We start from the raw sequence: 55,578 nt of genomic DNA, 5'->3' as shown, positions 1-55,578 counted from the left end.
ACAGTGCGAGCTCTGCGGACGCAGCGTCGCAGATCGCAGCGGCGACGGCATCCGTTGGCGCGAGGGCGGTGACCGAGCGCGACCAGGCCGCGATCCGGCTCACCCGGGCGGGGTCTGCCTGCAGTTCGAGGTAGACGGTTTCGAGGTTCGGGAATTCCTTCTGAACGGCATCGCGGAGGGCTGTCACCGGGCCGCGCCCGTCGTAGTCGCGCATGACCGCGTCGAGGGCGGCACGTCCGAGCCAGTAGCCGCTGCCGGCATCCGCGATCAGGTAACCCCAGCCGTCGACCCGGGCGACGGCGCCCACGCCGACCGCCAGAGTGACGACGCCGGTGCCGACGGCGATCACGGCACCGGGGGTGTCGCCGAGGGCGCCCAGGTACGAGGTCACCGAGTCGTGGGCGAGGAAGACGTCCTGCACGCCGAGCCCGTGGGTAAGGTGGCGGAGTTCGGCGGCGTCGGCGTCGGACTGCGTGAAACCGGAGATGCCGGCGCTCAGGGTACGAATGCCGAGGTCGTCGGAGAGCCCGCTTTCGGTCGCGGCGACGGCCTTGACGACATCGGCGAGCTGGGGCATCAGAGTCCGGTCGGTGCGAATGCCGGCGAAGTCGAACGTGTCGTGGCGTCCGTCGGCCGAGCGGAGCAGGGCGCGGATGCCGGTCTGGCCGGCATCAATGGTGAGGGAGCGGGATACGTCGGTCATCGCGGGGCGTCCTTGGTCGTGGGGGCGAATCGAAACTACGGTGCGACCAGCGAGGTGTCGGTGCACAGTCCCTATCATTCCGTGTTGCCGTGCCCGGAGGGCAGTCCCCGCACGGCCAGTCCCGGAGACGGACCTCGCAGACGGGCGTGCGCGCGACTCCGGGGTCGGCTAGCCTTCTGGTATCGCCGGTCCAACAGCCGGCCTCTGGGGGGAGAAATGTTGAACAACCTGACGGTCTGGCACGTGTTGATTCTCGTTGGCGGCTTCGTGGTGATGGCGGCTATCGCTGTGGCCATCATCGTCATCGCCATCCGGCTCGCGCGCCGCAAGTAGTTCGCTGTCAGCAGCCGGGGCCGGACGGGTTGGCCGTGCAGTCCTGGCCGACGAGGACCGTCGAGGCCGTGCTGACGACGACCGCGATCGGGGGCGCCGCGATCGTGAGCGTGCCCTGCACCGGACGCCACTGCTGACCGCCGGCGCGGTACTCCGCCGAGTACACGACCGACAGCACCACGGTGTGCCGGCCCGTTGACCTGAAGACGTGGCTGGTTGCGGTGTTCGAGAACTCCGGCACGCCGAGGGCGGCCCAGCTCGCGCCACCCGTCGCGGAGTCGACGGCCGCGCCGTCGCCGAGGTCCCAGTGGAACCGTGTCGGCGTGAAACGCACCTCGGCGGCGAACCCGAGCAACAGGCCCGTGCGCACATGCACGGATGCCTGGGCCAGGAAATTCGCCGGGAGCCCGGTGATCGCCCAGCCGTTGGGCTCCATGCCCTGGCCGGGTGCTGCCGCCGGGAAATTGACGAGATCACTGATGCGGACCACGAGATTCGGGTCGCAGAGCGGGCAGTTGACGGCGAACCCGTCCCGCACGAACGGCAGCCCCACAGTCGGTGTCGGGGTCGAGCCCGGAGCGCCCGCGCCACCCGTCCCGCTTGCACTACCCGTGCCGCCAGCCGTTCCCGAAGCAGCGCCTCCGGGTCCCGACCCCGAGTCGAACCCCGTCGACAAGTCCACGCCCCGGCCGTTCACGACCCCAGTGACCGGTGGTGGGGGCTCACAAGTGCCGTTGAAACTCTCCCAAGTCGAACAAAGTGATTGGTCAGTCGCGCTGAAGCTCAATCCGGTTGCCAGACCGGAGGATAGGAGTGGTATCAGCAGAAATTCGAGCCACGCCATGATTCCGATTTCTGGACGATTAGATGATGTTGCGGGGAGTCCGTAGCGAATGTGACTTCGAGGGGGTAGCGCTCGGCAACTCTCGATGGGACCGTGCTTGTTCCCAGCGCGTCGACAACGTCAGCCCCAGAATTGTCCAGGCACAAGTACGCAACGACACTGCCTGAATGCAGGTCTGCTGATTGGAGGGTCAGCGAATCGAACTGAAATTCGCCAACTCCGTGCTCACCCCGAGCCGCCAGGTCTTGAAGCGACTTAATCTCGGCCGAGAGCGCTTCGCCGGTTAGGACAGCAGCCATACGCTCAGGCGACTTCCCACCCTCGTGACCGACTGTCGTCGACAGCGCCAGATAGGCGGCGTAGGCGGTTCGCGCGGCCTCAAGGGCGTCGGCCTCTGAGGCGAAAGCGGCTGCATCCGCTGTCGGAGACGCGGACGGGCTCGCGAACGGCGCCGGCGACGACGCGCACCCGGACAGGGCGATTAGACCGGCTACGGACACGGCGGCGCACAGGGTCGTCGTCGCCAGTCGGTACCTCGCGCGGATCCGCATGCGGTCACGTTAGAACACTTGGGGACATCCCGCTCGAGTTATCCACAGGGCAAGCAGACGCGTGCTTAGAGGATGCGCTCCTCGAGCCAGGCGGCCTGCCGCAGCCAGTGGTGCCCGGATCCGCCCTCGTGCTGGTTGAACGGGTAGACCTCGATGTCCGCCTCGCCCGCGTAGTGGTTGAGGGCGGCGAAGACCGTCGACGGCGGGCAGACCGGGTCCATCAGGGCGACGGAGAAGAGGGCGGGAGCGGTCGCGCGCTTGGCGAAGTTCACGCCGTCGAAGTAGGAAAGAGTCGTGAAGGTTTGCTCGACGAGGTCGCGGTGCACCGAGAGGTACCGCACGATCTCCTGGTACGGGTCCCCGTCGGTGATCTCGACGGCCCGCTCGAAGTGGCAGAGGAACGGCACCTCGGGCATGACCCCGATGAGCCCCTCGCTGAGGCCAGCGGCCGCGAGCGCGATGCCGCCGCCCTGGCTGCCGCCGCACACCGCAACGCGGGTCGGGTCGACCCGGTCGATCGTGCGCACGGCGTCGATCGCGCGCGCGGCATCCGTGAAGACCCGGCGGTAGTAGTAGTCGTGCGGCCGCTCGATCCCGCGGGTCACGAACCCGGGGGCGGACGGCCCGGTGCCGTTCGGGTCGGGTGTCTCGCCGCCGGAGCCCCAGACGCTGCCCTGGCCCCGCGTGTCCATGAATAGGTAGGCATAGCCCGCCGTCACCCACGCGAGGTTCTCGTGCGGGAGTCCGCGGCCTCCGCCGTAGCCGTTGTACTCGACGACGGCCGGCAGCGGGCCGGTCGTGCCCGCCGGCACCAGGAACCAGGCGCGCACGGGCTGTCCCGCGAAACCGTTGAAGGTCATGTCGTAGACCTCGACCTGGCTGAGCGGGGAGTCGACCCGGGTCAAGTGCGGTTCGTCGGGAAAACGGCGGGCGTCCGCGAGGGTGTCCTCCCAGAACTCGTCGAAGTCGTCCGGCTCAGCGACGACCGGCCGGTAGTCGCGGAGCTCGGGCAGGCTGAGGTCGTAGCGGGACACGGAAAGCCTTTCGGTGAGGCACGGATGCGACCGGCCGCGCAGACACCTCGGCGACGATCGATCTCGTCCCCAGCCTAGTGTTGGCGCACTCCGCTCAACTCCGGCCCGCTGCCCGCTTCTTGTAATAATCCCGCCAGATCAGGCGGTGGATCGGAATCCACCGCGGGATGTCCCGCAGGCCAGGGATGAAGGGCACGAGCGTCAGCAGCACACTCAGCACGAGCATCAGGAGCACGACGAGCAGGTCGGCGTTGGGGGCGGAGGCGAACGGCTCGATCTGGTACCAGAAGGAGAACAGCCACAGCCACGACTGACCGGGGGTGTTCCCGGTCTCGTTCATCATGCCCCACTGGTCGCCGGTGAGATGCGCCGCGGTCGCGAGGTCACCGAAGTAGGCTCCGTCGCCGAGGAACAGGATCGTGCGGGTGTAGTCGGAGTTGTAGAACGACTCCTGGGCGTTCAGCACGCCGTCGAGGGCGCCCTGGCTTGCCATTGTGAGGAGCGCATCCGTCAGGACCGGCACCGGGCCGTAGTCGCCGGTGGCGACCTGGGCCGGGTCGCCATCGGGGGCGTTCGTGAGGGCATCCGTGTATGCGGCGGTCCAGTCGGCCTTCTCGGTGTCACTCCCGGCGTTCCACGCGTCGAGAGCGGCGCTCGGCGGAGCGTTGAGGGTCGTCAGCGGGGTGATCACGAGGTCCTGGGCCGTATCGATCGGCAGCTGCACGCCGGAGAAGCTCTGCAGGTCGAATGCCCCGATGGTCTGGGTCGCGTCGGCGGTGGTGTTGTACGGCGGGCCGTAACCGGCGGTCTCGCTCGTGCCGCCGAGCTCGGCGGTCGCGGTGGCCACGAAGTCGGCGGGCTGGGCCTGGGCCCAGGACTTGAGGGTCACGCTCGGTTCGTCGGGCGAGCCGACGATCGCCGAGAGACCGACGATCACGAGCCCGACGACGACGAGGGCGACCGTGAGTTCCTTGAAGAGGTCGTACTCGCGCACGGTGCCGCGCCACGGGCGGCGCGCGAGGCCATCCCGGTCGGAACGGGACATGGTCGGGGCGCTCATCGGGTCGCCTCCGTCCGGTCCGTGCCGCTCAGCTGGGCGTCGGTTTCCGCCGCGTCGATCGGGGGGACGACCCCGTGCATCCGCACCAGGATCACGTGCAGCGCGACGACGGCTCCGACGGCGAGGGGAAGCAATACGATGTGGAACCCGAAGATCTGGCCGAGGTTGGCCACGTTGAACCACGCGCCGATGCCGGAGGCGTTGAGCGCATCCTTGCCCTCGAAGGCGATCCACTGGGAGTCGAAGTTGGTCTGCAGCAGGTAGCCGGTGAACGCCGCGACGATCGAGACGAGGAAGGCGCCCATCCCGGTGATCCAGGTGAGGGTGCGCCCACCGCGCCAGGCGGCCATCCAGTACTTGCCCCAGAGATGCACGACCATCGTCATGAAGAAGAGCTCGACGCTCCAGAGGTGCACGCTGTTCACGAAGTGCCCGAAGTCGGAGACGTGGTACCAGGCCGGGCCGTTCAGGCTCAGCACGACGCCGGAGACCACGATGAAGACGAGCGAGACGATCGCGCCCATTCCGAAGACGTAGATCCAGGATGCGACGTAGCTCGGTTGGTCCTGCGGCAGTAGCTTGTCGGCGGGCAGGTGCTTCAGCAGCCAGCCCCTGGCCTTCCCTGTCCAGGTGTAGTACTCCTCGACCGGTTCGGTCTTCCGTTCCTCACGGATGCTCATGGCCGTTTCTTCCCGCTCGGGAACGGCAGGAAGAGGGCCAGCACGAACAGCAGGATCATCACGAGGATCACGATGAGGTTGCCGAGCTGGATCTGGAAGGCACCAAAGCCGAGATAGATGCCCGGACTGTCCTGGGCTGCAAAATAGCTGATGAGCGGATGCATTACGGCTCCATTGCTCGGGATATCGGCCAGCCGTTGGGTGAATCCGAGCGGCTATGCCCCGATGGACCTCACGCTATTCCCGTTCGGCCGGAATCGCTCATGATTGGTCGCGGAAATGCCCTGAGACTCCGTTCAGGAACGCGCACCTGAGGACGGAGCGCGCACGCCCGTACTGTGTGCTCAGGCCGCCGACGCGGCGCCGAGCTCGGCGCGGAGGGACCAGTCCTGTCCCTCGAGGATGATCTGGGCGCAGCGGCCGGTCGTCGAGTTCACGACGATCGGCGCCATCAGGTTGACGGTCGTCCCGCCTTCGCGCGGGTTGGTCACGACGAGCACGAGAGCCTCATCGGCGCCGGCAAGGTCGAGGGAGCTGGCGTGCTCGTCGGTGATGACGGGGGAGTAGTCCGGCAGATAGATCGAGGCGTCGAGCACGAAGAGCCGGGTATGCCGGTCCTCGGCGGACTGCAACGTGTACAGGCCGTCGGCTCCGGCGATCTCGGTGAGATCGAACTCGGTCAGCGGCGCGAGGCCGGGCGGTGGGGAGACGAATGTCAGGGAGGCGCTCACTGGAGGAAGTCCATCAGGGTGTGCTGCAATACCTTCGCGGTCACGGAGAGTGCAGCCTGGTAGCTGACCTCCTGGAGTTTGAGATCAAGGGCGGCCTGGGCGAGGTCCACGTCTTCGATCCCGGATCGTTGGGCCTCGAGCGTTCCGGCCTTGGTGACGAGGCCGGCGCCGGCGCTCTCGATCTGCGCCTGTCGTACGCCGTTGTCCGACTGCGCGGCGATGACCGTGGTCAGTCGGGTGTCGACGGTCGCGAGGTAGTCGCTCGCGGTCGCCGTCGGGGTCGCCCCGGCGGTTCCGGTCGTGGGGTCGAGGGCGTAGCTGATGTTGTCGATGAGAGTGAATACCGAATTCGTGTCGGGCCCGTAGATCTTCGATCCGTTGGAATCGACGCGGACGGTCGAGTCCGCGGCGACGCGGCGCTCGACGGTCGAACCAGAGGTGCCCGTGTAGGTCACCGTCGCCGGAATCGCCGGGGTCGCCCCGTTCGCCGGGATCGCCGCGGTCGTCTTGAAGGCCACGGCCTCGTCCGAGGTTCCGGCGAAGACGCTGCGACCGAGGTACTGGGTGTTCGCCTGGGTGAGCAGGTCCTGCTTGAGCCCCTGCAGCTGCGTGGCGAGGGCGCTCTTCGCGGTCTGCGAGAGCGAGCCGTTGCCGCCCTGCACGGTCAGGTCGCGCACCTGGTTCATGATGTTCGTGGTGGCGGAGAGCGCGGCATCCGCTGTCGTCAGCCAGCCGGTGCCATTGTCGACGTTGCGGGTGTACTGGGCGACCGCGGTCTGCTGGGCGCGCACCGCGAGCGAATCCGCGGCGCGCGCCGGGTCGTCTGAGGGGTTCTTCAGCGTCGTGAGCGAGGAGGCCTGCTCCTGCAGTTGGGTGAGCCTCGCGAGGTTGCTCTGCAGGCTGGTCTGTGCGGCGCGAATCTGGGTCTGGGTGGTGACACGGGAGATCATTATCAGCGGCCCACCAATCCGGTCTTGTTGATGAGCACGTCGAGCATCTCGTCGACGGCGGTCATGACGCGGGCGGCGCCCTGGTACGCGTGCTGGAACATCAGAAGGCTCACGTTCTCTTCGTCGAGGTCGACGGATGCGTTGGACAGCTGGGCCTTGACCGCTGCGGTCGACGTGATGTCGGCCAGGGACGCGCCCTGGAGCTCGGACTTCGTGGTCACCGCGAGGCGGGTCACGACATTGGACCAGTCCGCGCTCGGTGAGGTGAAGGGGAGGTTCGTCGCGGGGTCGATGGCGGTGGCCTTGCCCGCGCCCAACTGCGAGACGGCGTCGGCGATCGTGCCGGCCGAGGTCACGGTGGTGGATCCGGTTGCGGCTGCAGCGGCGGTTACCGCGGCCCCGGCTGCGGTCAGCGCCGCCGAGAGGTCGGTTGCCGTCTTCGGCAGGACGCTCAGGCCGAGGGCAGCTGCCCCGGTGGTCGAGACTGTGAAGAAATTCCCGCCGGGAGTCGACGTGGGGTTGAAGACGGCGTTGACGCTCGTGGCGAGTGACGTCGCGAAGGCGTTGTAGGTGGCCGCGACGTCGGCGAGGGTCGATCCGGTTCCCTGGCCGTTCGCGTCGATGGTCGCCGGGCCGAGCAGCGAGAGCGCTCCGGCGAGTTCGCCGCCGTCGACCGAGACGGCCGTCGGCGGGGTCTTGCCGAGATCCCTGGTCCAGACGACCTGCACGGTGCCGGCCGTTCCGGTATTGGCTCCGGTTCCCGTCATCGAGGTGGCTCCGACGGCCGTCAGGCTCTGGGCCTGATCGCCGCTGACAAGGGCGTTCCCGCCGACGAAGATGCTGACCGTGCCGTCGGTCTGTTCGGAGACGACGCCGCCGGTGAGGGCGGCGATGGTCGTGGTGAGCGCGCTGCGCTTGTCGAGGAGTTCGTTGGCGGAGCCGCCCGCCGCGACCGTCATCCGGATCTGGGAGTTGAGTCCGGCGACCTGCGTGGCCGCGGCATTCACCTCGGAGACCATCGAAGTGACGCTCGAACGCTGGGAGGACCACTCGGTCGCGACGGCCTGGTAGTTGGACGCGATCTGGCCGGCCACGGCGTTGGCCTGGCTCAGCACGACGCCGGCCGGGGCCGCGTCGCCGACGCTGTTGGAGACGTCCTGCCAGCCGGCCCAGAACTTGGAGAGGGTCGCAGACAGCCCGCTCGTGCCCGGCTCGTTGGTGGCGGCCTCCACCGCGGAGAACGAGTTGGCGCGCACCGCCGAGAAGCCCGCGGCCGCGGCCGAAGCGCGCACCTGCGCGTCGAGGCTCGCGCTGCCGAGGCGGGCGATGCCGGTCACCGAGACGCCCTGGCCGGCGCCGACTCCGGAGGAGAAGAGACCGACGCGCGTCACGGCATCCACTGACGAGGTCGTCACGCGCTGGCGGGTGTACCCCTCGGTGCCGGCGTTGGCGATGTTCTGGCCGACGACGTCGAGGCCCTGGCGGGCGGCGACGAGGCCGGTGTATGCGGTGTTGAGTCCGCCGAATGTGCTCATGGGGTTCCCGTTAGAACGACTGGTCGAAGAGGCGGGCGGGCGGGGTGGACGCATCCGCTGTGCCGCGGGCGTCGTAGGTGTTCGTGTTCACACGGATATCGGCGAGCGTCTCCTGGCTGGAGCGTGCGGCCGAGCGGAGCAGGTGTTCGTTGGCGTCGCGGAGTTCCTTGATCTGGGCGGCGAGCTCGCCGAGGGCCTTGAGGTGCGCCGTCATGATCTCGGTCCAGGGACCGACGGGGGCGTGGGCGACGAGTTCGCGGAGCGTGGCGTCTTCGTTCGTTCCCCACTCTGCGGACATGGCGGCAACTTCGACGCTGCGGGCGAGACCGGCTTCCTGCACGTGGCCGAGCACTTGCTCGACCTCGCGGGTGCCCTGCTGGAGCCAGCGGGTCTTGCCGTTCGTCAGGAGGAGCTGTTCTTCGTCGAGCTTGAAGACGAGCAGTTCGAGGAGCTCCCGCTCGCGCCACAGGAGGGCCGAGAGTTCATTGGCGCCCACGATTTCCTCCACACGATTCCGGTCGGGCCGAGGGACGCACGACCGCGTCGACTCTGGCTTCAGATGGCACTATCGGCAGGGTTTTGCCGCACGTAAGCGATCCGTGTGCCCAGACTGGCAGGTGGCGGCTGGGAATGTCCACCTAAATGAGGACAACGCTTTCCCAAAAGTGGGGGTGGCAGGGCGTGTCCGAGCAGGTAAGCGTTTCCCGGTTGGGGGGTAGTAGCCCCCCCAGAGTGGGGGTGCCGCACGGCCCGTCTCAGGGGCGGCTGATTGTATGTTTGACACGCGGACAAAACACTTTGTGTTAAAGGGGCCCCGAACCCCTGTCCGATCAGTGAATTTGTCCCAGTGCTCACCCGGTACGAAGCGAAGTAATCCTGGCCCTGCCAGAGGTCTCTCGCTCAACATCCGTTCGTGAAACACAGGGGGGCTGCGACGTGAATCGCACAGAGCGCAATCGGCTGGTCACCGACAACCTGCCCCTCGTCGGATACCTGGTTTCCGAGGTCTGGGCCAAGGCTCGGCACCTCTCGCGCGATGATCTCGCGTCTGCGGGCGCGCTCGCGCTCGTCACGAGCGCGGATGCTTTCAACCCCGACCTCGGGGTTCCCTTCGGCGCCTTCGCCCGTCGTCGCATCATCGGGGCATTCGCCGACGAGATGCGCTCCAACGACTGGGCCACCCGCACCGCCCGTCGACGCATCAAGGAAACCCGCGCCGTTCAGGAAACCCTCGCCGCCGCCCTCGGCCGTGCCGCGAGCGTCGACGAGATCGCCGCCGCACTCGGCGTCGACCGTGAGACCGCGGCAGCCGGCCTCGCCGATAGCGAGCGCACCGTGATCGCCCTCGACGACACCACTGCCGAGTACATCCCGGCGAGCACGGTGCTGCCGGGGGAGTCGCTGCTTTCCGCCGAGCGCCTCGCTTACCTGCGCGCGGCCGTGCTCGCGCTCCCGCCCAAGATGCGCGAGATCATCGAGCAGGTCTACTTCGACGACCGCCCGGTCAAGGACATCGCCGCAGACCTGGGCATCACCCACTCGGCCGTGTCCCAGCAGCGCGCGGAGGCCATCCGCCTGCTGCGCGACGGCCTCGGCACCCACTACGCCGACGATGAAGCCGACTACGTGCCGGAGTCCCGCGTGGCGCCGGCCCGCCGCAGCGCCTACCTGGCCAGGCTCGCCGATCACGCGATGCTCGGCATTGTCCAAGAGCGGATGCCCGCCGTCGCGACCGACCTTCCCCTCACGCAGCCGATCAGCTTGCCGGTGCCCTCGCGGACCGCCGCGATCGCCGCAGCGAAGTACGCCACCGCTGCGGGATCCTTCGGCGACCACGGCGCCTACCCGGCCCGGGAATCTTTCTCGCTCAACGGCTAACGCACGATCGGCCAAGGCCGATAGATCTCAGTGTCAGCCCATGGATGGGTAGACGCACCGACACCCACTCACGGAGGAATACATCATGGGTATGCAGATCAACACCAACATCGCGGCGAACAACACCTACCGCAACCTGACCGCTACACAGAACGACATGTCCAAGTCGCTCGAGAAGCTTTCCAGTGGTCTTCGCATCAACCGCGCATCGGACGACGCGGCCGGCCTCACGGTCTCCGAGGCACTCAAGTCCCAGGTCGGTGGCCTCACGGTCGCCAGCCGCAACGCCCAGGACGGCATCTCGGTCGTGCAGACGGCTGAAGGTTCCTTGAGCGAGGTGCAGTCGATTCTGCAGCGCGTTCGTGACCTCGCCGTCCAGGCCGGTAACGACTCGAACAACAAGGACTCCCGCACCGCGATCACGACCGAGGTCACTGCGCTGACCAAGGAACTGACGCGTATCGGTGACTCGACGAACTTCAACGGCACCCAGCTGCTGGACGGATCGAGCAAGGCACTGAGCTTCCAGGTCGGCGCCAACTCCGATGCCAGCAGCCAGATCAAGGTCGACCTGACGGGTGCGAACGTCAACACCATCGCAACTGCGATCGGTGCGACGAACGTTGGTTCGTCCTACACGGTCGGCGCAGCCGGCACCAACGACGTCGTGCAGTCCTTCGTCGTCACGAACCCGGACAAGTCGGTCTCGACGATCGCGACGGCGGCGCTGTCGACCGGCGGTGGTACTGCGCAGGAAGTGGCCGATGCACTCAACAAGGACACATCCTTCTCCGGCAGCTTGATTGCTACCGTCGACACCGCAGGCAAGCTCAACGTCAAGGCATTGAACGGTGGAGCGGTGGCCGTCGCGAACCCTTCCGCCGGGCTGACCGCGGGTGCCGGTGGACTTGCTGCTTCGGGTGGCCTGGACTTCAGCACCGCTGCTGGCGCTGCGGCGGCAATCAAGGTTGTCGACGCTCAGCTCACCAAGGTGTCGACCGCTCGTGCCGACCTCGGTGCGGTTCAGAACCGGTTCGAGAGCGTCGTCAAGACGCTTGCCGTCTCGACCGAGAACCTGACCGCTGCCGGATCCCGCATCCGCGACACCGACATGGCCGCTGAAATGGTCAAGTACACCCGCTCCAGCATCCTGGTGCAGGCCGGTACCGCCATGCTCGCTCAGGCGAACCAGGGCAACCAGGGCGTGCTCAAGCTCCTCCAGTAAATCGGATAGCCCAGGCAGTCGGGCAACCGACCGGTGAACTATGGCCGGCGGCGCGCGGGAGATGAACTGGACCTCATCCCTCGAACGCCGCCGGCCATTCCACGTTCCACCCGCAGCACGACCAGCAGCACAGAGTTTCACACCTAAGGAGGTGGAGGCATGACGAACGCGATCGACGGGCTCATCAGCGGCCTGGACACCACGACCCTGATCAACTCCCTGATGACCGTCGAGGCTCGTCCGCAGACGCTCCTCAAGGCATCCGTCGCCACCTCTCAAAAGCTCATCACCGCACTCCAGGGCCTCAACGGCCAGGTCGCAGCCCTCGCGACCCTCGCGACCACGGCTTCGAAGCCGGCGGCCACCGACCTCTACGCCGCTACGAGCAGTTCCACGAGCGTGACCACGGCCATTTCGACCGGGGCCAGTGCGGGCCAGATCGACGTTGTCGTCGGCGCCCTCGCCAAGACCCAGGTCGGCGTCTCCGCCGCCCTGACCGTTTGGCCGGCCAGCCCCGCGGCACTCACCGTCGTCGTGAACGGCGTCAGCACCGAAATCACCCCGGCATCCACGTCCCTTGACGATGTCGTCACCGCGGTCAATGCGGCCGGTGCCGGCGTCACCGCGACTAAGGTCGCGTCGGGCGTGGACGCGAGCGGGGCCGCGCAGTACCGCCTCCAGTTCACCGCCAGCGGCTCGGGACTGGCCGGCGCATTCTCGATCTACCAGGGCACCAAGGCTGAGGTCACGGCCAACACCGCGACGAACGTGCTCACCCAGACGGGCGCCGCCATCACGACCGCCGCGCAGGATGCGAGTCTCACTCTCTGGGCCGGCACCACGGCCGAACAGAAGATCACCTCGTCGACGAACACCTTCGCTGACCTGCTGCCCGGAGTCGCGATCACGGTCTCCGCGGTCTCAACCTCGGCCGCGACGATCAAGGTCGCTCGCGACGATGCCGCGATCAGCTCCCTCGCCTCGGGCCTTGTGAGCTCGCTCAACGGCATCTTCGCCCTCATCTCCACCCAGACCGTCGTGACGAACAGCACTAACGCGTCCGGCGCCGCCGTGATGTCGCCGGGTGTCTTCACCGGGGACAGCGGGGTTCGTGACGTGAGCCAGAAGCTGCTCACCGCGGCATCCGCCCCGATCAACGGGCACTCGCCGTCGGAGTACGGCATCAGCATCACGAAGACCGGCACGATGGAGTTCGACGCGGCGAAGTTCGCGACAGCCCTCGCCGCCGACCCGACGACGGTCAAGGCCGCCGTGCAGGAGATCGCGACCCGGGTCGCCGCTGCGGCGACCGCAGTGTCGGACAAGTACACCGGTGCGCTCACGAGCGAGATCACCGGGCAGCAGTCCTCTGTGAAGAACATGAGCACCCGGATCGACGCGTGGGACGTCAGCCTGGCCACGCGACGCTCCACCCTGCAGGCCACGTATACGGCGCTCGAGGTCTCCCTCGCCGCTCTCAAAGCGCAGTCGAGCTGGCTCACCGCCCAGGTCGCTGCGATCCCGACCACTACTACTACGAGCGCTGGATGATGATGGCAATTATGAGCATGATGGGGAGCAACGCGCAGGCCCGCCGCGCACAGTTCAACCGCGAATCGATCCTGTCCGCCACGCCGGCGCGGCTCCTGACGATGCTGTACGACCGCCTGCTTTTGGATCTCAACCGCGCGCAGGCCGCACAGCTCAACCAGGACTGGCAGGTTGCTTCGGAGAACCTGCTGCACGCTCAGGCGATCGTCTCCGAACTGTCGTCCTCCCTCAACGTCGAGGCCTGGGACGGCGCCGAAGGCCTGTTCGCGATCTACGTGTACGTGCAGAACGCGCTGATGAGCTCGAACGTGCACCGGGACGTCAACCGCACGGTGGAGTGCATCGGACTGCTCGAGCCGCTGCGTCAGACCTGGCACGAAGCCGCCGAGCAGCTTCCCGCGCAGCCGATGGCTGCCCGGGTCGGAGGAGAGCTCGGTTATGCCTAGGCCGTCGGGATCGTATGAGGAGTGGCTGCGGGTGCTCGACGAGCTCGAGCGCAGCCTCGGCAGTGGTACCCGCAATGCGGTGCTCGCGATCGAGGGGGAGCGGTTCTCGACCGGCGTGCAGTGGCGCGCGCCTGAGCACCTGGGGCAGCTTCCCGTGCAGCTCGAGGAGCGTGCCCGGTTGCTCATCGCCGGCCAGCTCGAGTTGATCCGCGAGATCGAGGATGCGCGGCGCTCCGCCGGAGCACACCTGTCCGCCGTGCGCACCATCCTCACCGCCCAGCGCGCCAACGCGTCCGTCTATCTTGACGTCACCGGCTGATCGGACTCGTTGAGCGAGGCTTCTCCTCAACAGGTGCCTGATCAGAGGGAGTTTCCACAAGCCTGAGCCATGCTCAAAGACTGTCGGCGGTCCGTCGTAACGTGGGGGCATGACCGATCTTCCCCAGCCGCCCGCTTCACTCGATCAGCCGCATGGCGACCGGGTGCAGGGCGACCCGGTGCAGAGAGGCGTGCTCGGCGGGTTGCGGTCGATGGCTCATATCGTCACCGGGCTCGGTGGCTCGTCTGCCGCTGTCGACACGTTGAGCGATGACGCGGTGCTCGAAGGGCACGCATTGATTTCGGGAGCCCGGCGGGCACTCGACACCCAGGCAGCGTGGTTCGCCGCGACACTCGCCCGGCGGTCCCGGCCCGAACTCGGCGGCCAAGGCCTTGCGGCCCGGAAGGGGTTCCGGACCCCAGAAGATCTCCTGCAGAGTATTTCTGGGTCAAGCAAGGGCGACGTGGGCAAGCTGCTCGCGGTCGGCAGGCTGCTCGCCGAGGCCGACGCCGCTGAGAAGGCCGCCCGGGAAGCCGCCGAGGCTCAGAAGTTGCTGGACGAGACTCCGTTCCTCGACGGCGTCCCACCCCTCGACGGCGCGGCCCCGGGCCTGCCGCCGGTCGACCCGCCAGTGCCTGCGGCCGCGGTGCCGCCGTGGCACGCGCCGATCGGCCGGGCCCTGCGCGAGGGCTGGCTGAGCGTCGAGAAGGCAGACTCGCTCCGGAAAGGGCTCGGCGACCTGGACCGGGCGATCACCCCGGAGAAACTCGCCACGGCCCTGGCCCGGCTCCTCGCCGAGGCGCGCACGGTGAACGCTGACCAGTTGTTCAAGCGGGCCCGGCGGGTGCGGGACGTGCTCGATGAGGCCGGCATCGCCGCCCGGGAGAAGGCCGTCTACGACGACCGGTCCCTGCGGTTCTGGCGACTCCACACCGGGCAGGTGCGCATGGTCGGGTTGTTCGCCCCGGAAGACGGCGAATACCTGATGAGTACCTACGACGCGATCACCAGCCCCCGCCGGGGCGGTGTCCGGTTCGTGGACAAGGTCCAGGCGGCCTGGTCGAAGCGGGTCCAGGACGACCCGCGCACCACAGAACAACTCACCGCGGATGCGTTCCTGGCCCTGATGAAACTCGGCGTGAAAGCCGACCCGAAACGCATCGCCGGCGGTCGCAGCCCCGCCGTCCGCATGATCACCATCCGCCCCACCAGCGCCACACCCACCGGTTTCGCGCCCACGGGAACCACACCCACCGATGCCGCGCCAACCGAGGCCCCGTCACCCACAGCCGACGCTGCGGCGAACCCCGAAACCGCGGCACCCGCGCTCCAGCCGGGGGTGATCGAGGGGACCGCGGTGACGGTCTCGGCCGAGACGGTGGAACGGAACCGGTGCGACAGCGGGCTCCTCGATGTCACCTTCGACGACCACGGCAGCGGCGTCGACCTCGGCCGGGAGCAACGCACCTTCAGCCCCTCCCAAAGGGTGGCCCTCGCTATTCGTGACGGCGGCTGCCGGTGGCCGGGCTGCGACCGGCCACCGGCCTGGACCGAGACGCATCACATCGAACACTGGAAAGACGACACCGGCGAGACCAACCTCGACCACGGCATCCTGCTCTGCCGGGCCGACCACCTGCGGCTCCACAACGAACACTGGCGCATCGCACGCGACGACACGGGCCGCTACTGGCTCACTCCGCCACCCGGTCTCGACCCCGAGCAGAGGCCCATCCTCCTCACGAGCAAGAGCGAGATACTTCGCGACGACGACTGACGGGAGCGGGCGGTCGGCGGGCCGAAACGGCCGCTGCACCCCCCTTTCGAGCCAAGCGCCTGACTCGTGGAAAGAAGACCTAACGCGGGCCCGAACCGGGCCGATAGCTAGAGACGAGCACGGATTGCTCGCACCAGGCCACGGATCGGCCGTTCAGTACATCTGACGACGAATCGGGTAACCGTGCTTGAATCCGTGACCTCCACCGCTCTCACGAGCGCACTGGCCGCACTCTCTCTGCGACAGAGCACCATCGCGAGCAATATCGCCAACGTCAACACCCCCAACTACCACGCCAAGCAGGTCGCGTTCGAGTCCGCCCTCGCCAAGTCGGTCGCCGACGGCAGCGGCAGCACGGCCGCCACGACCACCGATTCGCTCGAACCCACCAACGTCAACGGCAACAACGTCAATCTCGACACCGAGACGCTCGCGAACACCTCGACCGTGCTCCGGTACCAGTTCGCCGCACAGGCGATCAACATGCCGTTCAGCGCCGTGCGCGCCGCGATGAAGACCGCCTGATGAGCCTCGACGCGATCGGAATCGCCGGCTCCGGCCTCACCTTGCACCGCAAATGGCTCGACGCGATCGCCGACAACATCGCCAACGTCAACACGGTCACGCCGACGAGCGGCAACGCCTTCCAGGCCCGCTACATCGTGGCGCAGGCCGGCGCGGGCGTGAACGGCGTGGAGGTCGCGGGCACCGCACAGGGCTCTGCGACCGGCATCCTCGTCTCCGACCCGACCAACCCGCTCGCCGACGCCGCCGGCTACGTGCGCCGCCCCGACATCGACCTCGGCGAGCAGATGGGCGACCTGATCATGGCCCAGCGCGGCTACCAGGCGAACGCGGCCGTCGTCGACCGCGCCAAGACAACCTACGAAGCAGCTCTTCAGATCGGCCGTGCCTGATGACCATCGCATCCATCGGGGCGCTCGCGCTCCAGGCCAGCCAGGCCACCCAGAGCGTGCAGGCGACACAATCCAGCCAGGCCACCACGGCCACAGACGGCTCGGGCTTCGGAACCGCCATGGCCGGCGCCGTCGACAACCTGCAGCAGCTGCAGTCGACCGCGAACACCCAGGCTGTCGCCGCCGTCACCGGCAACCTCAACGACATCGCGAGCGCCACCATCGCCGCGACCCGCGCACAGGTGAGCCTCGAACTCGTCGCCGCCGTGCGTAACAAGGGCGTCGACGCCTTCAACGAGATCATGAGGATGCAGGCCTGATGCCCCGCCAGATCAGTTCCTTCTTCCAGCGACTGGGACAGAACATCCGTGAGTTCACCATCGCGCAGCGCACGGTCGCCATCATCGGCGTCGCGGTGCTCGCACTCGGCATCGCCGCGCTCACGATGTGGGCCACGAAGCCCGCGTACACGCCCCTGTTCTCCGGGCTCGCCGGCGCCGACGCGAGCGCCATCGTCGACCAGCTCGCGACCGACAAGGTCGACTACCAGCTCAGCGACGGCGGTGCGACGATCCTCGTTCCCCAGGCGGATGTCTACGCCGAGCGACTCAAGGCGGCCGCGGCCGGGCTGCCGACCTCGGACACCGGGGGATACTCTCTGCTCGACAAGATGGGCGTCACCGCGAGCGAGTTCCAGCAGTCGGTGACCTACAAGCGGGCCCTCGAGGGTGAGCTCGCCAACACGATCCAGGCCATGCAGGGCGTCAAGACCGCCTCTGTTCGCCTCGCGATCCCCAAGGACACCGTGTTCGTGTCCGAGAAGCAGGACCCGACGGCATCCGTCTTCGTCGCCACCCAGACTGGAGTGACCCTCTCGAGCGACCAGGTCCAGGCCATCGTGCACCTCACGAGCGCCTCGATCGACGGCATGAAGCCGACCGACGTGGCCGTGATCGACTCCAAGGGCATCGTGCTCTCGGCCGTCGGCACCGGCGTCACCGGGACCGGCGCCGAGCAGTCCACCGACTACGAGCAGCGCGTGCGCGGTTCGGTCCAGGCCATGCTCGACAAGGTGCTCGGCGCCGGTAACGCGACCGTCGTCGTCGCCGCAGACATGAGCGCACAGTCGGCCTCCCGCGTCGAGGAATCCTTCACCTCGCCGACGAACGCTCCCGCCCTCAACGAGGCCGTCAAGACCGAGACGTACACCGGCACCGGCGCCTCGGGGGCGGCCGGGGTGCTCGGCACCACGACCACGACGACGACACCGACGGGAACGAGCACCGACGGCTCCTTCACCTCGGCGGACACCACGAAGAACAACGCGGTCAACAAGGTCACCGAGACCCGCACGATCCCGGCCGGTGCCGTCAACCGCCAGACGATCTCGGTCGCGGTGAACAAGGACACGATCGGCAGCGTCAACGTCGCCGACGTGACCAGCCTGGTCTCCTCGGCCGCCGGCATCGACTCGACCCGCGGCGACGCCGTCACCGTCGAGGTCGTGAGCTTCAACGGCCAGGCCGCCGCAGACGCATCAGCGGCTCTCGCCCAGCAGGACGCCCAGACCTCGGCGGACCGGATGGGGGAGATCGTGCGCATCGGCATCATCACCGCCGGAATCCTGATCACCCTGATCCTCGGCATGCTGCTCTACGCCCGCCGCTCCCGTCGCCAGAGCCGCGAATCGATCGAGGTCGACGAGATGCTCCAGGTACGTCCGGCCCTCGCCCCCGCCGCGGTTCCGTTCGGCCTCAATACCCCGATCGCGCCGATCATGATCGACCCGAGCCCCACCGTCGCCTTCGGTGTTCCCGCCTTCACCCCGCCGGCCGCTTCCGAGCGGATGCGTGTTGAGATCGACGCCCTCGCCCAGCGCGACCCGAAGAAGACCGCAGAGTACCTCCGCGGTCTCATGGAAGACCGGCAGCCCGCATGATCGACCCCCAGGTCCCCCTGACCGGAACCCAGAAGGTCGCCATCGTGCTGATGAACATGGAGCACGACCGTGCGTCCGAGGTGATGAAGCAATTCACCGAGGCCGAGGCCGCCGACATCGCCGCCGAGATGGTGCAGCTGCGCCGGGTCGACACCGAGGTCGCCGAGACCACGGTCCTCGAATTCCACGACCTCACCATGCGCGGCACACGCTCCCCTCGCGGAGGCCACGCCTACGCGGTCGGCCTGCTCGAGGCATCCTTCGGCGCAGAACGCGCCGCCGGCGTCATGAGCCGGGTGGCCTCCTCGATGGCCGGCAAAGCCTTCGAATTCCTCGACACCGCTGAACCGCTCCAGATCCTCACGCTCCTCGACGGTGAACTGCCGCAGACCATCGCCCTCGTCCTCGCCCACCTCCGTCCCGAACACGCCTCCGCCGTGATCGCCGGCCTCGAGGGCACCCTGCCCGCCGAGGTCGCCCAGTGCATCGCCGGAATGGGAACGGCGACCCCCGAAGCCATCCGCGTCGTGACCGACTCGCTCAAGGCCCGCGTCGGCGCCGTCACCGCCACCCGGGACTCCGTCGAGGTCGTCGGCGGCATCCAGCCGCTCGTCGAGATCATCAACCGGGCGGATGTCGCGACCGAGCGCTCCCTCCTCGAAGCCCTCGACGCCCGCGACCCGGTCCTGGCCGAACAGGTGCGCGCCCGGATGCTCACCTTCGCCGACATCGTCCGCCTCGAGGACCGCGACGTGCAACAGGTTCTCCGTGGCATCGACGCCGGTATCCTCGCGATCGCGATGAAGGGCTCCACCGACGGCGTCATTGAGATCATCCGCAAGAACCTCTCCGAACGCAACCGGGAGATCCTCGACGACGAGATCCGCGCGCTCGGGCCCGTCCGCGTCTCCCAGGTCGAGGAGGGACGTGCGACGATCGTGCGCGCCATCCGCGACCTCGAGGCCCAGGGCAGCATCACCGTGACCCGTGCGGACGAGGACGCTTATGTTGTCTAGCCCCGCCATCCCGTTCCGTCACGCAGAGCCCGTGCTCGTGGATGCGTCCGTAGCCACCGCAGGAACCGCGCCCGCAGCCGGAAAGGCGGCCACTCCGGTCGCCCGCGCGACCGCCGAGACCGCCGGCGACCCGCCGTTCTCCGCGATCTCCTTCCCGACCCTGCGTGCCGTGTCCGGCGACAGCACGGTCGAGGCCGCCCGGGTCCAGGGGCATGCTGCTGGATACACGGCGGGCATGCGGGCCGCCGCGAGCGACATTGCGGCGCAGGTCGCACGCCTCGAGGCCGACCACGCCGCCCGGGTGTCGCAGGTCCAGGCGCAGCTCGACCGCACGGTCGGGCTCCTGACCGCCGCGAGCCACGCGCTCGACGAGCGCACCCAGCCCGTCCTGCACGAGGCCGAAGGCACCCTGCTCGCCACGGCGCTCGACCTCGCGGAGGCCGTGATCGGCTACCAAATCAGTGACGGGCCGAGTGCGGCACGGCTGGCCCTGCGCCGTGCACTCGACCCCGCGTCGCCGACCCGGCCGAACGTGGTGCGCATGCACCCCGCAGACCTCGACGTGATCGACCCGGCCGTCCTCGCCGCGACCGGCGTGACGTTCCAGGCCGACCCGTCGCTCGCCCGCGGCGACGCCGTTTCCGAGTTCGCGGACGGTTTCCTCGACGCCCGGATCTCCACCGCGTTCGAGCGGGCCCGCGCCGCGCTCCTCGGGGGAACCCGATGACCCTCACCTGGGAACCGCGCCCCGTTGCCCTCGCGCGCGCCCTCCGCGTCGCCCGCCCCGAGCGGGTCGGCGTGGTCTCGTCCATCGTCGGCCTGGGCCTCGAGGTCCGCGGGCTCAACTCGGCGATCGGCGACCTTGTCGCGATCGGGAACGACGCCGAGATCGACGCGGAGGTCGTCGCGACGACGCAGGACGGCATCCGCTGCATGCCGCTAGGCCGGATGACCGGGATCCGGGTCGGCGCACCGGTCCGGTCCGACGCGACCCCGCACCTCGTGCCCACCGGGAACGGCCTCTTCGGCCGTGTCATCGACGGGATGGGCCGCCCCATCGACGGCAAGGGCCCCCTCGTCGTCGAGGAATACGTCTCGATCGACCACGACAGCCCCTCCGCGATGCAGCGGTCGCGGATCACGACGCCGCTGCAGCTCGGCGTGCGCGTGCTCGACACCCTCACGAGCGTCGGCCGCGGCCAGCGCATGGGCCTCTTCGCCGGCTCCGGGGTCGGAAAGTCCTCACTCCTGTCGATGATCGCGCGCGGCACCGACGCGAAGGTCTCCGTGATCGCCCTCGTCGGGGAGCGAGGCCGCGAAGTCCGCGAATTCCTCGAGGACGACCTCGGTGCAGAGGGCCTCGCCCGGTCGATCGTCGTGGTGTCGACCTCGGACGAACCCGCCATGATGCGCCTGCGCGCCGCCTTCGTCGCGACCCGCATCGCCGAGTCCTTCCGCGACCAGGGCGCTGACGTCATGCTGATGATGGACTCGCTCACCCGCGTCGCGATGGCCCAGCGTGAGATCGGTCTCTCCGTCGGCGAACCTCCGGCAACCCGCGGCTACCCGCCATCGACGTTCTCCCTGATGGCGCGCCTCCTCGAGCGCGCGGGCACCGACCAGTCCGGCTCGATCACGGGCATCTACACCGTGCTCGTCGACGGCGACGACCACAACGAGCCCATCGCGGATGCCGCGCGCTCGATCCTCGACGGACACGTCGTCCTCGACCGCAAACTCGCCGTCCTCGGCCATTTCCCGAGCGTCGACGCCCTCGCCTCGATCTCCCGGGTGGCTTCCCGGGTCAACACCGCGGAACAGAACCGGCTCGCGGGAAACCTCCGCAAGGTGCTCGCCGCGCGGCGGAACGCCCAGGACCTCCTCGACGTCGGCGCGTACAAGCCGGGCACGAACCCGCTCGTCGACGCGGCCGTGGAGAACGAGGCCGCGATCAACGAATTCCTGCAGCAGCGGATGGACGACCAGACGTCCGCCCCGCTCGCGTGGGACCAGCTCACCCGGCTCACCCGGCTGTTCGGAGGCATCTGATGAAACGCGACTTCGCCCTCGCCGGACTCCTCCGGCTGCGCCACCTGCAGCAGGACGCCGCCGCCGGGGAACTGGCCGCGGCCAACGCCCTGCTGAACTCGAACGAGGCCAGGCGCGCCGAGGCATCCGCAGCCCTGACCGTGCTGCCCAGTGAGGCGACCGGCACCGCATCCCTCGCCGCGATCGCGGCCGGGCGCACCTCGGCGCAGAGCATGCTCGCCGACCTCGATGCGCTCGGCCGGGAATACCGGCAGACCGCTGAGACCGCGCACGCCGCCTTCACCGCGAAGCGTGCCGAGTCCGTCGGGCTCGAAAAGCTCGAGGGCCGCCACGGCCTGTTCGTCGCCGCGGAGGACCTGCGGGCGGAGCAGACCGTGCTCGACGAGATCGCGTCGACCGGGTGGCACCGCCGCAAGGCCGGAGGCACCCGATGACGATGGTCGACGCCCTGAGCCGGATCAGCACGATCCAGGCCACCCTCGCGCGATTCGACGCACTGAGCGCCGCGTCGGCGTCGACGGCCGCGGCCGCTGCCACAGCCACGACGACCACGACGGCCGACAGCACCGGAACCGCGGCGACCTTCGCCGACGCCCTCGCGGCGGCCGCCAGCTCGGCCACGACCGCGGCGAGCGGCGCGGGCGTCGCGACCGGCAGCGTGACCGGAACCGACATCGTCACCGCGGCGCAGAAGTACCTCGGCGTTCCCTACGTCTTCGGCGGCAAGAGCTCGAGCGGCATGGACTGCTCCGGGCTCGTGCAGAAGGTCTATGCCGACATGGGCATATCCGTTCCCCGCCTCGTTTCCGGGCAGATGAAGATCGGCACCGAGGTCGCGTCCCTCGCAGACGCGAAGCCGGGCGACCTGATCGTGACCGGCGGCGGAGAGCACATCCTGATCTACGCCGGAAACCACAAGGTCATCCACGCGCCCTACGAAGGCCGCACGGTCTGCGAGGTCGAGGCCTACATGAAGGACTCCGACATCGACACCATCCGCCGCGTGATCCCGGACGCCCCCGCGACGTCCAGCACCGCTTCGACGGCCTCGGCGACCGCCCTCACCGCGGCGAAGGCCGCCGCGACGTCCGGCACCGCCGACCTGCTCAGCGCCGCCCTCGCCTCGATGATGAAGAGCGCCTCCTGATGGCCGCCTCCTTCGGAAGCGCGGTGTCCGCGCACGCCTCCCTCGCCCGGGCCAACGCCCAGGCCCTGCTCGCACGCTCGGCGACGGAGACCCGGACCGGGAACGGCACGGGTTCCGGAGCGAACACGAGTGCGGGCAGCTTCGCCTCCGCGCTCGACACGGCCAGGGACGCCGGGACGACCCAGCGTCGCGAGGCCGCGAGTGCCTCCGTCGACGCGCAGGCCGTGACCGCACGGGCGGCCCAGGCGGCCCTGTCGCGCTCGGCCGCGGATGCCGCCGCTCGCGAGCGCATGGACGCTTCCGCAGCACGGTCCTCGGCGCAAGCCGCCGCCCGGACATCAGCCGACCGGACATCCGCCGCCCGGACGTCTGCGCTGCAGGACACCCGGGACTCCGCAGGGCAGTCCACACAGAAATCCGGAGAGACGGCACGGGACGCCCAGGATGCGCGCGCGGTCCGGTCGGTGCAGATCGCCAGGGACGTGCGCTCGGCCCGGGCGGCACGCGGCGCCCGCACGGAGCGGGATGCCCAGGCGGAACCCGTGCCGTCGTCCGGCCGGGGATCGATGAGCACCGGGGTCTCTTCGGGTCAGTCTGCAGTCGGAGCGGCCGATGGTCCCGGATCGGCAGCGGCCCAGCAGGGTGCGAGTGACACGCAGGCGACCGTCATGCGTGACCTGCTCACGGCGGATTCGGCGTCCCTCTCGGCCGCTACCTCTGGCACGACAGCTGGCTCGACAGCAGCCTCGACTTCGGGCGCGGCGCCCGGCGACAGCTCGGCTGTCGGCCCGGTTTCCTCACGCTCGGTCTCTTCCGGTTCGACGTCCGCTGATTCCGCGGCAGCCGGTTCCGCGACGCTCGGCCGGGCGCTGCCCGGCGCCGTCACCGCGGAAGCGCAGGCTCCGGTCGGCGCAGCACAGGCGGCTGGTTCACCGTCGAATTCGACAACAGCAACCGCGACGACCGCCGGGTCTCCGGTCGATTCCTCGTCACCGGTCGGTGCCCTCGGGAACCAGGCGGCCGCCGCCGTGATCGGAACGACCACCGGCGGTGCCGGCGTCACCGCCCCTGCTGTCCAGGCCCCGACTCCCGGCGCAGCCACCGACGGGACGGACGCAACGAACGGTCAGGCGGGTCCGACCGGAGCGGCGGCCGCAGGGTCCGCCGCCGGCCTCACAGACCTGGCCGGCCGCGCATCCGCCGCAGCTACCCGGACCGCTGGCGCTCCCGGCGCCGCGAACTCGAGCCTCCCGACCACGGCGCCCATCGACTCGCGCGCCGCCGCGTCGGTCAGCCTCGATTCGGTCAGCAACGCCTCGAACGGCAACGGCTCTGACAGCAGTGGTTCAGCCAATACCGGTTCAGACAGTGCCGGCGCAGGCGGCTCGCGCGGGGGAGCGGTCGCCGACTCTGGCGCCGCATTCCGATCGGCAACGGCAACGGCCGCAGGCACTGCTTTCGCTTCTGCCGCGACTCCCGTGACTCCCACCGATCCGACAAGCGTGGGCACCGCATTCCCGGCCGCCCCGCACACGGTCGCTGCGAGTTCGACTGTCGCCGCGGCATCCGCTGCCGGCGCCTCGGCCGCGACACCGGGAGCGGCGCAGCTCGCCGACCTGCCGTTCGCCGGCCAGGTCGGCCGCGGCCTCGCGAGCCTGATCGGCGCCGCGAACGGCGAGCACGCGATGACCATCACCGTGAACCCCGACAATCTGGGTCCCGTGATCGTGCGGGCGCACATCGGCGGCAGTGCGATTCGGGTGGAACTGTTCGCCCCGACCGAACTCGGGCGGGATGCGCTGCGCGCGATCCTCCCGGACCTGCGGCGCGACCTCGCCCAGGGCGGCACGGACACGCGGCTCGACCTGTCCGGGAACTCCCAGCCCGACGACTCCCGAGCTGGAGGCTCCGGAGCCTTCGGCGCTCCCGGCCGGCAGGAGGCCAGGACCAGTCCGGATCCCGGATCCGTGCGGGCACCCGACCAACCGGGCGACGCCCGGGAGTCCGGCACGGCGGTCCGACCGCCGTTCCGGGACGAACCCCTCGGCTACCGCCCCTCCGTCGATGTGCTGGCCTGAATGACAGCTCAACGGATGACCGCCCAGAACCTGTTCCAGAACACGACCACAAGAACCACGAGAAGCACGAGAAGAGAGAATCCATGACGATCGAAGCCATCGTGGCCGCATCGGCAGCCGGAGCAACGGGAGCCGCGACCGCGACCGCCGGCGTGTACAGCGCGGCGACCACCACGCGCACGCCGAGCCAGAGCCTCGACTCCGAAGCCTTCATGAAGCTCCTTGTCACCCAGCTGAAGAACCAGGACCCGAGCTCGCCGATGGACTCGAACCAGATGATCAGCCAGACGACGCAGCTCTCCATGATGGAGAAGCTGACGGCGCTGTCAACGACCTCCGACGAGAGCTTCTCGCTCCAGATGCGCATCGCGGCCGCCTCCCTGGTCGGGCAGAACGTGACATACACGGATGCCGCCGGCACCTCGGTCACGGGCGTCGCCTCCGCCGTGTCCTACGCCGGCTCGGTGCCGCAGGTCACCGTCGGGGGAGTGAGCGTCAAGCTCGATGCGATTTCCGGGGTCACCACCCCGGCGACCACGACCACACCGGCCGCCGCGACCTCCACGACCTGACGCCCGGGGCGTCCCGCCCGGCCGTACTCCACCACACGCTTTCCACTCACACCGTTTCGAAAGGCAGCATCCCATGCTTCGTTCCCTGTATTCCGGAATCTCCGGCCTTCGCGCGCACCAGACCATGCTGGATGTCACCGCGAACAACATCGCCAACGTCAACACGACGGCGTTCAAGTCTTCCTCGGCGCAGTTCCAGGACACCCTGTCCCAGCTGACCCACGGCGCGGGCTCCCCGCAGACCGTTGTCGGCGGCACCAACCCGGCCCAGGTCGGCCTCGGCGTGCAGGTCGCCGGCATCTCCACCAACTTCGCCCAGGGCTCCACCCAGTCGACCGGTCGCGCAACAGACATGATGATCTCCGGCGACGGCTTCTTCGTGACCCAGCTCGCCGGCGAAACCCTCTACAGCCGCGCGGGCGCCTTCGACTTCGATGCGCAGGGCCGCCTCGTGTCACCGTCCGGCGCGCTCGTGCAGGGTTGGAACGCCGATGCGAAGGGAACGGTCAACCAGGGCGGAGCGCTGGGCACCATCACCCTGCCACTCACCACAATTCAGCCGCCATTGGCTTCCGCAACGGCCTCGGTGACCGGAAACCTGCCTTCGGATGCAGCTGACGGCACAACCCTGAGCCGGGAATTCACGGCCTATGACAAGACCGGTGCCGCGAGTCAGGTCTCACTCAACTTCACGTACAGCGCAGCGGCCCCGGCCAAGTGGACCGTCACTTCTCCCAACTCGACGAGCAGCACGATGCTCACCTTCGCGGATGGGTCACTGACCTCGACCGCGAACAGCCTGCCGGTCACCGTCAACGGTGTCACTGTCGCCGTCGACCTGGGCACGATCAGTGGAGCCGCCACCCTCAGCTCGTTGACTGCCGCGAGCACCGACGGCCACGCCGCCGGCTCGCTCACGTCGTTCACCCTCGGCAAGGACGGCACCCTGACCGGGCTGTTCAGCAACGGCAAGCAGCAGTCGATCGGCCGGATCGCCCTCGCGACCTTCACCAACCCCGGTGGCCTCGAGAAGGCCGGATCGTCCGAGTACCGGTCGACCACGAACTCGGGCACCGCTGTCCTCGGTGCCGCCGGCTCCGCCGGAATGGGCACCCTCACGAGCGGGTCCCTCGAAATGTCGAACGTCGACCTCTCTCAGGAGTTCACGAACCTCATCGTCGCCCAGCGCGGCTTCCAGGCCAACGCCCGCATCATCACGACCTCCGACGAGGTCCTGACCGAGCTGACGAACCTCAAGCGGTAGTCCCGGCAGACGCAGGCGCGACCGGCGCCGGGTCCTTCGCGGGCCCGGCCGGCGGCATCCGCCTGCCCGCCCACACCCCGAGCTAACCTTCGGCGCGGAGCGACCGACAGTGGTGCCTGACGGCCGGTGTGGCCGTCGTGAGCCAGGGACGGGCCCCATGATCGTTGTGACACGGCTGAATGACAGCCAATTTGCGATCAACCCCGACCTGATCGAACGCATTCACGCCAGCCCCGACACGACCCTCGTCATGGTCGACGGGGCGAAGTTCATCGTCATCGAGACCCTCGACGAGATCATCGAGAAGATCGCCCGATTCCGGGCCCATGTGATCTCGCTCGCCTCCCTCACCGACGACCGCGACTACCGGTCCGGCGCCCGGTCGCTCGAGGTTCCGACGGGACCGCACGCGATCGAAGACGAGCTCGAACCGGGCAGCGGGCAGCGCCCGCGGAGGCTCTGATGGATCCGGCAACCCTGATCGGGATCGCCCTCGCCTTCGGCTCCATGGTCGCCATGATCACGATCGAGGGATCCTCGATCGCCTCCATCCTGTTGCCTGCTCCGATGATCCTCGTCTTCGGTGCCACGATCGCGGTCGGTATCGCCGGCGGAACCATCAGTGACGCCCTCAACGCATTCAAAGCGCTTCCCAGCGCGTTCAAGGGCAAGACCACCCCACCCCAGGACGTGATCGACCAGATCGTCGTGCTCGCCGAGAAGGCCCGCAGCGCAGGTCTCCTCGCGCTCGAGCAGGAGGCCGACGCGATCGACGACCCGTTCCTGCGCACGGCGCTGCAGAACATCGCGGACGGCACCGACGGAGACGAACTGCGGATCCTGCTCGAGGACGAGCTTTCGACCGCGACGAAGCTCAGCCGGAACGCCTCGAAGTTCTTCGTGACCCTCGGCGGCTACGCCCCGACTGTCGGCATCATCGGCACCGTCATCTCCCTCACCCACGTCCTCGAGAACCTCGACACTCCCTCGACCCTCGGGCCGATGATCGCCGCCGCATTCGTCGCGACGTTGTGGGGGCTCGTCTCGGCGAACTTCATCTGGCTTCCGATCGGGAACCGCCTCAAGCGGCTCTCCGACCTCGAGGTCGAACGGATGACCCTCCTGATGGAAGGCGCTCTCGCCGTCCAGGCCGGCAGCCAGCCGCGGCTCCTCGGCGAACGCCTCCGGGCCATGGTGCCGAACGCGCCGGCCAAGAAGGCCGCAAAGGCCGCAAAGGCCGCCAAGGCGGACAAGGCGGACAAGCCGCTGTCTGAGGCAGCATGAGTGCCGGCGGCGGGCACGGCGGAGGACGCGGGCGAGGTCGAGGTCGCGGCCTCGAGGAGGAGCACGTCGAGCACGTCGACGAGCGCTGGATGGCGTCGTACATGGACATGGTCACCGTGCTGATGTGCATGTTCATCGTGCTGTTCGCGATGTCCTCCGTTGATTCGCAAAAGTTCTTTCAGCTCAAGAATTCCCTCGCGACAGGCTTCGGGGCCGTCGACGTCGGCAAGATCGACACGGCCACCGGGGTCGTCGTGTCGGCCGCGAACGCCAACGCCAGCGACCCGGCCGCGAAGGACCTCGGGACGGCGGGCGCAACCTCGACGTCGGCCGCGACAGCCTCGGCGACACCATCGCCAACAGCGACCCCGGCACCGACTCCCGCCCTCACCGACCTCCAGATCGCGACCCAGGAAATCGCCGACCTCTCCTCGGTGCAGGCGGCACTGAAGGCAGCCGTCACCGCGCAGGGCATCGACTCGATCGTGCAGTTCACGATCGACGCCCGAGGGCTGACCATCGGGCTCGTCGGAACGGATGCCTTCTTCGCTCCCAACCTCGCCACCCTGAGCCCGAAGGCGACGGCCGTCATCGACGCCATGTCGCCGATCCTCGCCGGCGACAAACGTGAGGTCACCGTCGAAGGCCACGCCGACCGGCACGGCGTCACCGTGAATTATGCGACCGACTGGGAACTCTCCTCGGCCAGGGCGACGAGCGTCCTGCGCAGGTTCGTCGAGGTCGGCGGTGTCGCGGGGGAGCGGATCTCCGCGATCGGCTACGGTTCGACCCGTTCGGTCACGACTGCGGACACCCTCGACGCGATGGCCCAGAATCGCCGCGTCGACGTTGTCCTGCTTTCGAGCGAACCGGATGCCGTCCGCGCGCTGATCCCCTCGATCCTCGCCGGGCAGGCGGGCGCCCCCTAAGCAGCGGACACCGTCAGGCATCCCGCGGTCGCCCCGCGGGCAGCCCGCCCGGGATTTCGAACGAATTCCCTGCGGACTGCTTACCGGTCGGATTCACCGGCCGATAGTTGCAGTCGTGACGGTCCAGGAACACAAGAGCATTGGCGTGCCCGCAGCGCCCGAGCGCACGGTCGAGGTGTACGACTTCCGACGTCCGACGACCCTCGCGCGCGAGCACTCGCGTGTCCTCGAGCTCGCCTTCGAGACCTTCGCGCGCCAGTGGGGCACCCAGCTGACCGCGAAGGTTCGCGTGATGTCCCAGGTCACCTGCGAGCACGTCCTGATGCGCAGCTACGACGAATACGCGAGCTCGCTGCCGTCGTCGACCGCGATGGTGCTCTGCCCGGTAGGCAGCCTCGCGGCCAAGGCCGTCATCCAGTTCCCGACCGCGGCGGCCCTGTCCTGGGTGAGCCACATGCTCGGTGGCAGCGAGGTCCCTCCACTTCCCGAGCGCACCTTCACCCAGATCGAACTCGCCCTCGTGCGTCGCCTGATGGAGGACGCCCTCGAGGACCTGCGCTACTCCCTCGGGACGCTCCTCGTCCTGCCGATCTCGTTCGGCGGCATCCAGTACAACTCGCAGTTCGCCCAGGCCGCGGCGACGAGCGATCTCGTCATCGTCGCGACGTTCTCGATGCGGGTCGGCGAGACGACTTCGACCGCCACCCTCGCGTTGCCCGCCGAGACCCTGCTTCCCCAACTCGGGGAGTCGATCCCGGTCATCACCGCCGAGGAACAACAGGAGAAGCTGAACGCCCAGCTCGCCTGGGTGCCCGTCGACCTGTCCCTGCAGCTCAGCCCGATCCGGGTGCTTCCGAGCGTCATCCTCGGCCTCGCCGTCGGTGACCTGCTGCCTGTCCCGCACTCCAGGCACCGCCCGCTCGACCTCGTCGTCGACGGGCACACCCTGGCCAGGGCCGCCGTCGGATCCAACGGCTCCCGCCTGGCCTGCATCGTCACCGACACCGAGGAACTGTCCCCATGAGCCCTGCCACGACCGCCATCCGCAATCTCGTCGAGGCCCTGCTCACGGTCCTGCCAACGCCCACCCGCCTGGAGGCGACCCCGTGCGCCGGCGAATCCCTCGCCGGCCGGCTCGGCGCCGGCGTCGTCGCCTCCTTCGTCGGCGTCACGAGCGCCGACCTCGCGATCGTCCTCACCGACCCGCACTCCCTCGACGCCGCAGCGGGCAATGGCGCCTTCTCGAGCCTCGACGTGCTCCGCCCCGCCCTCGACAGCGCCGCAACGGTCCTCGGCATCGGCGTACTCGGCGCGTCCCGCCTCGAAGACGTCACGTCCCTGTTCGCGGATGCCGACACGAGCGTCTTCGAGCTCGCGAGCGAGGGCGTCGTGAGCGCCTGGTTTGCGATCCGCCTCCGCGAGAACGGCGCCATCTCCGGGATCCCGCGCACCGGAAACCGGTCCGTCGTCGGAAAGCTCGGCCGGATCAACAGCGTCGAAATGGCCCTGACCGTCGAGATCGGCCGCACCCGGATGTCCGTGCGCGACGTGCTCGCCCTCGAACCCGGCGCCGTGATCGAGCTCGACCGCTCCGCGGGAGCCCCCGCAGACATCCTGCTGAATGGCCGCCTGATCGCCCACGGCGAGATCGTCGTCGTCGACCAGGACTACGCCGTGCGGATCACCCAGATCCTCGATGTCGCCGAGAGCCTGAGTTAGGTGGACACCCTCCTCGTCGCCCTCCGCGTCGCGCTGTCCCTCGCCGTCGTCGTCGGCCTCCTCTGGGTCCTGCAGCGCCGCATGCAGAAGGGCACCCGCCGTGGCCCCAAGGCCAGCCTCGTGTCGGTCGTGGGCCGGCAGGGCCTCGGCCAGAAGGCATCCGTCGTCGTCGTCGACGTGGAAGGCCGCAGGTTTGTGCTCGGAGTCACGGAACAGTCGGTCACCGTGCTGCACGACGCGCTGAGCCCGGCGGAGAGCTTCGCCACCACGCTGCACGCGGCGGACACGGACACGGACACGGACACGAGACGCTCCGCGGGGATCGCCGCGACGACCGCAACGGGCGCGTATGAGGCGGCCGCGAGCGTTGCGGCCGAGGACGAGGCGCTCCCCGCGCCGCTCACCTTCCGTCCCCGCCACGACCGGGGCACCCGCACCGCGGAGTCAGCCCTGCGCGCCGAGTCCGGACCGGGCTCGAGCTCCCGGCCGAACCGCCTGGCCGGATCGATCCTCTCGCCGGCGACGTGGCAGCAGACTGCCGCGGCACTCCGGCAGGGACGGTGAACACCCGCGCCCTGCGCCCCGGCCTGCCCGGGCTCCGTGCCCCGCGCTCCGATGCACTCCGCCGCGCTGACCGGGTGCGCTTCACCAGGCTCCTCGTGATGGCGGCGCTCGTGCTCGTCATCGTCCTCGCCGTCGTGCTGCTCACCACGAGCGCAGGCCACGCCGCGACGATCGCCCCGGTCGCCCCCGTCGACCCGGTGGCGCCGAGTACCCCGACGCCCGCGGCAGGCACCGGCCTGAGCGTCGACATCAACGGCCCGGACGGTTCACCGTCCTCGGCGATCGTGACCCTGATCGGCATCACCCTGCTTTCGGTCGCCCCGGCGCTCCTGCTCATGATGACGAGCTTCACCAAGATCTTCGTGGTGCTCGCGATGACCAGGAACGCCCTCGCGCTCCCGTCGATCCCGCCGAACCAGGTGCTCGCGGGCCTCGCCCTGTTCCTGTCGCTGTTCATCATGGCGCCCGTGCTCACCGACATCAACAACCACGCCCTGCAGCCCTACCTGAACGGCACGCTCTCCTTCGACGACGCGGTCACGATCGGCTCTGCTCCACTGCGCACCTTCATGCTCGCGCACACCCGCGAGGAAGACCTCGCCCTGATGACCAGGGCCGCGGACCAGGCCAACCCGGTCAGCCGCGACGCGGTGTCCCTGCTCACCCTGATCCCGGCGTTCATGATCTCCGAGCTGCGGGCGGCCTTCATCATCGGCTTCGTCATCTTCATCCCGTTCCTCGTCATCGACATCGTCGTCTCCGCCGCCCTGATGTCGATGGGCATGATGATGCTGCCGCCGGTGATGATCTCGCTCCCGTTCAAGATCCTGCTGTTCGTGCTCGTCGACGGCTGGGGACTGATCATCACGACCCTCATCACCAGTTACCGGGGTGGCTGATGGATACCAACGCCATCCTCGACATCGGCATGCAGGCGATCATCGTCGCGGGCAAACTCTCCGCGCCGATCCTGATCACCGCCCTCGTCGTCGGTTTCGCCATCTCCCTGTTGCAGTCGATCACGCAGATCCAGGAGGTGACGCTCTCCTTCGTACCCAAGGCGATCGCCGTCTGCCTCGCCCTGCTCATCTGCGGGCACTGGATGATCTCCGAGATCGTCTCCTTCACGACCGCGCTCTTCGACAAGATCCCGACACTCATCGGCGGCGGCTGATGAACATCACCCTCGACTTCACCTGGATCGAGGCCGTCATGCTCGCCGGGGTGCGCCTCATCGCCTTCCTCGTGATCGCCCCGCCGTTCTCCTACAACGCGTTCCCGCTCCGGATCAAGGGCATGCTCTCCCTCGGGCTCGCCCTCGCCGTTTCGCCCGTCGTCACCCCCGGCTACGTGTCCCCGGACACCGGCGGCTTCATCCTCGCGCTCCTGCTCGAAATCGTCGTCGGCGGCATGCTCGGCTTCCTCGTGCTGATCGTGTTCTCCGCCGTGCAGTCGGCCGGCAACCTGATCGACCAGTTCGGCGGATTCCAGCTCGCCCAGGGCTTCGACCCGCAGGCGATGGTCAACGGCGCCATGTTCACCCGGCTCTACCAGATGACCGCCATCGCGCTCCTCTTCGCGTCCGGCGGCTACCAGCTCATCATCGGCGGCCTGACCCGGAGCTTCACGGCCATCCCGATCGGCGGGGGCATGGACCTCGCCGCCCCGGTCCAGGCCGCAACGAACGCCGTCGGCCAGCTGCTGCTCTCCGCCGTGCAGATCGCAGGACCGCTCATCGTCGTGCTCTTCCTCGCGGATGCCGGCCTCGGCCTGCTCACCCGGGTCGCGCCCGCGCTCAACGCCTTCGCCCTCGGCTTCCCGCTCAAGATCCTGATCACCCTCACCCTCGGCGCGAGCGCCTTCGTCGCGCTTCCGCGCATCGTGTCCGCCCTCACCGACACCGCCGTCACGACCATGCTCGGGGTGAAGTAGATGTCGGACTCCGGCGAAAAGACCGAGCAGGCCACCGATAAGCGGATGAAGGAGGTCCGCGCCAAGGGCCAGCTCTCCAAGTCGCAGGACCTCACCGCGTGGATCGGCATCGGCTCCGCCGCCGCCCTCGCCCCCGTCACGATCAGCCTCGGGTCCCAGGCCGGCGCCAGCCAGCTCGACGGACTGCACGCGATCGTCGCGAATCCGAGCCCCGAACTCGCCGAGCAGCTGATGGGCGACGCGTTCTCCTCGCTCGCCGGCACCCTGACCCCGATGCTCGCGACCGTGTTCGCCGTCGTGCTCATCGGTGCCGCAGCCCAGGGCGGCGTGCACCTCAAGAAACTCGAGGGCAAGTACGACCAGTTCAATCTCGTCACCGGGCTCGGCCGCACCTTCGGCGGCCAGGCTGTCTGGCAGGGTGTCAAGGCACTGTTGAAGACCGCGGCGGTCGGCGTCGTGCTGACCCTGGTGATCCAGGGGCTCGCCCCGATCCTGATGACCGCGGGCGGACTCCCGGTCGCCGCACTGATCGACGCGGCAGGGGGAGGCGCAGCATCGCTCGTGCAGGCGGCCGTCGTCTCCGGCCTCGTGCTCGCCGCCGCCGACGTCTTCGTGGTGATGCGCCGCAACCGGAAACGCACCCGGATGACCAAAAAAGAGGTCACCGACGAGAACAAGAGCTCGGAAGGCGATCCTCGGATCAAGTCGCAACGCCGCTCCCGGCAGCTCGCCATGAGCCGGAACCGGATGATCGCGTCCGTCTCGACCTCCGACGTCGTGCTCGTCAACCCGACCCACTTCGCCGTCGCCCTCCGCTACGAGCCGGGCAAGTCGGCACCGAGGGTCGTCGCGACGGGGGCAGGGGTCATCGCGCTCCGCATCCGCGAGCAGGCGGCGACCGACGGGGTGCCGATCGTGCGCGACATCCCGCTCGCCCGGGCACTCCACAGCGCCTGCAAGCTCGGCGACGAGATCCCGGTCGAGCTCTACAACGCCGTCGCCCGGGTGCTCGCGTTCGTGCTCGCGCTCAAGACCCGCGGCTCGGCGCGCGGCTCCGGGTACACGACCGGCTACGGCGAGGACGCCGGCGTGCACACCCTCACCCCGGCCGCCCACGCTGCGACGCCCGTGTTCTCCGGGGCGTCCGCTCCCGGTTCATCCTCACGCTCCGCCTCCCACTCCGCCGCTCACTCCACCGGAGGTTCCCGATGAAGACCACCCTCGCCAGGCTCGCCGTCCCGATCGGCGTCGTCGGCATCATCCTGCTCCTCGTCGTCCCGGTCCCCGCCGTGCTCCTCGACATGCTCATCATCGTCAACATCCTGCTCGGCCTCGTGGTGCTGCTCACGACCATGTTCGTCAAGAAGCCGCTCGACTTCTCGGTCTTCCCGTCCCTCCTCCTCGTTGCGACGCTGTTCCGGCTCGGCCTCAACGTCGCATCCACCCGCCTGGTGCTCGGCGACGGCTACGCGGGCCAGGTGATCGCCTCGTTCGGACAGGTCGCCGTCGGCGGGTCGATCATCATCGGCGCCGTCATCTTCCTGATCCTCGTCGTGATCCAGTTCGTCGTCGTCACCAAGGGAGCCGAGCGGGTCGCAGAGGTCGGCGCCCGGTTCACCCTCGACGCCATGCCCGGCAAGCAGATGGCGATCGACGCCGACCTCAACGCCGGCCTGATCACCGACACCCAGGCCAGGGAACGCCGGGCGGAAGTCTCAGCGGAGGCCGACTTCTACGGCGCGATGGACGGCGCGTCGAAGTTCGTCAAGGGTGACGCGATCGCCGGGATCATCATCATCATCATCAACCTCGTCGGCGGCATCGGCATCGGGATGATCCAGCGCGGCATGTCGATCACCGACGCGATGAGCACGTACTCGCTCCTGACCATCGGCGACGGGCTCGTCACCCAGATCCCGGCCCTGCTGATGGCCGTGTCTACCGGCATGATCGTGACCAGGTCCAACGCCGAGTCCGACATCGGGGCGACCGCGTCCGCGCAGCTCACCCAGTCCCGCAACGCGCTCATGATCGCCGGCGGCGCGGCCCTGCTGATGGCGCTCATCCCCGGGATGCCGATCCTCCCGTTCGTCGTCGCCGGGGCGAGCCTGCTGCTCGTCTCCCAGCGGATCAAGGCGAGCGAAGCCCGCGAGCAGGCCAGGCAGGCGGCCGCCGTCGTGGCCGAACGGGCGCCGGTGCGCTCGGATACCCCTGAGGACCTGATCGAGTCGATGCGGGTGCACGCCCTCGAGATCCTGCTCGCCTCCGACCTCGTCGACCTCGTCTCGGGAGCGCAGGACGACCTTCTCGCCCGGGTGCGCGCCCTGCGCCGCAAGATCGCGATCGACCTCGGCGTCGTCGTTCCGCCGGTCCGCACCCGCGACAGCGTCGAACTGCCCTCTGCGACCTACGTCATCCGCATCGCCGGCGTCGAGGCCGGCCGCGGGCTCGCGCCGTCCGGCAAGGTGCTCGCCCTCGGCGACAACCTCGAGGGCCTGCCGGGCACCGCGACCGTCGAGCCGGTCTTCGGCCTCGCCGGCAAGTGGGTGCCGAGCGAGATGCGGCACAGCGCGGAGATGGCCGGAGCGACCGTCATCGACCGGGTGTCCGTGCTCGTGACCCACCTGTCCTCGATCGTCACCGGGAACGCGGCGCGTCTCCTCACCCGGGAGGACGTGCGGGTGCTGACCGACGGCGTCAAGCAGGTCAACCCGGCCGCCGTCGACGACCTGATCCCCGGCATGCTGTCGCTCGCCGAGGTGCAGCGGGTGCTCCAGGGCCTCCTGATGGAGCAGATCCCGATCAACGACCTCTCCCGGATCTACGAGGCGCTCTCGCTCCGGGCGAAGGCATCGACAGACCCGGAGGGCCTGATCGAAGCCGCGAGGCAGGGCCTCGGGCCGGCTCTCGCCGCCCAGTATCTCGACGAGGGCCTGCTCCGCGTGATCATGATCGAGCCAGGCCTCGAGCAGTCCCTGCTCGAGGGCATGCGCGCCTCGGAGCAGGGCACCCAGATCATGCTCGAACCCGCAAGGATCGACGCGATCCTGGGCTCGCTCAAGGCCTCGCTCGCCACCGTGGAGGCGAGCGGGCTGACCGCAGTGCTCGTCTGCGCCCCTGCCCTCCGCCCGGCGATCCACCGGCTCGTCTCCGCGCAGACCGGCGGGCTCCCGGTGCTGTCCTACCTCGAGGTCACCTCCGCGAATGTCGCCATCGAGACCGTGGGGGTGGTCCGTGGAACCGAAACGATTTCAGCTTGACGGTCCGACGCTTCCGGAACTGAAGGCACGCATCCTCGCCGAACACGGTGCGGATGCCCGCATCGTCTCGGCCGAACGGGTCACGGTCGGCGGCATCCGCGGCTTCTTCGCCCGGCGCCACTACGAGGTCACGGTCGAGGTGCCCGAGCGGCGCCGCCGGGCCGCGCACGCCCAGCCGGTGCGGATGGTGCCGCTCGAGCGCGACGATCAGGGCGGCGGTGACGGTGACGGAATCGGTGACGCCCACCCCGGACGCGCCGCGCGGCTCGGGATCCTCGCCCTGCTCGAGGACGCCGACGGGGCCGACGATGCGGGAACCCTCGCGAGGCCGCGAACCTCGGTCCAGACCCCGCTGCTCTCGACCGGGTCCGCCGGCTTCGCCCAGCTGATGGACGAACTCACCTTCACGGTGGCCGAGCCCGTTCCTGAGCGGGTGTCCGGGGCGCTTCCCCTGCGCGAGCCGGAGCCGTCCGGTTCCGTGACCGGTGCCGTGACCGGCGCCGGCGCACCGCGTGACGCGGGGACACGCCAACGGCCGGCGACCCTGTCGGTCCTGGCCGGGCATCCGTTGCCAGGACGGGCGGGCATGGCCGCCGTGCCGCGACCCTTCACCCATCCCGGAGACCTCGTCGTGCTCGTCGGCGCGCCCGCGGAGACCCTGCGTGTCGCCGGGATGATGGCCGCCATGGACGGGGCCGCCGAGGTGCTCGTGGCCGGCTCCGTGGTGTCGGAGGGGGCCCGTCGCGTCGACGACCGGCGCTCTGCCCTCGCGGCGCGCGCCGGGGGAGTCGCCCGCGGGCGCACGTGTTTCCTCGCCTTCGGCATCGGCGAGACGCCGGGGGACCGCGAGTACCTCGGCGGTGACCTGCTCATGGTCGGCGCGGACCAGACCTGGGTTGTGGTGGATGCCGGCCGGAAGCCCTCTGACACGGCCGAGTGGGTCGGGCTGGTCGCGGCGATCATTCCGATCGACGCGGTCGCCGTGGTCGGGTCGACGACGACATCCTCCCCGGAAACCGTCGACGACCTCGGGATTCCGGTCGGCTGGGTCGACGGCGCCCCGGCAGCATCCGCGACGCTCGGACCGCCAGCAGCCCGCCTCCCTGACACGCCCGATGCCCGCGCTAGGCTGGCATGATGCTGGTTCTCACGCGCAAGCCGGGGGAGAAAATCCTCATCGGCGATGACATCGTCATCACCGTCCTCGATGTGCGCGGCGACAGCATCCGCATCGGTGTCGACGCCCCGCGCGGTGTCAAGATCCAGCGCGACGAGGTGCTCCGAGCGGTCATCGAGGCGAACCTGTCCGCGAGCCGGAGCGGGAGCCTCTCCGACGAGGACGCCGAGGTAGCGGAGGCACACCTCAAGGCGGCCCTCGGCCTGTTGCGCCCGCCCGCTGGAGCGACGCCGACACCGACACCGACACCGACACCGACCCCGACGCAGACGCAGACGCTGATGCCGACGCCGACCGCGTCACCCCTCCCGCACCCGCCGCTGCCGACCCCGTAGCCACGGCATCCGCGCCTGAGTCACGGGACAAGCCCGCTCGTCGTGACGGCGAGCGTGAGTGTTCCGCGACTGGGCGCCGCGCACCGGAACCTATCGCGACGCCCCGATGACCGGCGGGCGGCGGCTTTCCTCCTGCCGGAAAAAGGCCGTATTAATTTGTGGCACAGGCCGCCATAGTGTTCAACCCACGAACGCAGCACCGCAGATACGCGATCAAGGGAGACACACATGCCGAACACCTGGCTCGGACTCGAAGGAAGAGTCGTCATCGTCACGGGCGGCGCCTCCGGAATCGGCAGGGACATCAGCGCGGAACTCGTCCGGGTGGGCGCGCAGGTCGCCGTGAGCGACCTCAGCGTCACGACCGGAATCGACCCCGCGACCGGAATCCTCAACGTCGCGTGCGACGTGACGAACGCGGCGAGCGTCAGCGACATGGTCGCAACGGTCGTCGCTGAATTCGGCCACCTCGACGCGCTCGTCAACAACGCGGGCATCAACATGCCCCGGATGCTGGTCGACGGCAAGCAGGAACGCCCGGAGTACGAGCTCAACGAACACGACTTCGACCTGATGTTCGGCGTCAACGTCAAAGGCGCCTACCTCGCGACCCAGGCCGCGACCAAGGCCCTGCTGAGGAACGGCGGAGGTACGATCGTGAACATCACCTCCGAGGCAGGGATGGAGGGATCGACCGGCCAGAGCTGCTACTCGGCCACCAAGAGCGCACTCAACGGCTTCACCAGGTCGTGGGCGAAAGAACTGGGTGCGCAGAACATCCGGGTCGTGGGCGTCGCCCCCGGCATCAACGAACCGACCGGGCTGACGTCGCCGGCCTACAACGAAGCACTCGCCTATACGCGCGGCGTCAAACCCCAACAACTCACGACCGACTACTCGAAGGTCATCCCGCTGGGACGACCCGGGAAACTCAGCGATATCGCCAATCTCGTTGTCTACCTGGTCTCTGACCGGGCCTCCTACATCACCGGCACCACCGTCAACATCAGCGGAGGAAAGTCCAGGGGCTGAATTCCCCCTGGACGGAAGGTCAACGTGGACAACCGTCGCACACTCAGCAGGCCGGCGCACATCATCCGGTATCTGGAAACCCGCCTCTCGGCGTCGAACGATTCTCTCGCCCGCCGTTTCGGCGTCGGCGCGAAGACGATCATGAACGACATCAGAGACCTCAACCGCACCCTCACCGGCACGGCGGCGATCGAACTGGACAGCGGCCGGTATCGCCTCTTCATCATCGACAGGGACGGGTTCTCCCGCATCCGCGAGGAGCTTTTCGAGCGGATCGATTCGTTCAACCTGCCGTCCAACCGGCACGGCTACATCTTCCGCCGGCTCGTCCAGCAGACCGGTCCGCTCCTCATCGACGACCTCGTCGAAGAGATGAGTATCGGGAGGAGCACGGTCACCGGAGATCTCGGCAGGCTCAAGGCACACCTGGCGCCGTACGCGCTGCGGATCACCGGGATCCCCAACGTCGGGATCGAGCTGGTCGGCGACGAACTGCAGGTGAGGCTCTTCGTGCTCGAGAACATGTTCGAAGCCGTCTACGCCGACTACCCCCTCGATGACGAGTTCGTCGAGATCATCGAGGATGCCGCGGCGGACTACCATCTGGACGGCGCGACGACCGAATCGCTCACGCGCTGGTTCACCGTGATGATCGACCGCGTGCTCACCGAGCACGGGCTGACCGCACTGCCCGGACGATACCTGGCACTCACGGCCACGCCGGCGTTCACCCTCGCCGACGGGGTCGTCAACGCCGTCGGCCGGAGGATCCAGATGTCCATACCGTCCGGCGAATCGATCTTCCTCGCACTCCCGATCGCCGGCATGCGCACCCCCACGGACGCGCGCGCCCTCGAACAGTTTCCCTCCGGCACCGAGAACGAGGTGCTCGTCCAGAAGATCCTGGACCGGATCGACGCCGAGATGGACCTCCACGTGCCGGCGAACGCGCTCCTGAAGGAGTTCGTGCACCACATCACCTTCATGCAGAACCGGATGAAATACCAGGTGTACGTGAAAGACGTCGCCCTCGGCGACATCGAGCGCGAGTACCCGGTCGCATTCCTGATGGCCAGGATCGCCCGGCGGGTCATCGAACAGGAGACCAGCCTGAGAGTCGTCGACGACGAACTCGGATTCATCGCCTCCTACTTCCAGGTCTTCCTCGAAGAACAGCAGGTCCACCGGGAGCCGCGTTACCGCGTCGCCATCGTCACGACCTCCGGCATCGTCCCGGCCCGGCTGATCCAGGTCCAGCTCCAGAAGGTCATGTCCGGGAAGACCGAGTATCAGATCCTGGCACTCGACGCGGCCGTCCCTGCCGTCCTCGACGGCTTCGACCTCGTCGTGACCACGGCCTGGTCGGAACTCGTGACGAGCACCCCCATCATCGAACTCAGCGAATTCTTCGACAACCGGGAAATCCTCGGCAGGCTCACCCGGCTCCGCTACGACAAGGACGTCGACGTTTCCCTCGCCGCCGGTGCCGACAGCATCCTGGTCTCCCTCCTCGACCGCACCCGCTTCTTCCGCCTCCCACCGGAGCAGAGCTATCGGGAGAACACCGCGTTCATGGTCGGCCGGCTCCTCGCCGAGGGCGTCGTGGACGCGGGATTCCAGGACCGACTCGACGAGCGCGAGGCGCAATCGACGATGCTGCTCGACGACTACGTGGGGTTTCCGCACCTGGGGAACGCGCTCGGTAACCGGGTCGTCTTTGCGATGGGCGTCGTTCCCCGCGCGAGCGGTGAGCCGGGGGAGCGGGTCATCTTCCTGCTGGCCCTGCCGGCCAAGACCGACTACGACGACACCCTGCTCGTCAGGATCTATGACGAGGTCATCCGCCTCGCCGGCGATCACGCCGAACTCGACCTGATCTCGCAGCTCGCGAGCTACGAAGAGTTCTTCTTCCACATGGCGAGAACGCCATCCCTGAGTCACAAACCGGACGGAGAGCCGCGATGAATTTCTGGCCGATCCTGGTGGCGCTTGCCGCCGCCTACGTACTGCAGATGGCGTTCGCCTGGGTACAGATGAAGAGCTTCACCTCCGCGTACGGCGAGCTGCGGCGCAAGGGAAAGGTCGCGATCGGCATCAAGAAGGGGGCATTCTCCTCCGGTGCCATCGTGATGCATTGTGTCGACGACGCCGGCGACATCCTGGACAGCCGGAGAATCTCCGGCGTCACCGTCTTCTCGAAGTTCCGGGACCTCCCGGGCTTCGAGGGCAAGAACATTCGGTCGACCTCCGCGAACGACTGCCGGTACCTGCCGAAGAGCGTTCGCAAGGCCACCGAAAACGCACGTGAGAACTACATCACGATCATGGCAGGGGGGACAGTCGCGGAACCGGAAAGCCCGTTGGGGCACCTGGCGACCCGCGTCACATCCCTCTTCACGAAAAGAAAGGAGTGAGCTGTGGATATTCTTGGATTCCTCGTGCAGGGCGCACAGCTTTTCATCGGGCTGTTCCAAACCGGCGCGGACACGTTCATCAGCTGGATGCAGACGATCGTTCCGGTGGTGCTGCTACTGCTCATCGCAATGAACTCGCTGATCCGTTTGATCGGAGAGGACCGGGTCAACCGGTTTGCCAGCAAGGCAGGCGGCAACCCGCTGATGCGGTACATGGTGCTTCCCTTCGTCGGGTCGTTCCTTCTGGCGAACCCGATGGTGCACTCGCTCGGTCGCTTCATGCCCGAGCGCTACAAGCCCAGCTATTTCGCGAGTGCCGCCTTCTTCTGCCACACCAGCAACGGCATCTTCCCGCACATCAACCCCGGTGAACTGTTCATCTGGCTCGGCGTCGCGGCGGGCGTGCAGAAGCTCGGCCTGGACGCCGGACCGCTCGCGATCCGCTACCTGCTCGTCGGCCTCGTGCTCAATTTCCTGAGCGGCTGGGTCACCGACCTCACCACGACGATCGTGATGAAGCAGCAGGGCGTCACCCTCAGTAAAACGGTCCGCATGCAAGACGCCGCCATGGCGATGGGTTAGGAAGCAGGATCATGGTTCAGTATCACGGAGTTGTGATTAGCAAGGGCAGCGGCGGTTTCGGCGGCCCGCTCACGATCACCCCCACCGACACCAGGAACAAGCTCGTCTACATCACGGGCGGCGGGGCCAAGCCGGACATCGTCGACAAGATCGCGGAACTCACCGGGGCCATCCCCGTCAACGGTTTCAAGACCTCGGTGCCGGACGATGAGACCTGCGCGGTCGTCATCGACTGCGGCGGGACGCTGCGCTGCGGGATCTACCCGAAGAAGCAGATTCCCACGATCAACATCATGCCGACCGGACGCTCCGGCCCCCTGATGCAGTACATCAAGGAAGACATCTACGTCTCTGCGGTCGGCCTGGCGCAGGTGCGAAGCCTCTCGGCGACAAACGAAGCCGCGCCACCAGTGGGCGCTGAGCCCGCGGCGCGCACCTATACGTACTCGACGGACAAGAAGATCTCGGAAACCCTCGCCCAGCGACCGAACCAGTCGTTCGTGCAGAAGATCGGCCTCGGCGCGGGCAAGGTGGTCAACACTTTCTACCAGGCCGCACGCGACTCGGTGCAGACCATGATCAACACGATCATTCCCTTCATGGCCTTCGTCGCGATGCTGATCGGGATCATCCAGGGCTCAGGATTCGGAAACTGGTTCTCCGGCTTTCTCGCTCCCCTCGCCGGCAGCGGCCTGGGCCTGATCCTGCTCGGCTTCATCTGCTCGCTGCCGTTCCTGTCGCCGTTGCTCGGACCCGGCGGGGTCATCGGGCAGGTCATCGGCACCCTGATCGGCGTCGAGATCGGCAAGGGCAACATTTCCCCGAGCCTCGCCCTCCCCGCGCTCTTCGCCATCAACACCCAGAACGCCTGCGACTTCATCCCGGTCGGCCTCGGACTGGCCGAAGCGGAACCCGAAACCGTGGAGGTCGGCGTCCCGTCCGTGTTGTACTCCCGCTTCTTCACGGGGGCTCCGCGGGTCGCCCTGGCCTGGCTGGCCAGCATCGGACTCTACGTCTAGGAATCATCGCAGCGGGGTCCCGCACCGGCGGGGCCCCGCCGGCTCACGAAACAGCATCCGTTCGCACAACCGAAAGAAGTCGTCATGCCAGTCATCTACCACACCGTCGTCGGGGAAATCGGTGATGCCGTGGACTCCTTCCTCGACGAGGGAATGTTCATCCTGTTCGGGCAGGGCGCGCCGGACGCGCTCAAGGACTACTGCTACATCGTCGACGTCACAGCGTCGACGGGCGCCATCGTCGCCGGCCAGTCGCTCCGCCTCGACGACGCGTCCTACCTGATCACCGCCGTCGGGGAGGTCGCCAGGCAGAACCTCGACGGGCTCGGCCACATCACGGTCGTCTTCAACGGGGCGACGAACGCGAAAATGCACGGGTCGGTCTACGTGGAGACGGCCACGCCGCCGAAGCTGAGCGTCGGCAGCGTCATCACCATCGAGGACTAGGACCAGACGGTCATGAGGACAGAGAGGGCGACGGTGTGCATCCCGCAGGGGATCCACGCGGCGATCGCACACCGGTTGCACCGGGAGGCAGGCCGATTCCAGAGCAGCCTCTTCCTGAAGCACGGCGCCCGGACGGCGAGCCTCGGCAGCATCATCGCGATTCTCGCACTCGGCGTCGAGCGGGGTGCAGAGATCGAGATCCTCGCCGACGGAAGCGATGAGTCCGCGGCCCTGGTCGCCATCGTCGGACTCCTGGACGAGCTCGCGACCTGAGCGGCCGGGCAGGTCCATCGGGAGCCCGGTTCGCGGCATCCGGCCCTGAACCACGGAAAAAGCACCTTCGTCGAGTCGACGAAGGTGCTCTTTCCGCAACTGGGCGGATGTTCCGAACGGGGGGTTCCGGAACTATCCGTCAGTCGGGTCCAGGGTGGTGCGGTCCAGGCGGGCGACGCCGATCTTCGAGTCGGCCATGCCGTAGAAGACGTAGGTCTGGCCCTCGATCTCCTCGATCGCGGTCGGGAAGACCACGTTCGGCACGATGCCGCTGAGCTCGTCGGGCGTCTCGGCCTTCAGGAGCGGTTCGGTCGTGCGCTGCAGGATGATCGTCGGGTCGTCCGCGTCGAGGATCATGGCCCCCGCCGCGTAGTTCACCTTCTGCTGCTGCGAGAACGCGCCGTCGATCACGCCCGTGACGCCGTGGTGCAGGAGCAGCCAGCCCTCCGGCACCCGCAGCGGGGCGGGTCCGCCGCCGATCTTGAGTTCTTCGAACGCGAACTCCGGCCCGGCGAGGAATCGGTGGCCGCTCCAGAACGCGAGCTTCGTCACGTCGGCGAGCACATCCGCGACCGGCACGTAGCTGATCCAGATGCTCTGCCTGGTGTCGGTGACCCCGGCGGGCACCCGGATGCCTTCACCCGGCTTGACCTCGCCGAGGTCCCACATCGGCCGGTGCAGCACCGCGAAGGACTCCACGCCGTTCGGACCCGTGACGGGCTCCGGGAAGAAGACGGTGTCCTTGTTGTGGAACAGGTTCAGGTCCATGTCCAGTGCTTCGTCGAAGGCGAAGAGCACCGGGCCGAGCCTGCGCCAGCTGCGGAGGTCGGCGGAGACCGCGAGGGCCGTGCGCGGGCCGAGCGGGCCGTATGCGACATAGGTCATCACGTGCAGGCCGAGCCGCGGGACGAAGGTGACGCGCGGGTCTTCGACGCCGGCGTTGTGGGCGCCGCGTTCCCAGCCCTGGTCGGGCTCGAGGACGACGCCCTCGCGCTCGACGCCCGTCGGCACGCCGTCGGTGATGATCACGCGGGCGAGTCCGACCCTGGAGACGTTCCCGGTCGCGACGAGGCGGGGAAGCAGGTACAGGGTGCCGTCTGGCGTGTGCCCGGAGCCGGGGTTGAGCACGCCCTCCGCCTCGAGGGCGTTGCCCGGTTCCGGCGTCATGACGACGCCCATCCGGGTGAGGCGGTAGGGGAATGCCGCGCCGGGCATCCGTTTCGGGGCGGAGGCGTGCGGCACGTTCGCCGGGGAGGGGGCGGACGAAGGGACGGGGGATGCTGCAGTGGATTCGCGCATGACTAGCCTTTCACGCCTGAACCGATGTCGGTCGAGACGAAGTGTCGTTGGAAGAGGATGAAGAGGATGACGGCGGGTCCGGCCAGCACGCAGGCGCCGGCGAGGACCGCTCCGAAGGGGTTCGCCGCGGAGGCCGCGACGGTGCTGATGTAGTTGGCGAGGGCGACAGCGAGCGGCTGCATCGAGGCCTGCTTGGTGACCAGGAACGGCCAGAGGAATTCGTTCCACGGGCCGATGAAGGTCAGCAGCACGACGGTGAGCAGGGCGGGGCGCACCAGCGGGAGGGCGATCCGCCAGAGCAGCACGACCTCGCCGGCACCGTCGATCCTGGCCGCGTCGAAGAGCTCGCGGGGGACCTGCAGGAAGTACTGCCGGAAGATGATCACGGCCGTCGAGTTGATCGCGAACGGCAGGATCATGCCGAGGTAGTTGTCGGCAAGGCCGTAGTCCCTCGCGATCATCACGTAGAGCGGGATCATCAGCAGCTGGAACGGAACGACCTGCACGAGCAGAACGAGCGCGAAGGTGATCCCGCGGCCGCGCCACTGCAGCTGGGCGAGCGCGTAGCCGACGAGGACCCCGAAGACGAGGGTGCCGACGATCACACCGCCGGTGAAGATGCCGGAGTTGAGCAGGGTCTGCATCAGGTTGACGCGGCTGTTGATGTCCGCGTAGTTCTCGAGGGTGAGGTTGGCCGGGTTCGGGAATGCTCCCGAGATGGAGGTGTCCGGCGACTTCTGGAGTGAGCCGACGATCATGTAGTAGAACGGGAACAGGAACGCCACGGCTCCGATGGTGAGCACGACGCCGCGGAGGATGTTCTGCCCGCGGCTCATGCCGCTGGTCGTGCGCCTTCCCGGTGCGCGCGTGCTGATTGTGCCCGTACCCGGGCCTGGTGTGCGCTTGCTCATGATTCGTCACCTCCGGCGATCTTGCGCTGGATGAAGGCGATGATGAGCACGCCGATCACCAGGATGATGCCGATCGCGGACGCGGTGTCCGGGTTACCCTGCTCGATACCCTTCTGGTACATCAGCAGCACGGGAGAGGTCGATGCACCGTTCGGGCCGCCGCCGCCGGTGAGGAGGTACGGCTCGGTGAAGAGGTTCGCTCCCGTCACGGTGGAGAGCAGCAGCACGAGCACCGTCGCCGGGCGCACGCCGGGGATCGTGACGGAGAAGAACTTACGGATCGCACCGGCACCGTCTGTCGAGGCGGCCTCGTAGAGCTCCGTCGACACGCTCTGCAGCGCGGCGAGGTACAGCAGAATGTAGAAGCCGAGCTGCTTCCATGTCACGAACAGGGCGATCGTGGGCATGGCCCAGGTCGGGCTGATCAGCCAGGACGGGTCGGGGGCGAGTGGGCCGAGGATCTGGTTGACGAGGCCGCCGCCGCTGAAGAGGAAGAGCCAGACGCCGACGACCGCGACGCTCGCGGTGACGTAGGGCACGTAGTACGCGACCCGCAGGAAGGTGCGGCCGCGCACGGCCTTGTTGAGTGCCGTCGCGAGGACGAGCGAGAGCACGACGGTCAGCGGCACGTTGATCAGCAGGAAGATGCCGACGTTCCCGAAGGAGCGGATCACGGCCGGGTCGGAGAGCACCTCCTGAAAGTTGTCGAGGCCCACGAACGGCCGGTCGACCTGGGCGCCGGGGGCGGCGAAGAAGTAGTCGTGGAAGGCCATGTACACCGCGAAGACGAGCGGGTACGCGAAGACGGCGATCACGAAGACGAGGTAGGGGGCGCTGAGCAGGAGCCCGATCGGGTTCCGGCCCAGCCACGGGCGGCGCCGGGTGGCCCGCCCGCCGGGAGCCCTGATGGGGCTCCCGGCGGACGAGGTCCGCGATTCGGTGACGGTCACGAGGTGCTACTTGCTCGAGACCAGGGTGTTGATCTTGTCTGCCGCGCCGCCCAGGGTGGAGGCGATGTCGCCCTGCCCGAAGATGACCGACTTGGAGTAGGCATCCCGGAACGTCTGCCACACCTCGACCGAGTTCGACACGTTCGGAACCTCGACGGTGCGCGCGGCCTGGTCGCCGAAGGCGACGTACGCCGGGTTCGCGGCGAAGTAGTCCGGGTACGTGGTGGTCAGGTCGGAGCGGATCGGCATCTGGCCGGTCAGGCTGAGGAGCTGGCCGTCCTGCGCCTCGCTCGTCGAGAACTTCAGCACGTCCCAGGCGGTGCCCTGGTTCTTGCACGCGGTGTACATGCCGACGTTCTTGGCGTCGCTGAAGGTGTAGGTCTTGTCAGCGGATGTCCCGGCGCTCGTCGGCACCGGAACGGCGCCCCAGTTCACCTTGTCCTTGTACACCGGAACAGCCCACGGTCCCACGATCGACATCGCGGCCTTGCCGTCGGCGAACGAGTCGCCCTGGTAGAGCTCTTTGTTCGCGAGTCCCTCGGTGTACATGGTCTTCCAGAAGTCGGCGACCTTGGCGCCCTCGTCGCCGGTGAACGTGGCCTTGCCGTCTTCGACGAGCTGCTTGCCCCCGGTCTCGGCGGCGTACAGCGGGTAGAAGTCGAACCAGCTCTGGTAGAACTCACTCGTCGGGGACGGGTAGATCGCGTTCGCCGCGGCCCCACTGGAGACCAGGGCGCGGGAGGCGGTCAGGAACTCGTCATAGGTGGCGAGCTTCGGGTTCTCCGGGTCGAGCCCGGCCTTGGCGAACATGTCCTTGTTGTAGAAGATCATCACAGGGTTGGACTTCCACGGCATCTGGTAGAACTTGCCGTCTGTCGACTCGTACTGGGTCGCGGTATCGCCCGAGCGGGCCTTGATGTAGGAGTCACCGTCGGAGAAGCTGCTCAGGTCGACGAGGCCGCCCTGCTTCTGGAACTGGGGAACTGCGACCGGGGCAGTGTTGTACACGAGGCATGGTGCGTTTCCCGCCGTGATGGCGGCGCCGATCACTTCCTCGCTGCTCTTGCCGGCCGGGATCTCCTGCGCGGTGACGGTTTCGTTCGGGTGGTCGGCGTTCCAGGCGGTCACCATCTGCTTGCCCCAGGCGATCTCGGTCGCGTTGTTCGAGTACCAGATCGTGATGGGGCCGTGGGCTGTGGTCGCCGCTCCCGCCGCGCCGCCGCCCGATGAGCAGGCGCCGAGGGCGAGGATGACGGCGGCCGATGCCGCGGTCGCGGCGAGGACTCGCCGGGTTCGTGCTGTGCTGTGCATGGTTTCTCCATTCAGTCCCCGCGGCAGCTCTGCCTCGGGTGTGTTTCGGGTGGTGCGGCACGCGGGGAAGGGCGTGCGGGAGGACCGCGGCCGACGCGGGGTCGGTGCGGTGTGCGAAGGGTTCGGTGGCGGATCGGAGGTGAGGAGTGGGGGACAGTGCGGCAGCTAGGGCCGCAGGGGGGTACCGGCGGAGCCGCGGATGACGAGACGGCCTGCCGGAAGATCGACGTCGGGTGCCGTGCCGAGCGCCATGAGGTCGAGCAGGGTCCGGCCGGCGGCCCGGCCCCAGTCGCTCGGGGCGGTGCGCACCGTGGTGAGCGCCGGGTAGACGTACCGGGTGAAGTCGATGTCGTCGAAGCCCGTGATCGAGACGTCGTCCGGTACGCGCAGGCCGAGTTCGTGGGCGACGCCGAGGCCGGCGATGGCCATCGGGTCGTTGGCGAAAACGATCGCCGTGGGCGGCGAGTCCTGGGTCAGGAGCCTGCGGGCGGCATCCGCCCCCGCTGCGACGGAGAAGTCGGTCTCGATGGACTGGCCGGCCGGGAGACCGGCCTCCCTGAGGGCCGTGTCGAAGGCGGCCCGGCGGCGGCTGCCGTGCAGGAGCGCAGGGCTGCCGGCGACGTGGGCGATGCGCCGGTGGCCGAGGGAGACGAGGTAGCGCACGGTTTCGGCGACGCCAGGGGTGTCGTCGACCGAGATGCACGGGAAGGGGCTCTCGGTGTCCGGCCGGCCGAGGGTGACGGCGGGAAGGCCGAGTTCCTGCAGCAGCGGGATGCGCGGGTCGTTGTGCCGGAGGTCGCTCAGGAAGACCCCGTCGACGCGGCCGTCGGAGACGAGCGACCGGTAGGTGCGCATTTCGGTCTTCTCGTCGGGCACGACGCTCAGCACGAGGGCGAGGCCCTGCGGGGCGAGGACGGTCTCGACGCCGGCGATGAACGACGGGAAGAACGGGTCGGAGCCGAGGACCTCCGGGTCGCGGGCGATCACGAGGCCGAGCGCGAAGGAACGCCGGGTGGACAGCGACCTGGCTCGCAGGGAGGGGGTCCAGCCGAGTCGCTCGGCGATCTCGAGGATACGGACGCGGCTCTCGGCGGAGACACCGGGCCGGTCGTTGAGGGCGAAGGAGACGAGGCCTTTGCTGACGCCGGCCTCGCGGGCCACATCAGCGATGGTCACCTTGGGCTCACTCATCGCGCCTCCTCATCGATAGCACCTGCTCGAGTCTTCTGAACCGGTTTAGGCAAACCTATACCGGTTTAGTCCCCCACGTCAACCACTCGCGGAGCACATTCCTGCGGGGGAGACGCATAATGGGACGGGCGCCGGACTTCCCGGCACGCATCAGCCAGAACGGCCGCTCACGCCTTCCTTCCTCGACTTCCTCGGCACCGCCCGGTTCGATCCGGTGGCGGGTTCGGGCATCCTTGTCGCCGCCGCGCTGTATCTCCTGGGTATCCGTGCCGCCGGCCGCAGGGGGACCGCCTGGCCGCTCCTCCCGACCCTCGGCTTCTTCCTGCTCGGGCTCGGGTCCTGGGCGTGGGTGTCGTTCGGGTTCCTCGGAGCCTGGAGCCCCGACCTGCGCTGGGCGTTCACGACCCGGATCGCCCTCCTGCTCTTCGTGGTCCCGGCGCTGCTGAGCCTCGGCCGCCCCGTCGAGCTGGCGCGGGCCGCGCTCCAGGGCCGGGCCCTGCGCGGGTTCAACGCCGTGCTCGGGTCCTGGTTCGTGCGTCTCGTCGGCAACGCCGTCTTCGCCCCGCTCTTCGCGATCGCCGCCTTCCTGGTCTTCCTGACCCCCCTCGCCTACGTGCTGCGGAGCAATCCCGCAGCGGAGGCGAGCCTGACGCTGCTCGTGCCGCTGGTCGGACTGCTGATGGTGCTGCCGATCACCGACCACGCCCTCGTCCGCACGAGCCTTTTCATCACGGCAGAGTTCATGCTCGCCTTCGTCGAACTCGTGATGGATGCCATCCCCGGCATCCTGCTGCGCCTCAACGAGACGGTGCTCGACGGGGCCCCGGCCCTGGTCGGGTCGTTCCCGGCCTGGTTCCCCTCGCCGCTCTGGGACCAGCACCTGTCCGGCGACTTCCTCTGGTTCATCGCGGAGGTCGCGGACATCCCGGTGCTGATCATCCTGTTCCTGCGCTGGAACCGCACCGACCGGCACGAGGCGAAGCAACTCGACGAGCTCTCCGACGAGCAGATGGCCGCCCTCACCGCCGAGCACCTGCGCCGCGCACCGTGACCCTGCCCACCCTGACCCTGCCCTGCCGGGCCAGGCGGGGCTAGGGTGGCTGCACGATGGATCTCCTCGGTGCCTTCTTCGAGGCCGGCGACTACTCGATAGCGCGGCAGGTCCTGCAGCGCGGAGTAGCCGCGATCTTCCTCGTGGCGTTCCTGTCCACCGCCAACCAGTTCCCGGCGCTGCTCGGGGATCACGGCCTGCTGCCGGTGCGCGACTGGGTGTCCCGCGTGCGGTTTCGCGACGCGCCGAGCCTCTTCCACTGGCGTTACTCCGACCGGATGCTGCGGGTGCTGGCCTGGGGCGGCGTCCTGCTGGCCGCAACCCTCGTCGCCGGCCTGCCGCAACTCGGCCCGCCCTGGCTTCCGATGCTCGCCTTCCTGCTGCTCTGGGCCGGGTACCTGTCGATCGTCAACGTGGGGCAGACCTTCTACTCCTTCGGCTGGGAGAGCCTGCTGCTCGAGGCCGGGTTCGTCGTCGCCTTCCTCGGGTCGAACGAGGTGGCCCCGCCGCTTACGATCATTGTCTTCGTGCGCTGGCTGGTCTTCCGGCTGGAATTCGGCGCCGGAATGATCAAGATGCGCGGCGGCCCGGAATGGCGGGACCTGACCGCGATGTTCTACCATCACGAGACGCAGCCGATGCCGAATCCCGTGAGCTCCTTCGTGCACCGGCTGCCGGCCTGGTTCCACCGCGGCGAGGTGCTCGGCAATCATGTCGCGCAACTCGTGGTGCCGTTCTTCCTCTTCGCACCCCAGCCCGTCGCATCCGTCGCCGCCGCCGTGCTCGCCTTGACCCAGCTGTGGCTCGTGGTCACCGGAAACTTCGCCTGGCTGAACTGGATCACGATCGTGCTCGTCTTCGCCGCGGTCGACGACCGCGCATTCCGGACGGTCTTCCCGTTCCTCCCCGGCGCCGCAGGCGAGCCCTCGACAGCCCTCCCCGCCTCCCCGCCGTGGTTCGTCGTGCTCGTGCTCGCGGTCACCCTCCTGCTCGTGGTGCTGAGCTTCTGGCCGGCCCGCAACCTGGTCGCGCGCAGGCAGCTGATGAACGCGAGCTTCAACCGGTATCACCTCGTGAACGCCTACGGGGCATTCGGCACCGTGACGAAGGAGCGCTATGAGATCGTCGTCGAGGGCAGTTCCGCCGAAGACCCCGGCGACGAGACGGCCTGGCGCGCCTACGAATTCCACGGCAAACCGGGGGACCCCGCCCGCCTGCCCCGCCAGTTCGCCCCGTATCACCTGCGGCTCGACTGGCTGATGTGGTTCCTCGCCCTCGGCGTGCGCGACACCCGGTGGTTCGAGATGTTCCTGGTGCGCTTGCTCGAGGGCGACCGGCCGACCCTGCGGATGCTGCGGGTCAACCCGTTCCCCGACGCTCCGCCCCGCTTCGTGCGCGCGCGGCTGTTCCGCTATCGGTTTGCGACGCGCGCCGAGCGGACCGCCACCCGGGACTGGTGGGTGCGCACCCCGGCCGGTTCCTACGTGCGCCCGGTCGCGCTCCCGGGTGGCCCCCGTGCCTGACGTGAACGTGGTCGGGGCCGGGCCGAACGGTCTCGCCGCCGCGGTCGTCTGCGCGCGGGCCGGCTTGTCCGTGACCGTCAGTGAGCGCGCCGAAACGGCAGGCGGCGGACTCCGCACGAGCGAGCTCACCCTGCCCGGCTTCCGGCATGACCTCGGCTCCGCGGTGCACCCCGCAGCGCTCGCCTCCCCGTTCTTCCGCGCCTTCGGGCTCAGCGAGCGGGTGCCGTTCGTGATCCCCGAGGTGTCCTATGCGCATCCGCTCGATGCGCACCGCACCGCCATCGCCTACCGCGACCTCGACCGCACCGCCGCGGAGCTCGGCCGCGACGGCCCGGCCTGGACCCGGCTGCTCAGGCCCCTCGTCGACCGGATCGACGGCCTCGTCTCCTTCACCGGCCACCAACTGCTGCGCTGGCCGGATGACCCGCGCGCCGCCCTCGACTACGGCCTCCGCGTGCTCGCCCTCGGCACCCCCGCCGGGCGGATGCTGTTCCACGGCCCGGCCGCGCCGGCCCTCCTCTCCGGCGTGGCCGCACACGCTCCCGGCCGCCAGCCCGCACTCGCGCAGGCTGGGGCCGGGCTGCTCCTCGCGGCGGAGGCGCACGCCGAGGGCTGGGGCTACCCCGTCGGCGGAGCGCAGGCGATCGCCGACGCTCTCGTCGCCGACCTGCTCGCCCACGGCGGCACGCTGCGGCTGAACACCGAGGTGCGCGGGCCCGGCGACCTCGACCCGGCCAGGGTGACCCTGCTCGACACCTCGGCGGTCTTCCTCGACCGTTTCGCGGGCCCGGCGCTTCCCGACGGCTACCGGCGTGCGCTCCGCCGGTACCGCTACGGCAACGGGGTCGCCAAGGTCGACTTCGCGCTGTCCGGCCCGGTGCCCTGGACGAACCCCCGGCTCGCCCTCGCGCCGACCGTGCACCTCAGCGGCAGCCGGGTCGAGGTCGAACGTGCCGAACGGCTGGTGTCCGGGGGACGCTCGCCGCGGCATCCGTTCGTGCTGCTCGCCCAGCCGAGTGTGCTCGACGCGAGGCGGGCGCCGGCAGGGAAGGCCGTGCTCTGGGCGTACACCCACGTTCCGGCCGGCTGGAACGGCGACCCGGCCCTCGCGATCGTGCGCGCGATCGAACGCTACGCGCCCGGATTCCGCGACACGATCCTCGCCGCCGCGAGCCACACGCCCGCAGAGCTCGCCGCAGGGAATCCGAACCTCATCGGCGGCGACATCCTCGGCGGGGCCGTCTCCCTGCGCCAGCTCGTCAAGCGACCGGTGGTGTCCACCCACCCCTGGCGCACGCCCGTTCCCGGGCTCTACCTCTGCTCGGCGTCGACGCCGCCAGGTCCCGCCGTGCACGGCATGAACGGATGCTTCGCCGCCGCGCTCGCCCTGCGCGAGCACTTCGGAATCCACACCCTTCCCGACCTCGCCCCCTGACGGATTCGACGGGGCGAGCGGATGCCGGGGGAGCCTCAGTCGTTCTCCGGCCAGTCCTCGGGGCCCTGCCGCTCCGTGGCGCGCAGCTTGTCGATGTCGCGGCGTTCCCGCTTGGTCGGACGCCCGGCGCCGCGGTCCCGCATGGGCACGAGCGCGACCTCCTCCCGCGGCGGGGGCGGCGGGGTCTTGTCCACGAAGCACTCGGCGGCGACGAGTGCGCCGACGCGCTTGTTCACGATCTTCGAGACCACGAGCACCCGGTCGAAACCGCTCGACCGCACCCGGACCTCGTCGCCGATGTGAACCGGCTGAGCCGACTTCGCCCGTTCGCCGTTCACCTTGACGTGACCGGCCCGGCACGCGGCCGTCGCGAGCGACCGGGTCTTGAACATCCGCACGGCCCACGCCCAGCTGTCCACGCGTGCCGTCGTCAGGGGGTCCATCCCTCGACTCTACGACCAGGCGCGGGCGTGCGGATGCCGGCCTCGCCGCATCCGCGCGTCGGCACCCGCCTCAGAACAGCGAGGACACGATCAACAGCATGGTCACGCAGAACCCGGACACGAAGTTCAGCCAGAGGAAGCGCTTCCAGCCGGCATTGGCGGTCTCGGCGCGCGCGTCGCTCACCGACCGGAACGGCCACGCGGCCACAATGTACGGAACCGCGAGCACGGCGGCGAGAAGGCCGGGCCACCCGGTCGCGAGCATCAGCAGCCCGGCAGCAGCCCAGCAGCCGATCGCGAGCCGCACCGTCCGGCCGGCGCCGAGCGCGGTCGCAATCGAGGCGATCCCGCCCTCCCGGTCGGGCACGACGTCCTGCACGGCCCCGAAGGCGTGGCTGGCCATACCCCAGAGGAAGAACGCGGCGAGCAGGGCCACCAGGCCCGGTGTCCACTGCGCCCCGGCGACCGCGAGCCCGTAGACCGCCGGGCTGACGAAGTGCGTGCTCGACGTCACGGAGTCGACGACAGGGCGCTCCTTGAACCGCAGCCCGGGCACCGAGTACGCGGCAACGGCGAAGAGGCTCACCGCGAGCACGACCCACGACACCGGATGCCCTGTGCCGGCCAGCACGAGCATCGCGCCGAGCACGGGCACCGCCGTCACGATCCCGGACACCAGCACCGTGCGGTGCAGGGCAGGGTCGAGCATCGCGCCTTCGACGCCGCCCTTCCGCGGGTTGCGCAGGTCGGACTCGTAGTCGAACACGTCGTTGATGCCGTACATCAGCAGGTTGTACGGGATCAGGAAGAAGAGCGTGCCGACCACGAGGAGCGCGTCGACGCGCCCGGTCGTCACGATGTAGGCGGCCGCGAACGGGTAGGCCGTGTTGATCCAGCTCAGGGGCCGGGAGGACAGCAGCACCTGCCGCGTCTTCCAGAGTGTCGTCGTACGGATGCTGCTCATCGGTTCCCCCCGCGCGTGGCCGATCGGCTGCTGGCGCTGTTGTCGTGATCCTGTGCGGGACCGTGATCCCGCCCCTGATCTCTTCCCTGACTGGATTCTCCCACGGTTCCGGTCCCGTCGACCGACCTGTCGACCGACCTGTCGACCGACCTGTCGACCGACCTGTCGACCGACCCGGGGCTGACCGGGGCGGCCCGTCCGCCCGGAGCCCGGCGCCCCGGCAGGAGCGTCCAGAGTGCGGGCAGCAGGAGGGCGGTGGCGAGCGGGTAGGCGAAATCCTCGACCGGGGCCAGGCCGAGGCGGAGGCCAGAGGTGTGGGCGGGGTCATAGGCGACGAGCCCGACGCCGATCATCACGTTGTCGAAGATCGCGCTCAGCACGAGCACAGCGAGCAATGCGCACCCGATCGCCGCGACCCTGCGCCGGGAAGGACGTCGCCGCAGTCCGGCAACGACCGCTGCGAGGGCCGCAGCGACGACGAAGACGAGGTCGAGCAGCAGGTAGGTCACGTGCGCCGCTTTCGACGTGCACCGCGTTCGAGAAGCAGCTCGGCCCCGCGCACGGCGTTCATGGTCAGGTAGCAGAGGAAGGTGAGGAAGAAGAGCTCCTCGAGCGGGAGCTCCGGCGCGAGCTGGATGCCGGTCATCAGGTCCGTCTCGCCCCGGTAGAAGATCCCCGCAGTGATGCCGCCCGCGTCCCAGGCCAGCAGGAAGGCCACGCCGATGGCGAGCACGGCGGCGGCCTTGCGGCCGTCGAGCCAGAAGAACAGCCGGAACCTGCGGTCGAGCAGCACCATGGCGCCGAGCGAGACGAGCAGGCTCAGCAGGTAGGCGACGCTCACGGTGTTCCGGGCGCGTCCGGCCCGCCCGCGGTGCGGACCCCGGTCGCGGCGGCTTCCGCGGCGCCGGCGCCGGCGGTGCCGCCCGCTGCGCCG

The 55,578-nt window shown here is 68.7% G+C and carries 60 protein-coding genes (1 of these 60 only partly in view); 41 read left to right on the top strand and 19 right to left on the bottom strand.

The features are described from left to right. From E3O46_RS05485 to E3O46_RS05445, 10 genes are all read right to left on the bottom strand, one after another. On the bottom strand, positions 1 to 703 hold the 5' portion of the coding sequence (locus tag E3O46_RS05485) for an N-acetylglucosamine kinase (RefSeq protein ID WP_166791021.1). It extends 242 nt beyond the left edge of the window; 703 of the gene's 945 nt are visible here — the first part of the coding sequence; the start codon lies at positions 701 to 703; its stop codon lies off the left edge, out of view. A 340-nt stretch (positions 704 to 1,043) separates the two neighbouring features. Next, on the bottom strand, positions 1,044 to 1,589 hold the full coding sequence (locus tag E3O46_RS05480; protein ID WP_134561255.1) for a hypothetical protein: 546 nt from the start codon (positions 1,587 to 1,589) through the stop codon (positions 1,044 to 1,046). 907 nt (positions 1,590 to 2,496) lie between these two features. Beyond that, the gene (locus tag E3O46_RS05475; RefSeq protein ID WP_134561254.1) at positions 2,497 to 3,465 is read right to left on the bottom strand and encodes an acetylxylan esterase; all 969 of its coding nucleotides are present in this window, start codon (positions 3,463 to 3,465) and stop codon (positions 2,497 to 2,499) included. Between the two features lie 94 nt (positions 3,466 to 3,559). Then, on the bottom strand, positions 3,560 to 4,525 hold the full coding sequence (locus E3O46_RS05470; RefSeq protein WP_241985085.1) for a hypothetical protein: 966 nt from the start codon (positions 4,523 to 4,525) through the stop codon (positions 3,560 to 3,562). Then, positions 4,522 to 5,205 (bottom strand): cytochrome b N-terminal domain-containing protein, encoded by a 684-nt coding sequence (locus E3O46_RS05465; RefSeq protein WP_134448939.1) that lies wholly within the window; start codon positions 5,203 to 5,205, stop codon positions 4,522 to 4,524. The genes E3O46_RS05470 and E3O46_RS05465 overlap by 4 nt, the downstream gene beginning before the upstream one ends. Continuing rightward, positions 5,202 to 5,369: a hypothetical protein gene (locus E3O46_RS18180; RefSeq protein WP_166787363.1), complete on the bottom strand. Its 168-nt coding sequence runs from the start codon at positions 5,367 to 5,369 to the stop codon at positions 5,202 to 5,204. Before E3O46_RS18180 ends, E3O46_RS05465 begins: the two co-directional genes overlap by 4 nt. 180 nt (positions 5,370 to 5,549) lie before the next feature. Next, complete coding sequence (locus E3O46_RS05460; protein ID WP_134448940.1) at positions 5,550 to 5,936, bottom strand: flagellar assembly protein FliW; 387 nt, start codon at positions 5,934 to 5,936, stop codon at positions 5,550 to 5,552. Beyond that, positions 5,933 to 6,886, bottom strand: coding sequence for a flagellar hook-associated protein FlgL (flgL, locus tag E3O46_RS05455; RefSeq protein WP_134561253.1), 954 nt, complete (start codon positions 6,884 to 6,886; stop codon positions 5,933 to 5,935). The genes E3O46_RS05460 and flgL overlap by 4 nt, the downstream gene beginning before the upstream one ends. 2 nt (positions 6,887 to 6,888) lie before the next feature. Further along, positions 6,889 to 8,421 (bottom strand): flagellar hook-associated protein FlgK, encoded by a 1,533-nt coding sequence (gene flgK / locus E3O46_RS05450; RefSeq protein ID WP_134448942.1) that lies wholly within the window; start codon positions 8,419 to 8,421, stop codon positions 6,889 to 6,891. A 10-nt stretch (positions 8,422 to 8,431) separates the two neighbouring features. Then, positions 8,432 to 8,917, bottom strand: a complete 486-nt coding sequence (locus E3O46_RS05445) for a flagellar protein FlgN (protein WP_134448943.1) — start codon at positions 8,915 to 8,917, stop codon at positions 8,432 to 8,434. A 440-nt stretch (positions 8,918 to 9,357) separates the two neighbouring features. On the opposite strand from E3O46_RS05445, the gene E3O46_RS05440 reads away from it, so the two are divergent. The 38 genes from E3O46_RS05440 to E3O46_RS05255 all read left to right on the top strand — a co-directional run bounded on the left by E3O46_RS05440 (position 9,358) and on the right by E3O46_RS05255 (position 43,566). Continuing rightward, a complete protein-coding gene (locus E3O46_RS05440) occupies positions 9,358 to 10,299 on the top strand; it encodes a sigma-70 family RNA polymerase sigma factor (protein WP_134561252.1) in 942 nt (313 codons plus the stop codon). 85 nt (positions 10,300 to 10,384) lie between these two features. Then, a complete protein-coding gene (locus E3O46_RS05435; RefSeq protein ID WP_134561251.1) occupies positions 10,385 to 11,524 on the top strand; it encodes a flagellin N-terminal helical domain-containing protein in 1,140 nt (379 codons plus the stop codon). A gap of 159 nt (positions 11,525 to 11,683) precedes the next feature. After that, positions 11,684 to 13,075, top strand: coding sequence for a flagellar filament capping protein FliD (gene fliD, locus E3O46_RS05430; RefSeq protein WP_134561250.1), 1,392 nt, complete (start codon positions 11,684 to 11,686; stop codon positions 13,073 to 13,075). Beyond that, entirely contained in the window at positions 13,072 to 13,521 is a 450-nt protein-coding gene (gene fliS / locus E3O46_RS05425; RefSeq protein ID WP_338145018.1) for a flagellar export chaperone FliS, read from the top strand. Before fliD ends, fliS begins: the two co-directional genes overlap by 4 nt. Beyond that, positions 13,514 to 13,840, top strand: coding sequence for a hypothetical protein (locus tag E3O46_RS05420; protein WP_134448947.1), 327 nt, complete (start codon positions 13,514 to 13,516; stop codon positions 13,838 to 13,840). Before fliS ends, E3O46_RS05420 begins: the two co-directional genes overlap by 8 nt. A 109-nt stretch (positions 13,841 to 13,949) precedes the next feature. After that, on the top strand, positions 13,950 to 15,617 hold the full coding sequence (locus tag E3O46_RS05415; protein WP_134561249.1) for an HNH endonuclease signature motif containing protein: 1,668 nt from the start codon (positions 13,950 to 13,952) through the stop codon (positions 15,615 to 15,617). Positions 15,618 to 15,800: 183 nt separating this feature from the next. Next, a complete protein-coding gene (locus E3O46_RS05410; RefSeq protein ID WP_134448949.1) occupies positions 15,801 to 16,142 on the top strand; it encodes a flagellar basal body rod protein FlgB in 342 nt (113 codons plus the stop codon). Then, on the top strand, positions 16,142 to 16,534 hold the full coding sequence (locus tag E3O46_RS05405; RefSeq protein WP_134561248.1) for a flagellar basal body rod protein FlgC: 393 nt from the start codon (positions 16,142 to 16,144) through the stop codon (positions 16,532 to 16,534). Before E3O46_RS05410 ends, E3O46_RS05405 begins: the two co-directional genes overlap by 1 nt. Then, positions 16,534 to 16,854 (top strand): flagellar hook-basal body complex protein FliE, encoded by a 321-nt coding sequence (gene fliE / locus E3O46_RS05400; RefSeq protein WP_134448951.1) that lies wholly within the window; start codon positions 16,534 to 16,536, stop codon positions 16,852 to 16,854. The genes E3O46_RS05405 and fliE overlap by 1 nt, the downstream gene beginning before the upstream one ends. After that, the gene (gene fliF, locus E3O46_RS05395) at positions 16,854 to 18,473 is read left to right on the top strand and encodes a flagellar basal-body MS-ring/collar protein FliF (RefSeq protein ID WP_134560261.1); all 1,620 of its coding nucleotides are present in this window, start codon (positions 16,854 to 16,856) and stop codon (positions 18,471 to 18,473) included. Before fliE ends, fliF begins: the two co-directional genes overlap by 1 nt. Continuing rightward, positions 18,470 to 19,489: a flagellar motor switch protein FliG gene (gene fliG, locus E3O46_RS05390; RefSeq protein ID WP_134448953.1), complete on the top strand. Its 1,020-nt coding sequence runs from the start codon at positions 18,470 to 18,472 to the stop codon at positions 19,487 to 19,489. Before fliF ends, fliG begins: the two co-directional genes overlap by 4 nt. Then, positions 19,479 to 20,216 carry a FliH/SctL family protein gene (locus E3O46_RS05385; RefSeq protein ID WP_134448954.1) on the top strand — a complete coding sequence of 246 codons (738 nt, stop codon included), beginning with the start codon at positions 19,479 to 19,481 and terminating at the stop codon, positions 20,214 to 20,216. Before fliG ends, E3O46_RS05385 begins: the two co-directional genes overlap by 11 nt. Next, entirely contained in the window at positions 20,213 to 21,538 is a 1,326-nt protein-coding gene (locus E3O46_RS05380) for a FliI/YscN family ATPase (protein WP_134448955.1), read from the top strand. The genes E3O46_RS05385 and E3O46_RS05380 overlap by 4 nt, the downstream gene beginning before the upstream one ends. After that, positions 21,538 to 21,972, top strand: coding sequence for a flagellar FliJ family protein (locus E3O46_RS05375; protein WP_134448956.1), 435 nt, complete (start codon positions 21,538 to 21,540; stop codon positions 21,970 to 21,972). Before E3O46_RS05380 ends, E3O46_RS05375 begins: the two co-directional genes overlap by 1 nt. After that, positions 21,969 to 22,685 carry a C40 family peptidase gene (locus tag E3O46_RS05370; protein ID WP_134560265.1) on the top strand — a complete coding sequence of 239 codons (717 nt, stop codon included), beginning with the start codon at positions 21,969 to 21,971 and terminating at the stop codon, positions 22,683 to 22,685. Before E3O46_RS05375 ends, E3O46_RS05370 begins: the two co-directional genes overlap by 4 nt. After that, a complete protein-coding gene (locus E3O46_RS05365; RefSeq protein ID WP_134561247.1) occupies positions 22,685 to 24,763 on the top strand; it encodes a flagellar hook-length control protein FliK in 2,079 nt (692 codons plus the stop codon). The genes E3O46_RS05370 and E3O46_RS05365 overlap by 1 nt, the downstream gene beginning before the upstream one ends. Before the next feature lie 83 nt (positions 24,764 to 24,846). Then, entirely contained in the window at positions 24,847 to 25,335 is a 489-nt protein-coding gene (locus E3O46_RS05360; protein ID WP_134561246.1) for a flagellar hook assembly protein FlgD, read from the top strand. A 73-nt stretch (positions 25,336 to 25,408) separates the two neighbouring features. Further along, entirely contained in the window at positions 25,409 to 26,599 is a 1,191-nt protein-coding gene (locus tag E3O46_RS05355; RefSeq protein WP_134561245.1) for a flagellar hook protein FlgE, read from the top strand. A gap of 157 nt (positions 26,600 to 26,756) precedes the next feature. Further along, entirely contained in the window at positions 26,757 to 27,062 is a 306-nt protein-coding gene (locus E3O46_RS05350; RefSeq protein WP_134448961.1) for a flagellar FlbD family protein, read from the top strand. Continuing rightward, positions 27,062 to 27,883, top strand: a complete 822-nt coding sequence (locus tag E3O46_RS05345; RefSeq protein ID WP_134561244.1) for a motility protein A — start codon at positions 27,062 to 27,064, stop codon at positions 27,881 to 27,883. Before E3O46_RS05350 ends, E3O46_RS05345 begins: the two co-directional genes overlap by 1 nt. Beyond that, a complete protein-coding gene (locus E3O46_RS05340; RefSeq protein ID WP_134560271.1) occupies positions 27,880 to 28,812 on the top strand; it encodes an OmpA/MotB family protein in 933 nt (310 codons plus the stop codon). The genes E3O46_RS05345 and E3O46_RS05340 overlap by 4 nt, the downstream gene beginning before the upstream one ends. A 115-nt stretch (positions 28,813 to 28,927) precedes the next feature. Beyond that, the gene (locus tag E3O46_RS05335) at positions 28,928 to 29,836 is read left to right on the top strand and encodes a flagellar motor switch protein FliM (protein WP_241985086.1); all 909 of its coding nucleotides are present in this window, start codon (positions 28,928 to 28,930) and stop codon (positions 29,834 to 29,836) included. Beyond that, the gene (gene fliN, locus E3O46_RS05330) at positions 29,833 to 30,531 is read left to right on the top strand and encodes a flagellar motor switch protein FliN (protein ID WP_134448964.1); all 699 of its coding nucleotides are present in this window, start codon (positions 29,833 to 29,835) and stop codon (positions 30,529 to 30,531) included. The genes E3O46_RS05335 and fliN overlap by 4 nt, the downstream gene beginning before the upstream one ends. Further along, positions 30,532 to 31,095 (top strand): flagellar biosynthetic protein FliO, encoded by a 564-nt coding sequence (fliO, locus tag E3O46_RS05325; protein ID WP_134448965.1) that lies wholly within the window; start codon positions 30,532 to 30,534, stop codon positions 31,093 to 31,095. Between the two features lie 98 nt (positions 31,096 to 31,193). Then, positions 31,194 to 31,994, top strand: a complete 801-nt coding sequence (fliP, locus tag E3O46_RS05320) for a flagellar type III secretion system pore protein FliP (protein WP_134449006.1) — start codon at positions 31,194 to 31,196, stop codon at positions 31,992 to 31,994. Then, the gene (gene fliQ / locus E3O46_RS05315; protein WP_134448966.1) at positions 31,994 to 32,269 is read left to right on the top strand and encodes a flagellar biosynthesis protein FliQ; all 276 of its coding nucleotides are present in this window, start codon (positions 31,994 to 31,996) and stop codon (positions 32,267 to 32,269) included. The genes fliP and fliQ overlap by 1 nt, the downstream gene beginning before the upstream one ends. Next, positions 32,269 to 33,027: a flagellar biosynthetic protein FliR gene (locus E3O46_RS05310; protein WP_134448967.1), complete on the top strand. Its 759-nt coding sequence runs from the start codon at positions 32,269 to 32,271 to the stop codon at positions 33,025 to 33,027. Before fliQ ends, E3O46_RS05310 begins: the two co-directional genes overlap by 1 nt. Then, entirely contained in the window at positions 33,028 to 34,239 is a 1,212-nt protein-coding gene (locus E3O46_RS05305) for an EscU/YscU/HrcU family type III secretion system export apparatus switch protein (protein WP_134561243.1), read from the top strand. After that, a complete protein-coding gene (locus E3O46_RS05300; RefSeq protein ID WP_134448969.1) occupies positions 34,236 to 36,287 on the top strand; it encodes a flagellar biosynthesis protein FlhA in 2,052 nt (683 codons plus the stop codon). The genes E3O46_RS05305 and E3O46_RS05300 overlap by 4 nt, the downstream gene beginning before the upstream one ends. Further along, a complete protein-coding gene (locus E3O46_RS05295) occupies positions 36,262 to 37,425 on the top strand; it encodes a hypothetical protein (RefSeq protein WP_134561242.1) in 1,164 nt (387 codons plus the stop codon). The genes E3O46_RS05300 and E3O46_RS05295 overlap by 26 nt, the downstream gene beginning before the upstream one ends. Further along, positions 37,425 to 37,799 (top strand): carbon storage regulator CsrA, encoded by a 375-nt coding sequence (gene csrA, locus E3O46_RS18830; protein WP_166791020.1) that lies wholly within the window; start codon positions 37,425 to 37,427, stop codon positions 37,797 to 37,799. Before E3O46_RS05295 ends, csrA begins: the two co-directional genes overlap by 1 nt. Positions 37,800 to 38,027: 228 nt before the next feature. After that, positions 38,028 to 38,831 (top strand): sorbitol-6-phosphate dehydrogenase subunit, encoded by an 804-nt coding sequence (locus tag E3O46_RS05285; RefSeq protein ID WP_134561241.1) that lies wholly within the window; start codon positions 38,028 to 38,030, stop codon positions 38,829 to 38,831. A 24-nt stretch (positions 38,832 to 38,855) separates the two neighbouring features. Continuing rightward, positions 38,856 to 40,796, top strand: a complete 1,941-nt coding sequence (locus tag E3O46_RS05280) for a BglG family transcription antiterminator (RefSeq protein ID WP_134448973.1) — start codon at positions 38,856 to 38,858, stop codon at positions 40,794 to 40,796. Further along, on the top strand, positions 40,793 to 41,245 hold the full coding sequence (locus E3O46_RS05275; protein WP_134561240.1) for a transcriptional regulator GutM: 453 nt from the start codon (positions 40,793 to 40,795) through the stop codon (positions 41,243 to 41,245). Before E3O46_RS05280 ends, E3O46_RS05275 begins: the two co-directional genes overlap by 4 nt. Positions 41,246 to 41,248: 3 nt before the next feature. Then, positions 41,249 to 41,827, top strand: a complete 579-nt coding sequence (gene srlA / locus E3O46_RS05270; protein ID WP_134448975.1) for a PTS glucitol/sorbitol transporter subunit IIC — start codon at positions 41,249 to 41,251, stop codon at positions 41,825 to 41,827. Positions 41,828 to 41,859: 32 nt separating this feature from the next. Then, positions 41,860 to 42,846, top strand: a complete 987-nt coding sequence (gene srlE / locus E3O46_RS05265) for a PTS glucitol/sorbitol transporter subunit IIB (protein WP_277612964.1) — start codon at positions 41,860 to 41,862, stop codon at positions 42,844 to 42,846. A gap of 84 nt (positions 42,847 to 42,930) precedes the next feature. Beyond that, entirely contained in the window at positions 42,931 to 43,293 is a 363-nt protein-coding gene (locus E3O46_RS05260; protein ID WP_134448977.1) for a PTS glucitol/sorbitol transporter subunit IIA, read from the top strand. 12 nt (positions 43,294 to 43,305) lie between these two features. Further along, positions 43,306 to 43,566 carry an HPr family phosphocarrier protein gene (locus tag E3O46_RS05255; protein ID WP_134448978.1) on the top strand — a complete coding sequence of 87 codons (261 nt, stop codon included), beginning with the start codon at positions 43,306 to 43,308 and terminating at the stop codon, positions 43,564 to 43,566. A gap of 132 nt (positions 43,567 to 43,698) precedes the next feature. On the opposite strand, the gene E3O46_RS05250 is transcribed toward E3O46_RS05255, so the two are convergent. From E3O46_RS05250 to E3O46_RS05230, 5 genes are all read right to left on the bottom strand, one after another. Continuing rightward, positions 43,699 to 44,781 (bottom strand): glycoside hydrolase family 130 protein, encoded by a 1,083-nt coding sequence (locus E3O46_RS05250; RefSeq protein WP_198413443.1) that lies wholly within the window; start codon positions 44,779 to 44,781, stop codon positions 43,699 to 43,701. A gap of 86 nt (positions 44,782 to 44,867) precedes the next feature. Further along, complete coding sequence (locus E3O46_RS05245; protein ID WP_134561364.1) at positions 44,868 to 45,701, bottom strand: carbohydrate ABC transporter permease; 834 nt, start codon at positions 45,699 to 45,701, stop codon at positions 44,868 to 44,870. A gap of 71 nt (positions 45,702 to 45,772) precedes the next feature. Continuing rightward, positions 45,773 to 46,684 (bottom strand): carbohydrate ABC transporter permease, encoded by a 912-nt coding sequence (locus E3O46_RS05240; protein ID WP_241975471.1) that lies wholly within the window; start codon positions 46,682 to 46,684, stop codon positions 45,773 to 45,775. A 48-nt stretch (positions 46,685 to 46,732) separates the two neighbouring features. Beyond that, on the bottom strand, positions 46,733 to 48,037 hold the full coding sequence (locus tag E3O46_RS05235) for an extracellular solute-binding protein (protein ID WP_134448979.1): 1,305 nt from the start codon (positions 48,035 to 48,037) through the stop codon (positions 46,733 to 46,735). A 165-nt stretch (positions 48,038 to 48,202) separates the two neighbouring features. After that, entirely contained in the window at positions 48,203 to 49,228 is a 1,026-nt protein-coding gene (locus E3O46_RS05230) for a LacI family DNA-binding transcriptional regulator (RefSeq protein ID WP_134560284.1), read from the bottom strand. A gap of 214 nt (positions 49,229 to 49,442) precedes the next feature. Here E3O46_RS05230 and E3O46_RS05225 point away from each other — a divergent pair, with 214 nt between their 5' ends. Genes E3O46_RS05225 through E3O46_RS05215 form a run of 3 tightly spaced genes read left to right on the top strand, consistent with a single transcriptional unit; the run spans position 49,443 to position 53,237 of the window. Continuing rightward, positions 49,443 to 50,279 (top strand): cytochrome c oxidase assembly protein, encoded by an 837-nt coding sequence (locus tag E3O46_RS05225; RefSeq protein WP_241985087.1) that lies wholly within the window; start codon positions 49,443 to 49,445, stop codon positions 50,277 to 50,279. A 56-nt stretch (positions 50,280 to 50,335) separates the two neighbouring features. After that, positions 50,336 to 51,802, top strand: coding sequence for a lipase maturation factor family protein (locus tag E3O46_RS05220; RefSeq protein WP_134561239.1), 1,467 nt, complete (start codon positions 50,336 to 50,338; stop codon positions 51,800 to 51,802). Beyond that, a complete protein-coding gene (locus tag E3O46_RS05215; protein WP_134561238.1) occupies positions 51,795 to 53,237 on the top strand; it encodes a phytoene desaturase family protein in 1,443 nt (480 codons plus the stop codon). Before E3O46_RS05220 ends, E3O46_RS05215 begins: the two co-directional genes overlap by 8 nt. A 35-nt stretch (positions 53,238 to 53,272) precedes the next feature. Here the strand turns inward: E3O46_RS05215 and E3O46_RS05210 are convergent, their stop codons facing one another. The 4 genes from E3O46_RS05210 to E3O46_RS05195 all read right to left on the bottom strand — a co-directional run bounded on the left by E3O46_RS05210 (position 53,273) and on the right by E3O46_RS05195 (position 55,485). Continuing rightward, entirely contained in the window at positions 53,273 to 53,680 is a 408-nt protein-coding gene (locus E3O46_RS05210; protein ID WP_134448983.1) for an RNA-binding S4 domain-containing protein, read from the bottom strand. A gap of 70 nt (positions 53,681 to 53,750) precedes the next feature. After that, entirely contained in the window at positions 53,751 to 54,644 is an 894-nt protein-coding gene (locus tag E3O46_RS05205; RefSeq protein WP_134448984.1) for a prenyltransferase, read from the bottom strand. Next, the gene (locus tag E3O46_RS18825) at positions 54,641 to 55,153 is read right to left on the bottom strand and encodes a lycopene cyclase domain-containing protein (protein ID WP_134561237.1); all 513 of its coding nucleotides are present in this window, start codon (positions 55,151 to 55,153) and stop codon (positions 54,641 to 54,643) included. The genes E3O46_RS05205 and E3O46_RS18825 overlap by 4 nt, the downstream gene beginning before the upstream one ends. Then, positions 55,150 to 55,485: a lycopene cyclase domain-containing protein gene (locus E3O46_RS05195; protein WP_134448986.1), complete on the bottom strand. Its 336-nt coding sequence runs from the start codon at positions 55,483 to 55,485 to the stop codon at positions 55,150 to 55,152. Before E3O46_RS05195 ends, E3O46_RS18825 begins: the two co-directional genes overlap by 4 nt. Positions 55,486 to 55,578: the final 93 nt, after the last annotated feature.

This window comes from Cryobacterium glucosi, assembly GCF_004402235.1.
In the GTDB taxonomy this organism is placed as follows: Bacteria; Actinomycetota; Actinomycetes; order Actinomycetales; family Microbacteriaceae; genus Cryobacterium; species Cryobacterium glucosi.
This window is presented reverse-complemented; position numbering and strand designations above follow the sequence as displayed.

Bases quoted from the DNA above. Each gene is read 5' to 3' on its own strand.
- E3O46_RS05470 (WP_241985085.1), bottom strand. From the start codon at position 4,525: ATGAGCGCCCCGACCATGTCCCGTTCCGACCGGGATGGCCTCGCGCGC.
- E3O46_RS05465 (WP_134448939.1), bottom strand. From the start codon at position 5,205: ATGAGCATCCGTGAGGAACGGAAGACCGAACCGGTCGAGGAGTACTAC.
- E3O46_RS18180 (WP_166787363.1), bottom strand. From the start codon at position 5,369: ATGCATCCGCTCATCAGCTATTTTGCAGCCCAGGACAGTCCGGGCATC.
- flgL (WP_134561253.1), bottom strand. From the start codon at position 6,886: ATGATCTCCCGTGTCACCACCCAGACCCAGATTCGCGCCGCACAGACC.
- flgK (WP_134448942.1), bottom strand. From the start codon at position 8,421: ATGAGCACATTCGGCGGACTCAACACCGCATACACCGGCCTCGTCGCC.
- E3O46_RS05435 (WP_134561251.1), top strand. From the start codon at position 10,385: ATGGGTATGCAGATCAACACCAACATCGCGGCGAACAACACCTACCGC.
- fliD (WP_134561250.1), top strand. From the start codon at position 11,684: ATGACGAACGCGATCGACGGGCTCATCAGCGGCCTGGACACCACGACC.
- fliS (WP_338145018.1), top strand. From the start codon at position 13,072: ATGATGATGGCAATTATGAGCATGATGGGGAGCAACGCGCAGGCCCGC.
- E3O46_RS05420 (WP_134448947.1), top strand. From the start codon at position 13,514: ATGCCTAGGCCGTCGGGATCGTATGAGGAGTGGCTGCGGGTGCTCGAC.
- E3O46_RS05415 (WP_134561249.1), top strand. From the start codon at position 13,950: ATGACCGATCTTCCCCAGCCGCCCGCTTCACTCGATCAGCCGCATGGC.
- E3O46_RS05405 (WP_134561248.1), top strand. From the start codon at position 16,142: ATGAGCCTCGACGCGATCGGAATCGCCGGCTCCGGCCTCACCTTGCAC.
- fliE (WP_134448951.1), top strand. From the start codon at position 16,534: ATGACCATCGCATCCATCGGGGCGCTCGCGCTCCAGGCCAGCCAGGCC.
- fliF (WP_134560261.1), top strand. From the start codon at position 16,854: ATGCCCCGCCAGATCAGTTCCTTCTTCCAGCGACTGGGACAGAACATC.
- fliG (WP_134448953.1), top strand. From the start codon at position 18,470: ATGATCGACCCCCAGGTCCCCCTGACCGGAACCCAGAAGGTCGCCATC.
- E3O46_RS05385 (WP_134448954.1), top strand. From the start codon at position 19,479: ATGTTGTCTAGCCCCGCCATCCCGTTCCGTCACGCAGAGCCCGTGCTC.
- E3O46_RS05380 (WP_134448955.1), top strand. From the start codon at position 20,213: ATGACCCTCACCTGGGAACCGCGCCCCGTTGCCCTCGCGCGCGCCCTC.
- E3O46_RS05375 (WP_134448956.1), top strand. From the start codon at position 21,538: ATGAAACGCGACTTCGCCCTCGCCGGACTCCTCCGGCTGCGCCACCTG.
- E3O46_RS05370 (WP_134560265.1), top strand. From the start codon at position 21,969: ATGACGATGGTCGACGCCCTGAGCCGGATCAGCACGATCCAGGCCACC.
- E3O46_RS05365 (WP_134561247.1), top strand. From the start codon at position 22,685: ATGGCCGCCTCCTTCGGAAGCGCGGTGTCCGCGCACGCCTCCCTCGCC.
- E3O46_RS05360 (WP_134561246.1), top strand. From the start codon at position 24,847: ATGACGATCGAAGCCATCGTGGCCGCATCGGCAGCCGGAGCAACGGGA.
- E3O46_RS05355 (WP_134561245.1), top strand. From the start codon at position 25,409: ATGCTTCGTTCCCTGTATTCCGGAATCTCCGGCCTTCGCGCGCACCAG.
- E3O46_RS05350 (WP_134448961.1), top strand. From the start codon at position 26,757: ATGATCGTTGTGACACGGCTGAATGACAGCCAATTTGCGATCAACCCC.
- E3O46_RS05345 (WP_134561244.1), top strand. From the start codon at position 27,062: ATGGATCCGGCAACCCTGATCGGGATCGCCCTCGCCTTCGGCTCCATG.
- E3O46_RS05340 (WP_134560271.1), top strand. From the start codon at position 27,880: ATGAGTGCCGGCGGCGGGCACGGCGGAGGACGCGGGCGAGGTCGAGGT.
- fliN (WP_134448964.1), top strand. From the start codon at position 29,833: ATGAGCCCTGCCACGACCGCCATCCGCAATCTCGTCGAGGCCCTGCTC.
- fliP (WP_134449006.1), top strand. From the start codon at position 31,194: ATGGCGGCGCTCGTGCTCGTCATCGTCCTCGCCGTCGTGCTGCTCACC.
- fliQ (WP_134448966.1), top strand. From the start codon at position 31,994: ATGGATACCAACGCCATCCTCGACATCGGCATGCAGGCGATCATCGTC.
- E3O46_RS05310 (WP_134448967.1), top strand. From the start codon at position 32,269: ATGAACATCACCCTCGACTTCACCTGGATCGAGGCCGTCATGCTCGCC.
- E3O46_RS05305 (WP_134561243.1), top strand. From the start codon at position 33,028: ATGTCGGACTCCGGCGAAAAGACCGAGCAGGCCACCGATAAGCGGATG.
- E3O46_RS05300 (WP_134448969.1), top strand. From the start codon at position 34,236: ATGAAGACCACCCTCGCCAGGCTCGCCGTCCCGATCGGCGTCGTCGGC.
- csrA (WP_166791020.1), top strand. From the start codon at position 37,425: ATGCTGGTTCTCACGCGCAAGCCGGGGGAGAAAATCCTCATCGGCGAT.
- E3O46_RS05285 (WP_134561241.1), top strand. From the start codon at position 38,028: ATGCCGAACACCTGGCTCGGACTCGAAGGAAGAGTCGTCATCGTCACG.
- E3O46_RS05275 (WP_134561240.1), top strand. From the start codon at position 40,793: ATGAATTTCTGGCCGATCCTGGTGGCGCTTGCCGCCGCCTACGTACTG.
- E3O46_RS05260 (WP_134448977.1), top strand. From the start codon at position 42,931: ATGCCAGTCATCTACCACACCGTCGTCGGGGAAATCGGTGATGCCGTG.
- E3O46_RS05255 (WP_134448978.1), top strand. From the start codon at position 43,306: ATGAGGACAGAGAGGGCGACGGTGTGCATCCCGCAGGGGATCCACGCG.
- E3O46_RS05250 (WP_198413443.1), bottom strand. From the start codon at position 44,781: ATGCCCGGCGCGGCATTCCCCTACCGCCTCACCCGGATGGGCGTCGTC.
- E3O46_RS05245 (WP_134561364.1), bottom strand. From the start codon at position 45,701: ATGAGCCGCGGGCAGAACATCCTCCGCGGCGTCGTGCTCACCATCGGA.
- E3O46_RS05235 (WP_134448979.1), bottom strand. From the start codon at position 48,037: ATGCACAGCACAGCACGAACCCGGCGAGTCCTCGCCGCGACCGCGGCA.
- E3O46_RS05230 (WP_134560284.1), bottom strand. From the start codon at position 49,228: ATGAGTGAGCCCAAGGTGACCATCGCTGATGTGGCCCGCGAGGCCGGC.
- E3O46_RS05220 (WP_134561239.1), top strand. From the start codon at position 50,336: ATGGATCTCCTCGGTGCCTTCTTCGAGGCCGGCGACTACTCGATAGCG.
- E3O46_RS05210 (WP_134448983.1), bottom strand. From the start codon at position 53,680: ATGGACCCCCTGACGACGGCACGCGTGGACAGCTGGGCGTGGGCCGTG.
- E3O46_RS05205 (WP_134448984.1), bottom strand. From the start codon at position 54,644: ATGAGCAGCATCCGTACGACGACACTCTGGAAGACGCGGCAGGTGCTG.